52 protein-coding genes and 1 riboswitch are annotated in these 49391 nt (G+C 72.8%); of the genes, 33 read left to right on the forward strand and 19 right to left on the reverse strand.

Going from position 1 to position 49391, the window contains the following annotated elements; genetic code table 11:
* A partial coding sequence (locus tag IE241_RS27320) for an LCP family protein (protein ID WP_373300777.1) occupies window positions 1–1270 on the forward strand: 1270 nt, incomplete at its 5' end.
* Window positions 1271–1313: 43 nt separating this feature from the next.
* On the opposite strand, the gene IE241_RS27325 is transcribed toward IE241_RS27320, so the two are convergent.
* Together IE241_RS27325 and IE241_RS27330 are read right to left on the reverse strand one after the other, a co-directional pair.
* A complete protein-coding gene (locus IE241_RS27325; RefSeq protein WP_190024518.1) occupies window positions 1314–1628 on the reverse strand; it encodes a putative quinol monooxygenase in 315 nt (104 codons plus the stop codon).
* Window positions 1629–1655: 27 nt separating this feature from the next.
* A complete protein-coding gene (locus tag IE241_RS27330; protein ID WP_190024519.1) occupies window positions 1656–2663 on the reverse strand; it encodes a hypothetical protein in 1008 nt (335 codons plus the stop codon).
* 318 nt (window positions 2664–2981) lie between these two features.
* Here IE241_RS27330 and IE241_RS27335 point away from each other — a divergent pair, with 318 nt between their 5' ends.
* From IE241_RS27335 to IE241_RS27390, 12 genes are all read left to right on the forward strand, one after another.
* On the forward strand, window positions 2982–3953 hold the full coding sequence (locus tag IE241_RS27335) for a glycosyltransferase family 2 protein (RefSeq protein ID WP_190024520.1): 972 nt from the start codon (window positions 2982–2984) through the stop codon (window positions 3951–3953).
* Window positions 3953–5326 carry an NAD(P)/FAD-dependent oxidoreductase gene (locus IE241_RS27340; RefSeq protein WP_190024652.1) on the forward strand — a complete coding sequence of 458 codons (1374 nt, stop codon included), beginning with the start codon at window positions 3953–3955 and terminating at the stop codon, window positions 5324–5326. Before IE241_RS27335 ends, IE241_RS27340 begins: the two co-directional genes overlap by 1 nt.
* Window positions 5327–5340: 14 nt before the next feature.
* Window positions 5341–6756: an aspartate aminotransferase family protein gene (locus IE241_RS27345; RefSeq protein ID WP_190024521.1), complete on the forward strand. Its 1416-nt coding sequence runs from the start codon at window positions 5341–5343 to the stop codon at window positions 6754–6756.
* Complete coding sequence (locus IE241_RS27350) at window positions 6753–7121, forward strand: hypothetical protein (RefSeq protein ID WP_190024522.1); 369 nt, start codon at window positions 6753–6755, stop codon at window positions 7119–7121. The genes IE241_RS27345 and IE241_RS27350 overlap by 4 nt, the downstream gene beginning before the upstream one ends.
* Entirely contained in the window at window positions 7118–8605 is a 1488-nt protein-coding gene (locus tag IE241_RS27355; protein WP_190024523.1) for an FAD-dependent oxidoreductase, read from the forward strand. Before IE241_RS27350 ends, IE241_RS27355 begins: the two co-directional genes overlap by 4 nt.
* Entirely contained in the window at window positions 8602–9843 is a 1242-nt protein-coding gene (locus tag IE241_RS27360; protein ID WP_373300778.1) for an MFS transporter, read from the forward strand. Before IE241_RS27355 ends, IE241_RS27360 begins: the two co-directional genes overlap by 4 nt.
* A gap of 116 nt (window positions 9844–9959) precedes the next feature.
* Window positions 9960–10376 carry a hypothetical protein gene (locus IE241_RS27365; protein WP_190024524.1) on the forward strand — a complete coding sequence of 139 codons (417 nt, stop codon included), beginning with the start codon at window positions 9960–9962 and terminating at the stop codon, window positions 10374–10376.
* 150 nt (window positions 10377–10526) lie between these two features.
* Window positions 10527–12134: a M48 family metalloprotease gene (locus IE241_RS27370; RefSeq protein WP_190024525.1), complete on the forward strand. Its 1608-nt coding sequence runs from the start codon at window positions 10527–10529 to the stop codon at window positions 12132–12134.
* A 56-nt stretch (window positions 12135–12190) separates the two neighbouring features.
* Window positions 12191–13270, forward strand: coding sequence for a hypothetical protein (locus tag IE241_RS27375; RefSeq protein WP_190024526.1), 1080 nt, complete (start codon window positions 12191–12193; stop codon window positions 13268–13270).
* Between the two features lie 236 nt (window positions 13271–13506).
* Window positions 13507–14025: a cupin domain-containing protein gene (locus IE241_RS27380; RefSeq protein ID WP_229899888.1), complete on the forward strand. Its 519-nt coding sequence runs from the start codon at window positions 13507–13509 to the stop codon at window positions 14023–14025.
* Between the two features lie 37 nt (window positions 14026–14062).
* On the forward strand, window positions 14063–15751 hold the full coding sequence (locus tag IE241_RS27385; protein ID WP_190024527.1) for an FAD-binding oxidoreductase: 1689 nt from the start codon (window positions 14063–14065) through the stop codon (window positions 15749–15751).
* Between the two features lie 108 nt (window positions 15752–15859).
* Window positions 15860–16621, forward strand: a complete 762-nt coding sequence (locus IE241_RS27390) for an SDR family NAD(P)-dependent oxidoreductase (RefSeq protein ID WP_190024528.1) — start codon at window positions 15860–15862, stop codon at window positions 16619–16621.
* A gap of 55 nt (window positions 16622–16676) precedes the next feature.
* Here IE241_RS27390 and IE241_RS27395 read toward each other — a convergent pair whose 3' ends face one another.
* The 5 genes from IE241_RS27395 to IE241_RS27415 all read right to left on the reverse strand — a co-directional run bounded on the left by IE241_RS27395 (window position 16677) and on the right by IE241_RS27415 (window position 21784).
* Complete coding sequence (locus tag IE241_RS27395; RefSeq protein WP_190024529.1) at window positions 16677–17870, reverse strand: ferritin-like domain-containing protein; 1194 nt, start codon at window positions 17868–17870, stop codon at window positions 16677–16679.
* Window positions 17867–19795 (reverse strand): GMC family oxidoreductase, encoded by a 1929-nt coding sequence (locus IE241_RS27400; RefSeq protein WP_190024530.1) that lies wholly within the window; start codon window positions 19793–19795, stop codon window positions 17867–17869. Before IE241_RS27400 ends, IE241_RS27395 begins: the two co-directional genes overlap by 4 nt.
* Entirely contained in the window at window positions 19792–20301 is a 510-nt protein-coding gene (locus IE241_RS27405) for a hypothetical protein (RefSeq protein ID WP_190024531.1), read from the reverse strand. Before IE241_RS27405 ends, IE241_RS27400 begins: the two co-directional genes overlap by 4 nt.
* Before the next feature lie 178 nt (window positions 20302–20479).
* Window positions 20480–21193, reverse strand: coding sequence for a L,D-transpeptidase family protein (locus IE241_RS27410; protein ID WP_190024532.1), 714 nt, complete (start codon window positions 21191–21193; stop codon window positions 20480–20482).
* Window positions 21194–21310: 117 nt separating this feature from the next.
* Window positions 21311–21784: a hypothetical protein gene (locus IE241_RS27415; RefSeq protein WP_190024533.1), complete on the reverse strand. Its 474-nt coding sequence runs from the start codon at window positions 21782–21784 to the stop codon at window positions 21311–21313.
* A 297-nt stretch (window positions 21785–22081) separates the two neighbouring features.
* Between IE241_RS27415 and IE241_RS34695 the strand changes: the two genes are divergently transcribed.
* The gene (locus IE241_RS34695; RefSeq protein WP_268254436.1) at window positions 22082–22216 is read left to right on the forward strand and encodes a hypothetical protein; all 135 of its coding nucleotides are present in this window, start codon (window positions 22082–22084) and stop codon (window positions 22214–22216) included.
* Window positions 22217–22287: 71 nt separating this feature from the next.
* Here the strand turns inward: IE241_RS34695 and IE241_RS27420 are convergent, their stop codons facing one another.
* Window positions 22288–22617, reverse strand: a complete 330-nt coding sequence (locus tag IE241_RS27420; RefSeq protein ID WP_058041714.1) for a putative quinol monooxygenase — start codon at window positions 22615–22617, stop codon at window positions 22288–22290.
* A 269-nt stretch (window positions 22618–22886) separates the two neighbouring features.
* The gene (locus tag IE241_RS27425) at window positions 22887–23723 is read right to left on the reverse strand and encodes an ATP nucleotide 3'-pyrophosphokinase (RefSeq protein WP_190024534.1); all 837 of its coding nucleotides are present in this window, start codon (window positions 23721–23723) and stop codon (window positions 22887–22889) included.
* Between the two features lie 342 nt (window positions 23724–24065).
* On the opposite strand from IE241_RS27425, the gene IE241_RS27430 reads away from it, so the two are divergent.
* Window positions 24066–25940 carry a glycosyltransferase family 2 protein gene (locus tag IE241_RS27430; protein WP_444545156.1) on the forward strand — a complete coding sequence of 625 codons (1875 nt, stop codon included), beginning with the start codon at window positions 24066–24068 and terminating at the stop codon, window positions 25938–25940.
* 104 nt (window positions 25941–26044) lie between these two features.
* The gene (locus IE241_RS27435) at window positions 26045–26707 is read left to right on the forward strand and encodes an NADPH-dependent FMN reductase (protein WP_190024535.1); all 663 of its coding nucleotides are present in this window, start codon (window positions 26045–26047) and stop codon (window positions 26705–26707) included.
* Between the two features lie 59 nt (window positions 26708–26766).
* On the opposite strand, the gene IE241_RS27440 is transcribed toward IE241_RS27435, so the two are convergent.
* Window positions 26767–27729, reverse strand: a complete 963-nt coding sequence (locus tag IE241_RS27440) for an FAD-dependent oxidoreductase (RefSeq protein WP_190024536.1) — start codon at window positions 27727–27729, stop codon at window positions 26767–26769.
* Window positions 27730–27886: 157 nt separating this feature from the next.
* Between IE241_RS27440 and IE241_RS27445 the strand changes: the two genes are divergently transcribed.
* From IE241_RS27445 to IE241_RS27455, 3 genes are all read left to right on the forward strand, one after another.
* Complete coding sequence (locus IE241_RS27445) at window positions 27887–28549, forward strand: DUF4360 domain-containing protein (protein ID WP_190024537.1); 663 nt, start codon at window positions 27887–27889, stop codon at window positions 28547–28549.
* A 94-nt stretch (window positions 28550–28643) separates the two neighbouring features.
* On the forward strand, window positions 28644–29921 hold the full coding sequence (locus IE241_RS27450) for a cytochrome P450 family protein (RefSeq protein ID WP_190024538.1): 1278 nt from the start codon (window positions 28644–28646) through the stop codon (window positions 29919–29921).
* A 139-nt stretch (window positions 29922–30060) separates the two neighbouring features.
* The gene (locus IE241_RS27455) at window positions 30061–31320 is read left to right on the forward strand and encodes a hypothetical protein (protein WP_190024539.1); all 1260 of its coding nucleotides are present in this window, start codon (window positions 30061–30063) and stop codon (window positions 31318–31320) included.
* Window positions 31321–31327: 7 nt separating this feature from the next.
* Here IE241_RS27455 and IE241_RS27460 read toward each other — a convergent pair whose 3' ends face one another.
* The 4 genes from IE241_RS27460 to IE241_RS27475 all read right to left on the reverse strand — a co-directional run bounded on the left by IE241_RS27460 (window position 31328) and on the right by IE241_RS27475 (window position 34757).
* Entirely contained in the window at window positions 31328–31747 is a 420-nt protein-coding gene (locus IE241_RS27460; protein WP_190024540.1) for a RidA family protein, read from the reverse strand.
* A 55-nt stretch (window positions 31748–31802) separates the two neighbouring features.
* Window positions 31803–32984 carry an amidohydrolase family protein gene (locus IE241_RS27465; protein WP_190024541.1) on the reverse strand — a complete coding sequence of 394 codons (1182 nt, stop codon included), beginning with the start codon at window positions 32982–32984 and terminating at the stop codon, window positions 31803–31805.
* A gap of 67 nt (window positions 32985–33051) precedes the next feature.
* On the reverse strand, window positions 33052–34434 hold the full coding sequence (locus IE241_RS27470; RefSeq protein WP_229899890.1) for a glutamine synthetase family protein: 1383 nt from the start codon (window positions 34432–34434) through the stop codon (window positions 33052–33054).
* Between the two features lie 167 nt (window positions 34435–34601).
* Window positions 34602–34757, reverse strand: a complete 156-nt coding sequence (locus IE241_RS27475; protein WP_190024542.1) for a DUF5670 family protein — start codon at window positions 34755–34757, stop codon at window positions 34602–34604.
* Between the two features lie 186 nt (window positions 34758–34943).
* On the opposite strand from IE241_RS27475, the gene gvpO reads away from it, so the two are divergent.
* The 10 genes from gvpO to ctaF all read left to right on the forward strand — a co-directional run bounded on the left by gvpO (window position 34944) and on the right by ctaF (window position 40644).
* Complete coding sequence (gene gvpO / locus IE241_RS27480) at window positions 34944–35264, forward strand: gas vesicle protein GvpO (RefSeq protein ID WP_190024543.1); 321 nt, start codon at window positions 34944–34946, stop codon at window positions 35262–35264.
* A gap of 88 nt (window positions 35265–35352) precedes the next feature.
* Complete coding sequence (locus IE241_RS27485; RefSeq protein ID WP_190024544.1) at window positions 35353–35772, forward strand: gas vesicle structural protein GvpA; 420 nt, start codon at window positions 35353–35355, stop codon at window positions 35770–35772.
* Window positions 35769–36485, forward strand: coding sequence for a GvpL/GvpF family gas vesicle protein (locus IE241_RS27490; RefSeq protein WP_190024545.1), 717 nt, complete (start codon window positions 35769–35771; stop codon window positions 36483–36485). Before IE241_RS27485 ends, IE241_RS27490 begins: the two co-directional genes overlap by 4 nt.
* Window positions 36482–36697 (forward strand): gas vesicle protein GvpG, encoded by a 216-nt coding sequence (locus tag IE241_RS27495; protein WP_190024546.1) that lies wholly within the window; start codon window positions 36482–36484, stop codon window positions 36695–36697. Before IE241_RS27490 ends, IE241_RS27495 begins: the two co-directional genes overlap by 4 nt.
* Complete coding sequence (locus tag IE241_RS27500) at window positions 36694–37095, forward strand: gas vesicle protein (RefSeq protein ID WP_190024547.1); 402 nt, start codon at window positions 36694–36696, stop codon at window positions 37093–37095. Before IE241_RS27495 ends, IE241_RS27500 begins: the two co-directional genes overlap by 4 nt.
* Window positions 37085–37969: a GvpL/GvpF family gas vesicle protein gene (locus tag IE241_RS27505; protein WP_190024548.1), complete on the forward strand. Its 885-nt coding sequence runs from the start codon at window positions 37085–37087 to the stop codon at window positions 37967–37969. Before IE241_RS27500 ends, IE241_RS27505 begins: the two co-directional genes overlap by 11 nt.
* Entirely contained in the window at window positions 37966–38151 is a 186-nt protein-coding gene (gvpJ, locus tag IE241_RS27510; RefSeq protein WP_190024549.1) for a gas vesicle protein GvpJ, read from the forward strand. Before IE241_RS27505 ends, gvpJ begins: the two co-directional genes overlap by 4 nt.
* A complete protein-coding gene (locus tag IE241_RS27515) occupies window positions 38148–38426 on the forward strand; it encodes a gas vesicle protein K (protein ID WP_190024550.1) in 279 nt (92 codons plus the stop codon). The genes gvpJ and IE241_RS27515 overlap by 4 nt, the downstream gene beginning before the upstream one ends.
* A gap of 149 nt (window positions 38427–38575) precedes the next feature.
* A complete protein-coding gene (ctaD, locus tag IE241_RS27520) occupies window positions 38576–40258 on the forward strand; it encodes an aa3-type cytochrome oxidase subunit I (protein ID WP_190024551.1) in 1683 nt (560 codons plus the stop codon).
* Window positions 40255–40644 carry an aa3-type cytochrome oxidase subunit IV gene (gene ctaF / locus IE241_RS27525; RefSeq protein ID WP_190024552.1) on the forward strand — a complete coding sequence of 130 codons (390 nt, stop codon included), beginning with the start codon at window positions 40255–40257 and terminating at the stop codon, window positions 40642–40644. Before ctaD ends, ctaF begins: the two co-directional genes overlap by 4 nt.
* Here the strand turns inward: ctaF and IE241_RS27530 are convergent.
* Entirely contained in the window at window positions 40641–41441 is an 801-nt protein-coding gene (locus tag IE241_RS27530) for a hypothetical protein (protein ID WP_190024553.1), read from the reverse strand. The two genes, ctaF and IE241_RS27530, sit on opposite strands and share 4 nt — an antisense overlap.
* 238 nt (window positions 41442–41679) lie before the next feature.
* On the opposite strand from IE241_RS27530, the gene IE241_RS27535 reads away from it, so the two are divergent.
* Window positions 41680–42237: a TetR/AcrR family transcriptional regulator gene (locus IE241_RS27535; RefSeq protein ID WP_190024554.1), complete on the forward strand. Its 558-nt coding sequence runs from the start codon at window positions 41680–41682 to the stop codon at window positions 42235–42237.
* Window positions 42238–42265: 28 nt separating this feature from the next.
* Here IE241_RS27535 and qcrB read toward each other — a convergent pair whose 3' ends face one another.
* Together qcrB and IE241_RS27545 are read right to left on the reverse strand one after the other, a co-directional pair.
* Window positions 42266–44002, reverse strand: coding sequence for a cytochrome bc1 complex cytochrome b subunit (gene qcrB, locus IE241_RS27540; RefSeq protein WP_190024555.1), 1737 nt, complete (start codon window positions 44000–44002; stop codon window positions 42266–42268).
* A 12-nt stretch (window positions 44003–44014) separates the two neighbouring features.
* Window positions 44015–44290 (reverse strand): hypothetical protein, encoded by a 276-nt coding sequence (locus IE241_RS27545; RefSeq protein ID WP_190024556.1) that lies wholly within the window; start codon window positions 44288–44290, stop codon window positions 44015–44017.
* A 114-nt stretch (window positions 44291–44404) separates the two neighbouring features.
* Between IE241_RS27545 and IE241_RS27550 the strand changes: the two genes are divergently transcribed.
* The gene (locus IE241_RS27550) at window positions 44405–45166 is read left to right on the forward strand and encodes a TetR/AcrR family transcriptional regulator (protein ID WP_190024557.1); all 762 of its coding nucleotides are present in this window, start codon (window positions 44405–44407) and stop codon (window positions 45164–45166) included.
* 64 nt (window positions 45167–45230) lie between these two features.
* Here the strand turns inward: IE241_RS27550 and metE are convergent, their stop codons facing one another.
* Both metE and IE241_RS27560 read right to left on the reverse strand, forming a co-directional pair.
* Window positions 45231–47555: a 5-methyltetrahydropteroyltriglutamate--homocysteine S-methyltransferase gene (metE, locus tag IE241_RS27555; RefSeq protein ID WP_190024558.1), complete on the reverse strand. Its 2325-nt coding sequence runs from the start codon at window positions 47553–47555 to the stop codon at window positions 45231–45233.
* A gap of 181 nt (window positions 47556–47736) precedes the next feature.
* Window positions 47737–47947, reverse strand: a riboswitch (cobalamin riboswitch).
* An 80-nt stretch (window positions 47948–48027) separates the two neighbouring features.
* The gene (locus tag IE241_RS27560) at window positions 48028–48420 is read right to left on the reverse strand and encodes a hypothetical protein (protein ID WP_190024559.1); all 393 of its coding nucleotides are present in this window, start codon (window positions 48418–48420) and stop codon (window positions 48028–48030) included.
* 215 nt (window positions 48421–48635) lie between these two features.
* Here IE241_RS27560 and IE241_RS27565 point away from each other — a divergent pair, with 215 nt between their 5' ends.
* On the forward strand, window positions 48636–48986 hold the full coding sequence (locus IE241_RS27565; RefSeq protein ID WP_190024560.1) for a hypothetical protein: 351 nt from the start codon (window positions 48636–48638) through the stop codon (window positions 48984–48986).
* 90 nt (window positions 48987–49076) lie between these two features.
* Window positions 49077–49361 (forward strand): hypothetical protein, encoded by a 285-nt coding sequence (locus IE241_RS27570; RefSeq protein ID WP_190024561.1) that lies wholly within the window; start codon window positions 49077–49079, stop codon window positions 49359–49361.
* Window positions 49362–49391 lie beyond the last annotated feature (30 nt).

The following is a 49391-nucleotide window of genomic DNA, read 5'->3' on the forward strand; positions in this document are numbered from 1 at the left end:
CGCCCGCCGGGCCCCGCGCAGGCCCCGCCCCGCGCGCTCCCTCCGTCCCGGCCGCGCGGTCCGCATCGCGATCTGCCTCACCTCCGCGGCCGTGATGCTGACCAGCGGCGTCGGCTGGTGCGCGTACCACTGGCTGGACCGCGGCGTGAACACCTCCAGCGCCCTGGACGCCCTGCGCGACGGCGCGCCGCGGGGGCGCGGCGACGCGGTGAACCTGCTCCTGATCGGCCTCGACAGCCGCAAGGACATGAACGGCAACGACCTGCCCAAGGAGTTCGTCCAGGACGAACTGCACGCGGGCTCCAGCGACATCGGCGGCTACAACACCAACACCCTGATCCTCATGCACATCCCGGCGGGCGGCGGAAAGGTGACGGCCTTCTCGATACCGCGCGACGACTACGTCGAGATCGCGGGCGGCCGCGGGGAGCACAAGATCAAGGAGGCGTACGGGATCGCCAAGGCCGAGGCCGAGGAGAAGCTGTCCGCCCAAGGCGTCAAGGGCGCCGAGCTGGAGCACCGCGGCCGCGAAGCCGGGCGCGAGGCCACCCTGGCCACGGTCCAGCGCTTCCTCGGCGTGCCCATCGACCACTTCGCCGAGGTCAACCTGCTCGGCTTCTACGACATCGCCAAGGTGGTCCAGCCCGTCCAGGTCTGCCTCAAGCACCCCGTGCGCGACCGGTACTCCGGCGCGGACTTCCCCGCCGGACTGCAGGAGCTCGACGCCCGCCAGGCGCTGTCCTTCGTACGGCAGCGGCACGGCCTGGCCGGCGGCGACCTCGACCGCACCCACCGCCAGCAGGCGTTCCTGTCCTCGGTCACGCACAAGCTCAAGGAACAGGGCGTGTGGAGCGACTTCGGCAAGCTGCAGGGGCTGTTCGACGTGATCAAGAAGGACGTCGTCATCGACAACCGCTGGAACATCCTCGACTTCGCCCGTCAGGCGCCCAACCTCACCGGCGGCAACGCCGAGTTCCACACGCTGCCCATCGAGGGGTTCGCCACCCGCAAGGGAGAGGCCGTCAACCTCGTCGATCCGGAGAAGGTCAGGACTCTCGTCCAGGCGATGACCGGTCAGAAGGAGGGGCAGCGGGAAGGGCAGAAGGCAGGTCAGGGCGACGGCGCGCAGGTCGCCGGGCCGCAGCACCAGGGCGGCGGCTCAAGCGGTGGCGGCGGTGACGACTCCAAGGGCGGCGGCTCGGCCCCGGTGTCCCCCGACTCCTTCCAGGGCCCGCCGGTGAAGATGGGCGGCGTCCCCTGCGTCGACTGACCCTCCCCCGGGAGGCCGCCTCCCCGGGGAACGGGAGGCGGGCCTACGCCCTCCCCTTGGTGACGACGAGGATCCGCTCGTAGTGCTTCATCTCCTCGATGTCGCCCACGAACGGGCGGACCGCGGCGAAGAACGGCCGGAAGTGCGGCCCCTCCCGGAACCCCTGCTCGTGGTCGTGCACCGACGTCCACTCGATCCGCAGGACGAACCGCTCCGGCTCCTCCACCCCGTGCGCGAGCTCGTAGCCCAGGCACTGCGGGGCCGCGTACAGGTGCTCGGCAGCCGCCGCGTACGCCTTCTCGAAGGCGGCGCGCCGCTCGGGGTCGCCGATGCGGTAGCGGATGTACTCGACGGTCACGGGGCCTCCTCTTGCCGCGCCCTGCGGTCAGCTGTCGAAGCCGACATGCACATGGTCGTGATGGGTGTCGTCGGAGAAGAACGGCCGTCCCGGGCTCCCGCCGGACGGCAGGACCGGGCCTCCGACGTTGTACGAACCGGCGGCAGCGGCGTCGCGCATGAACGCCTCGATCAGCGCGCGCGGCGTCGCCCGGTCGACCACCGCCCGGTCGTCGATCCGCCACACGTCGAACGCCCGGCCCGGCGGGTGGTCGCTCGGCCGGTCGGTGCCGAAGACGTTCAGGGGATGGCCGGAGCGCACGACGCTGACGTCGAGGCGGTAGCGCTCCGCCAGCCGCAGCAGCACCCGGAGCACGCTCGCGTGCACGCCCCCGTTGCGGATGTCGGCCTCGGCGGCAGCGGGCAGCCGGATCCGGCGGTCGGCCAGCACCCGGCGCGCCGCCTCCGGCAGCGACCCGGCCGGGGGGCCGGGATCGGCCGGGTGGAGCTCGCCGACCGACCAGCGCGCTGCGGCCGTCGCGCCCCGTGCGAGTCGTACGTCCACCGTCGTACCGCTCGTCACCACGGGCCCGCCGCCCTCGCGCGTCCACTGCCGGCACACCACCAGCACGCTCGCGGAGCCGGCCAGGATCCCGCCGTACTGGGCGTCGACCACCTGGACGGCGGCCTCGTCGGCCCCGGAGAGCAGCGGGCCCGCCTGCCCGGCGAGCCCGGGCGGCAACCCGAGCGCCGCCACCCGCTCCCGCGCCTTCTCCGTGCCCCCGGCGCCGCGCCGCCAGGTGCCCAGGGCCTCGACCAGCTGTACGGCGCGCAGCTTCACATCCGGCCGGACGTCCGAGGGGTCGGGGCGCCAGGCCGCGGGGCGGGGGAGCGCGGCGGCCGGCGAAGGCGGGCTGCTGCCCATGGCGTTGCGCGGCGGCGCCGTCCCGCACGCGGACGCGCCGAGGGCGAGCCCCGCGGCTCCCGCCAGGACGGCCCGGCGGCGCATGCCCACGGGGCTCGTGGCGGCGGCTGCGGAGCGCGGGTCGCGGGGCATGCGCCGTCCCTCCTCCAGGCGTCCGGCTCCATATCCGGCTCCACCTCCGGATTCATGTCCGGGTCCGGCCCGGGCCGGGCGGCCGGCCGGGGCATGGCTCAAGTCTCGGGCCCGGCCGCGGGCGCCGCATCCGGCACTGCGCCACCCGGGAAATACGCTCGTGCAGGGGCGATTCACCGGCCCCCGGAACCCGGTCGCGGGGATCTTGCCCGCCCGCTCCGCCGTCGGCTACCGTCGATTGGTGCAAGGGGAAAGTATCTGAATGCGCGGCAGAAAAGACAGCATGGCGATAACCGGCTCCCGGCACTGGAGAGGCCTATGCCCGCCAGCCAGACCAGCCCCCCGTCCCCCACGACACAGCTGATCAGCGTCGTCCTCCCCTGTTACAACGAAGAGGCGGTCCTCGGCCGCACCCACGACCGCATCGCCCGCGCCCTGCGCCCCGTGGAAGGCGTGCGATACGAGGTCATCTACGTGGACGACGGCAGCGCCGACGCCACCTGGAATCTCATCCGGACGTTCACCCGGGAGTCCCCGATGGTGCGCGCGGTCCGGTTCAGCCGGAATTTCGGCCACCAGGCGGCCTGTCTCGGCGGTCTCAAGGAGGCCCGGGGGGATGCGGTCGTCCTCCTCGACGCCGATCTGCAGGACCCTCCCGAAATCATCCCGGAAATGGTGGCCCGCTGGCGCCAGGGCTGGCGCGTGGTGTCCGCGCGGCGCACCGCGAGACACGGCGAGAGCGTCTTCAAGAACTTATCGGCCTTCGCCTTCTACCGGATCCTGGACAGGCTCTCCGACCACCCCGTGGCATTCGACACCGGGGACTTCCGGCTCCTCGACCGGGAAGTGGTCGACCTGCTCACCGGGCTGACGGACCGGGAGCTCTTCCTGCGCGGCGCCGTCAGCTGGGCGGGCTTTCCCGAGACCGCGATCGAATACCAGCGGGAGCCGCGGGCCGCCGGCGCCTCCAAATACACCCTTCCCAAAATGCTCGCCCTCTCCCGCAGCGCCTTCCTCACCGGCGGCTCCGCCCTCCCGCTGCGGATTCCCCTCGGCACGGGCACGGCCGCGCTCGCCGCCGCGTTCGTCATGGCGCTGACCCGCCGGGGCCGGCCGAAGGCCCTGCCCCTCGCCCTGTTCGGCGCGCAGTCGCTGGCGGTCGGCGTCGTGGGGGAGTACCTCCACGCCGTCCTGCGGCAGGGGCAGGGCCGGCCCTCCTACGTGATCAGCGAACGGATACGGAGCACGATTCCCGGGGCCGTCCTCGCCTCGGTCGAGGAGGTCGCGTGATGCACACGGACGTCATCGTCGTCGGCGCCGGATTCACCGGCCTGTCCGCCGCCCTGGAGCTCGCGGAGCTCGGCCACTCCGTACGGCTCCTCGAACGCGACCCCGACATCGGCGGCCTCGCGGGCACCTTCACGGTCGGCGAGCGCCGCCTCGAACGCTTCTACCACCACTGGTTCGCCTCCGACGAGGAAATGCTCCGGCTGTGCGCCCGGCTCGGCATATCCGAGCTGATGGAACCCCACCTGACCCGCACCGGCATGTATTACGCCAACTCCGTCTACCGCCTGTCCAAACCCCTCGACCTGCTGCGCTTCGCCCCCCTGCCCCTCGTCGACCGGCTCCGGCTCGGCCTGCTGACCGTGCGCGCCCAGCGCGTGCGGGACTGGCGCCTGCTGGAGCACCGCACCGCCGAGGAGTGGCTCGTCTCCCTCGGCGGCCGCCGCGTGTACGACGTCGTCTGGCGGCCCCTGCTGGAGGGGAAGTTCGGCGACCACGCCGCGGAGGTCGGCGCCACCTGGATGTGGACCAAGCTGCACCTGCGCGGCGGCAGCCGCACCCGCTCCGGCAGCGAGACCCTCTACTACCTGCGCGGCGGCAGCGACGTCCTGCTCACCGCCCTGCGCAAACGCCTCGCCGACCACGGCGTCGACATCCGTACGGACACCGCGGTGCAGGCCGTCGTCACCGACGGGCGCCGGGTCACCGGCGTGCGCACCGGGGACGGGGAGTTCCACCCCGCACGCCGGGTCCTGCTCACCGTCGCCCCCGAGCCGGCCGCGGAGATGCTGGAGGAGCAGAGCGACACCCACCCCTGCGTGCCGCCCCTCCTCCGGCAGCTCCGCAGGATCCGCTACCTGGCCAATATCTGCCTGGTCCTGGAGAACAACCGCCCCCTCTCCGACACCTACTGGCTCAACGTCAACGACCCGTCCTTCCCCTACGTCGGGGTGATCGAGCACACCAACATGGACGAACCGGCCCGCTACGGCGGCCGGCACATCGTCTACCTCTCCAAGTACCTCCCGGCCGACGCCGAGCTGTACCGGATGGACGACGAGCAGGTGTTCGAGCACAGCCTGCCGTACCTGCGGCGGATGTTCCCCGGCTTCGACCGCAGCTGGGTCGACGCCCACCACGTGTGGCGCGCCGACCACGCCCAGCCCGTCATCACCCCCGGCTACACCCGCCTCATGCCCCCCGTGCAGAGCCGCGTCACCGGCCTCTACCTCGCCGGGATGGCCCAGGTCTTCCCCGAGGACCGCGGCACCAACTACGCCGTCCGGGACGGCCGCCGCGCCGGGCGCCTCATCGCCGACCGGCTGCGCACCGAACCCGGCGACCGGCACACCTCCCCCGAGGACACCCATGCCTGAGCACGAGGACGCCCATGCCTGAACTGATCTCGCTGGACCAGGCCGAACACCTCGGCATCGACCAGATCCACGCCCTCTACGAGAAGCACGTCAGCCGCAGCCAGGTCTCGCTCATCGGCTCCTTCGGCTTCGGCCGCGACCTCGTCGAGAGCGCCGAGGGGGCGTGGATCACCCTCCGCGACGGCCGGCGCATCCTCGACTTCACCGGCGGCATCGGCGTCCTCAACCACGGCCACAACCACCCGCGCATCCTCGCCGCCCGCGACCGCTTCCGGCAGCGCCGCCGCATGGAGGTCCACAAGAACTACTTCTCGCCCTACGTCGCCGCCCTCAGCCACAACCTGGCCGCGCTGCTCCCCGGCGACCTCGACATCTGCTACTTCCCCAACTCCGGGGCGGAGGCGGTCGAAGGGGCGGTGAAACTCGCGTACAAATACCACGGCGGGCGGCGCGGCACCGTCCTGCACACCGACATCGCCTTCCACGGCAAACTGCTCGGCGCCGGCAGCCTCACCGCCTCGCCCGAGATCCACTTCGAATTCCCCCGGATCCCCGGGACCGACTCCTTCGCCTTCGGCGACCTCGCCTCCTTCGAACTGGCCCTGGAACGCCACCGCGAGACCACCGGGCGCAGCGACGTGTACGCCGTCGTCCTCGAACCGTTCAGCGCCTCCGCCCTCCGCGAGAGCCCGCCCGCATTCCTGCGCGAGGTCCGGCGGCTGTGCACCGAGCAGGACATCGTCCTGGTCTTCGACGAGGTGTACACCGGGTGGGGCAAGACCGGCGAGCTCTTCCACTTCATGCGCTGCCCCGGCCTCGTCCCCGACGTCCTCACCATGTCGAAATCCTTCGGCGGCGGGAAATCCTCCATCTCCGGGTACGTGGCCCGTGAACCGGTCTTTCGCAGGGCCTACGACAATCTCAGCGACGCCACCTTGCACAGCACCACCTACTACGGATTCGGCGAGGAGACCGCCACCGCACTCGAAGCGGTCTCCGTGGCCGTCGAAGAGGACTTCCCCGGCCGCGCCCGTAAACTCGGCCGGCTGCTGTCCGCCGGTCTCGCCCGCATCGCCGAGCGCCACCCCCGCCTCGTGGCCTCCACCACCGGCCGCGGAGCCCTCCACGGCGTCTTCCTCCGGCCCGGCCCGGACGTCCCCGACCGCATCCGCGCCGCGCTCCCCGCGGCCGCCCGCGACCCCCAGGCCGTACCGAAGCTGCTCACCGCGGCCGTGATCGCCGCCCTGTACCGCGACCACGGGATCCTGACCTTCTTCGGCTCCAACCGCGACATCGCCCTCGTCGTCTCGCCGCCGCTGGTCGCCGGTGAGGAGGAGACGGCCGCCTTCCTGCAGGCGCTGGACGCCGTGCTCGCCAAGGGCGCGGCCCGGCTGCTGGCCGCATTCCTCAAGGAGAAGGTGACCGGATGATGCGCGGCGCACTGCGCGCGAGCGGCCTGCGCTCGTACTGGCTGCGGCAGTACGCCTGCCTGAGCGACCCGCGGGCCCGCACCGCCGCCGAGACCCACGTGACCGAGACCCTGAGCACCCTTCCGCTGCCCTACCGGGCCGGCTACGCCCTCGCCCTGCGCCTGCTGCCGGCGGCCTTCTTTCTGGTCTCCGGACGCGGGCTGCGCAGCGCCTCCGCCGCCGAGGGCCGCCGGGGCATGCAGCGGCTGGCCGCCCTGCCGGGCTTCGCGGACGTCGTACGGTCGGGCACTGCCCTCGCCCTGCTCGGCGCGCTCGACGGCCGCCCCGCAGCGCAGCCGCCCTCGCCCACGGGGGCGGGCCGGTGAGCCTCCGCTCCTTCCGCAAGGTGCCCACCTGCGACAACGACGTCCTCGTCGTGGGGTCCGGCGCCGGCGGCAGCGTCGTCGCCCGGGAACTGGCCGCCGCCGGGCGGCAGGTGACCGTCCTCGAAGAGGGCCCGCGCGTCGGCACCGACCGCATCGCCGCCGCCACACCCGCCGAGAACCTGCGCCGCCTCTACCGCCAGGGCGGCCTGACCCCGGTCTTCGGCACGCCCACCCTCGCCTACGGCGAAGGCCGCTGCGTCGGCGGCACCACCGTCGTCAACGGCGGACTGCTGTGGGACCCCCCGCCCGCCCTGCTCCACCGCTGGGCCGCGGAGTCCGGCATCGGCGGGTACCGCGCCGCCGACCTCGCCGGGCACCTCGCGGCCGTCGCGCGCCGCCTCGGGGTCGCCGCCCAGCCGCACGGGGACGGCAACCGCGACTCCCGGCTGCTCGCGGCCGGCGCCGAGCACCTCGGCTGGCGCTGGCAGCCCTCCCAGCGCGCCGTCCGCGGCTGCCTCCACCGCAACCGCTGCACCACCGGGTGCCCCAGCGGCGCCAAGCAGAGCATGGCCGTCAGCTACCTCCCGGAGGCCGAGTCCCTCGGCGCGCGCATCCTGCCCGGCACCCGCGTCCTGCGGGTCCTGCACCGGGACGGCGCGGTCCGCGGCGTCCTCGCGGCAGGGCCCGGCGGCCGGACCGTCGTCCACCGCGCCCGCGAGGTCTTCCTCGCCGCGGGCCCCCTGCAGACGCCCGCGCTCATGCAGCGCAGCCGCATCCACCGGGAGACGGCCGGGCGCGAGCTCTCCCTGCACGTCAACCTCCGCACCGTCGCCCGCTTCGGCGATCCCGTGCACGCCGACCGCGGCACCATCTTCACCGCACAGGTCCACCAGTTCGCCGACGACGGGGTGCTGATGATGCCGTCGAACGTCACCCGCGGCACGCTCGCCGCCGCCCTCGCGAGCCGCCCCCCGCAGCTCCTCGACCGGTTGCTCGCCGCCTTCGCCCTGCTCGGGTCGTACACCACGCAGGTCCGGCTGCAGGGCAAGGCCCGGCTGCGGGCCACGCCGGGCGGCCTGCTCCTGCGGCACGGCATGACGTCCGCCGACCACAGCCGGCTGCGCGAGGCGTTCCGGCGCACGAGCGAGGTGCTCTTCGCCGCAGGGGCACGGGAGCTCGTCCCGCCGGTGGCCACGGCCCGCCCCCTGCACACCCCCGCGGAGGCCGCGGAGTTCTGCCGCCGCGTCCGCCCCGCCGACTGGGAGCTGGTGTCCGTGCACGGCATGGCGTCCGCCCGCATGGGCCTGCCGGAACGCGGCGGCGTCTGCGACGGGCACGGCCGCCCCCACGGCTTCCGCGGGCTGCGGGTGTGCGACGCGAGCGTCCTGCCCGGCGTCACCGGCATCAGCCCGCAGGGCACCGTCATGGCGTTCGCCCACGAGATCGCCGAGCGCTTCCTGACCGCCGGGCCGGGGCGCCCATGACGGACCGGACCACGCGTGCCCCGGCACCCGCGCAGCAGGGCGGCGGGAGCCCCGCCCCGATGTTCACCCCGGCCGCCGTCGCCGCCTCCTGCGCCGGCTTCGTCCTCATCGGCGCGCTCCAGTCCCTCTACGGGCCCGCGATCCCCGCCCTGCGCGAGGAGTTCGGCCTGTCGCCCTCCGCCGCGGGGCTGGGGCTGAGCGCCCACTTCATCGGCGGCGTGACCGGCGTCCTGGTCTTCAACCGCGTCCACGGGCGGGCCGGGAACCGCCTGCTCCTGGGAGCCTCCTACGCGCTGATGGCCCTCGGCAGCGCCGCCTTCGCCTTCGCCCCGGCCTGGCCCGCCGCCCTGGTGGCCGCGCTCGTCGCCGGCCTCGGCTTCGGCGGCATCGACTACGGGCTCAACCAGCTGTTCGCCGTCGGCTTCGGCCGCCGCAGCACCGCCATGCTCAACGTCCTCAACGCCCACTTCGGCATCGGCGCGGTCGCCGGCCCCGCCCTGATCGGCCTGCTCGGGCCCGACCGCTACCCGGTGGTCTTCCTCGCCTTCGCCGCGCTCGCGGCCTCGCTCGTCCTCTTCCTGAAGGGAGTCGGCGACAAGGACCCGGCCGGCGCGGCCACCGGCCCCGGCGGCCCGCCGCCCGCACCCGGGCGGGCGGGCCGGGCGGTGCTGCTCCTGGGAGCGTTCGTCCTGCTGTACGTGGTGCACGTCGGCGTCGAGGCGGGCGTCGGCGGCTGGGAGCCCACCCACCTGGAAGCCGTCGGATACGGCACCGCCACGGCCGCCTCCGCCACCTCCGTCTACTGGCTGATGCTGACGGCCGGCCGGTTCCTGGTCGTACCGCTGGCCGTACGGTGGTCCGAGCCGCTGATCGTCGCCGTCAGCTGCGCCGGCATGACGGTCTGCGCGGCCGCGGCGGCCCTGCCGGGCCTCGCCCCCTACGCGTACGCGGGCGTGGGCCTGTTCATCGCGCCGGTCTTCCCCACCGCCCTGCCGTGGCTGGGCCGCACCGTGCCCACCGCCCGCCGTGCCGCGGCCTATGTGATCGCCGCGTCGATGGTGGGCGGCGTCGCCGCGGGACCCGCGCTGGGCAGGGCGATCGAGCTGTCGGGGGTGCGTGCGGTTCCGGTGGTGCTGTGCGGCATGACGGCGCTCTGCCTGCTGGCCGCGCTGTGGCTCGCCCGGGCGACCCGCCCGCCACGGCCGGACCCTCCGCTCGCCCGTGCGAGTGATATATAGCCGACCGGTGACGGTGTAGAGCCGCGGCCGGCCCCGCGGCGCGCGACGATGCCGGGGCGGGGGTTTCGTACGGATCCACCCCGGCCCAGAACCGTTTCCCCTTGCGTGGAGGTGCCGTGTACACCACCGAGCCAGTCGCCGATACCCTTGCCCCGTCTCCCCAGGAGGACCAGCTGGCCGAGGACTACGCCAGCGTCCTCGGCACCCTCTCCCGCATCGACGAGGCGGTGCGCGAAGGCGCCTGGCAAGGCGTGCGCGACGAACTCGACCAGCTCATCAGCGCCGCCGAGGACATGTGGTCGACCCTGTCCGACCCCGACCCCAGCGCCGATGACGAGGACGCCGACCGGCGCCGCTTCCCGGTGACGGCCGACCCCGCCACGGTCCGCCGCCTGGTCACCACCTACGCCGAGCCCTATCCGCTCGGCCGCCTCCTCTACCCCTCGAACGGCGCCACCCCGCCCGAGCTGCGGCCCCGGCCCGCCGCCGAGGACCCCGCACTCCACGACGCCCGGCCGGAGGCATGGACCTGACCCACGGCATTTCCGGCGACGGCGGCCCACGGGCCGCCGTCGCTGCATTTAAAAACTTTTTGCCGATGCGAAACCCTTTGCGGCATAATGGCGATTCTCCCCCCACCGCATCGACCACTTCCTTTATTTCTGTGTGAGGGCTCCTGCCCCATGGGCGTCTTTCTGCGTGCCCTGCGTGCACTCGTTCTGCTCGCGGGTTTCTATCTCCTGTGCTTCGTCGTGCTCGGCGTCTTCGCCGGAATCGGTGCCGCCGCTTATTGGCGGGGTGTTAACCCCCTCGCCCTCAAAGTCACCGTCGTCCTCGCGCTGCTGGCGTTCCCCGTCGTCCGGGGAATGCTGCTCTTCCGCACGCCCAAGGACGACGGCGAGGACGGAATGCCCGTCAGCGAGGCTCAGCAGCCCCGGCTGTGGGCCGCCGTGCGCGAGGTGGCCGGCGCCGCCGGCACCCGCATGCCCGACGAGATCCTCCTCACCGGCGACGTCAACGCCGCCGTCACCGAGAACGCCCGCATGCTCGGGCTGCTGCCCGGCCGCCGCCGGCTCTACCTCGGCACACCCCTGATGACCGGCCTCGACGAGGCCCAGCTGCGGGCCGTCCTCGCCCACGAGTTCGGCCACTACGGCCACGCCGACACCCGCCTCTCCGCCATCACCGCCCGCGGCCGCCATGCCATCGCCCGTACCGTGAACGCCTTCACGGAGAAGGCCGAACAGCAGGCCGAGAAGGAGCGGGCGCGGCAGGAGAAGGCCGCGGCCAAGGCCCTGCGCAAGGGCCGCAAGCCCAAGGAGATCGACACCTCCGGAGCCGGCCGCACCTACCGGTGGATGGGCAAGCTCTTCATCGCCTACGGCCTGTTCGCCCTGCGGGCCACCCGCAGCGACGCCCGCCGCCAGGAGCTCGCCGCCGACCGGCTCGCCGTGCACATCGCCGGCCGCGACGCCACCGCCTCCGCCCTGCGCGAGACCGCGGTCCTCGCCGCCGCCCACGACTTCTACCTCCGCGGCTACGCCACCTGCGGCGCACCCGCCGGCCTCCTGCCCCCGTACGGCCAGTTCTACGGCGGCCTGGCCCGGCTGCTCGCCGAGCCCGCCCGCCAGGAAGAGCTCGACAAGCTGCGCCACGATCTCCCCGCGGAGGAGCCCTCCCCCTACGACGCGCACCCGCCGACCGGCGAGCGGATCCGCCTCATCGCGGCCCTTCCCGACGACGGCCGCGGCCGGTTCCCCGCCGGGCCCGCCCTGGCTCTCCTGCACGAACCCGAGCGCGTCCTCGCCGAGCTCGAAGCGGCCACCCTCACCCAGGAGGCCCTGCACATGCGCCGCGCGGACTGGCCCGAGCTCGTCCACCTGGGCATCCGCGCCGGCCACGAGGCCGATGCGGAACCGCTGCGGCACGCCGTCGCCCGGGTCACCGGCGGTCACACCGGCCTCCACGCACTCCTGGACGCCGCCGACCGCGGCGCCCTGTGGCAGATAGCCGACGGCCTGCCCAAGTCGCGCACGGCCGAGCGGGCGAGCGGCCGGGCCGCACGCGAATTCCTGCGCCCCGCCCTGCTCGACTCCCTCTCCAGCCTCGTACTGCTGGAGCTCGTCGACGCCCGGATGGCCTGGTGGGAGATGTCCTGGGCCGAGAGCGCCCGGCTGCGCCTGCCCGACGGGTACGACACCTGGCTGCAGCCGGCCCTGGAGGCGCTCGTCGCCGACGTCCCGGACACCGCACCGCTGCGCCGGCTGCTGCCGCATGCCTCGCCCGCCTGACGCCCCGTCGGCCACCCACCCCCCACCCCCCTTCTCATGAATCGAGCCGAACCCCCGTGGCGCGACTGCTGCCCCTCCTCGTCATAGCCCTCGGCCTCTTCTTCTGGTACAGATCCCGCAGGAACGCCGCCGCCCGGCCCGGGGGCGCCGCGGGCGCCGCTTCCTCCTCACCGGGCCTGTCCAAGGAGGCCGCCGCCCTCGGGTTCCTCCCGCAGGACCGGCAGGACGCCGAGCGGCTGATGCGCGATCCGCAGATCGACGGCGCACGGGAAGCGGCGGAGCGCGGCGCATGGGAGCCCGCCGCCCGGGCCCTGGCCGCCGCCGGGCGGGACTGGGAGCGCCGCACGGCGCTCGTCATCGCCCTCGCCAACGTGGCGGCGGAAGAGGACGCCTGGCTGACGGCCTGGCAGACCGCGCACCCGGGCGACCCCGGCGCCGCCGCCGTCCGTGCCCGCTCCACCGTCTTCCTCGCCTGGGAGCTGCGGGGCGGCAGTTCGGCGAAGGAGACCAGCGCCGAGCAGTTCGAGGGCTTCCACCGCGTGCTGCTGCGGGCCCGCGAGGACATCGCGCGGGCCATGGAGCTGGACGCCGAGGATCCGTCCCCGTACGTCTCCGACCTCTGGGCAGGGCTCGGCCTCGGCTACCCGCACGCGTACGTCGACGAGCTGTGGGCGGAGATCACCACCCGGGCGCCGTTCCACTTCGAGGCGCACTACGGCGCCCTGCAGTACTGGTGCGCGAAGTGGCACGGCTCGGCGGAGCTCGCCCGCGACTTCGCGGACAAGGCCGCCTCCGGCGCCCCGGCCGGCACCTTGCTGCCGGCCCTGCGGCTGATCGCCTTCTTCGAACACCTGGACAGGCCGCTGGCCGCCAGGCACTACCGCACCCCGGAGGTCACGGCCATGGTCGACGCCGTGCTCGCCGACCTCCCGGCCGTCCGGCCCGACCACCCGCGCCTCGCGGAGGTCCGCCACCTGCTCGCCTTCTTCCTGGTGCAGCAGAAGCGCCATGCGGAAGCCCTCGAACAATTCCGTCTGGTCGACGGATGCGTCGGCGCCATGCCCTGGAAGTACTTCGGCGACGCCGCAAAGCTCTACTGCGATTACCGTGAACGAGCCGTTCAGGGCGCCCGGTAGTCACACGCCGTTCAACCGGGGCGCATCCTCCTCCACCCCGGCAAACCCCCGGCACAACCGAATAAAGAAGCAGAGCCCAATCCGTTTCCGGTCTTGCGCAGCGTGAACTCCCCGCTGCTGTCGGCCACTTGACGGATTGGGCTCTGTTGTCTTGCCGCTGCCCGGTTTACTGGGGAACGCTCGGAACCCAGCCGGTCGGGGGCGCTGCAGCGCACCGCAATGGATCTGGAGGAGAAATGACGACAGCGCCGTACGGGCGGGAAGAACTCCCCTTAGGCCGGGACGGTGTTCTGCCGGCCGTTCTCAAGCCGGGCGACGGAGTGCAGCGGCTCTGGGGGCAGGGATCCCTGGTCACCGTGAAGCTCACGGCCGAACAGACCGGGGGCGCGATGGGAATGACGCATTTCGCGGCGACGCTCGGCGAGCGCTCCCCGAGCCACATCCACACGCTGGAGGACGAGATCTTCATGATCAGGAGCGGCGGCGTGCGCGCCACGGTGGGCGACCGCACCGAACTCCTCGAAGGCGGCAGCGTGCTCTTCCTGCCGCGCGGAATTCCGCATTCGTATCTGGTGGAGAGCGAGACGGCCGACCTGTACGTACTCACCTGCCCCGGCGGATTCGAGCGCTTCTTCCTGGAAGGCGGATACCCCGTGCACCTGGGGGCCGAGGCACCGGTGGGCGATCGCTGGTCCGTCGAGCGCACCCAGGAGGTCGCGGAGAAGCTCGGACTCGGCATCACCTGGGACACCTGACCGGCGCAATCACTGGTACCGCACAGAGAGAACAACCATGGGCATGCTGAACAGACGAACCATGCTGACCGGCACCGCCGCCGCCGTGGCGGGTGCCGCCGTGACACAGACGGGCCTTGCGCCCACCCGGGCCGCCGCAGCGGGCACCGGCGCCGGGGCGGAGGCCGGCGCGGGTGCACCTCCGGCGGTCACCGTCCTGCCCGACGACCCGCGCTACGCGGACCTGGTCGTCGGCAACAACACCCGGTGGGTGGGCCGTCCCGAATCCGTGCGCATCGTCCACACCACCGAACAGGTCGTCCAGACCGTGCAGGAGGCGGTCCGCGCAGGCAAACGCCTGTCCATACGCGGCGGCGGCCACTGCTACGCGGACTTCGTCTACAACCCCGACGTCCGCATCGTCATCGACATGACCACGATGGACCAGGTCACCTACGACGAGCAGCGCAAGGCCTTCTGTGTCGAGGCCGGGGCCACGCTGCTGCACGTCTACGAATCCCTGTACAAGGGCTGGGGGGTGGCCCTGCCCGGCGGCATGTGCTATTCCGTGGGCGTCGGGGGTCACATCAGCGGCGGTGGCTACGGGATGCTCTCGCGCAAGCACGGCCTCACAGTCGACCACCTCTACGCCATAGAGGTCGTCGTCGTCGGCGCCGACGGCACGGCGCGGGCCGTGGTGGCGACGCGCGAGGCCGGCGACCCCCACCGTGACCTGTGGTGGGCGCACACCGGCGGGGGCGGCGGCAACTTCGGCGTGATCACCCGCTACTGGTTCCGCACCCCGGGCGCGAGCGGCACCGACCCCTCGAAGCAGCTGATGCACCCGCCGAAGGACGTGTTCGTCAGTGCCGTCGCCCTGCCCTGGAACAAGCTCGACAAGGCGCGCTTCACCACGCTGGTGAAGAACTTCGGGACCTGGCACGAGAAGAACGGCAGCCCCGACTCGCCCTACGCGTCGCTGTGCAGCTTCCTGATGATCAACCACAAGGCGAACAACACCATCGGGCTGCTCACCCAGATGGACGCCGGCGTCCCCGACGCCGAGAAGCTCATCAACGCCTATGTCGCCTCCATCACCTCCGCCCTGGGCATCAAGCCCGAGCCGCTGACCGCCGCCGTCGGCGAACAGGGACCGATGCCCGACTTCTTCACCCCCCAGCGGGTGCCGTGGCTGACCTCGGTCCGCTTCCTGGGCACCAACAACCCCACGCTCACCAACCCCACCCTGCGGGGCATCCACAAGTCGGCGTATCTGCGCAAGGGCTTCAACGACGCCCAGATCGCCTCGATGTACAAGCACCTGACCCGCACCGACCTGCAGAACCCCAACTCCATGGTGGTCCTGCTCTCCTACGGCGGGAAGATCAACACCGTGCGCTCCGGCGACACGGCCTCCGCCCAGCGCGACTCCCTCTTCAAGGGCCTCTTCCAGAGCTTCTGGCCCGACAAGAAGCAGGACCCCCAGAACCTGGCCTGGACCCGGGAGATCTACACCGAGGTCTTCGCCTCCACCGGCGGCTACCCCGTCCCCGGGCCGGCCGCCGACGGCTGCTACATCAACTACCCCGACAGCGACATCGCCGACCCGCAGCAGAACAAGTCGGGCGTGCCCTGGTACACGCTCTACTACAAGGACAACTACCCGCGCCTGCAGCGGGTGAAGGCCGCGTACGACCCGCGGAACACCTTCCGGCACTCGCAGTCGATCGCCCTGCCCAAGTCCTGACACCCGCCCAAGTCCTGACCACTTCTACGGCCTGACCCCGTCCACGTCCTGACCCGGCCCGGGAATCCCGGGCCGGCCCCCGGAAGAACCCAGTCGGAGGAGAAGCAGATGACCGCACAGTTCGAAGGCAAGGTCGCCCTCGTCACCGGGGCGGGCTCGGGCATAGGCCGGGCCAGTGCCCTGGCCTTCGCACGGCAGGGCGCCACCGTCGTCGCCGTCGACGTCGCGCTGGAGCCCGCCGCGGAGACCGTACGGCTCATCGAGGAGGAGGGCGGCAAGGCCAGCGCCGTCGCCGCCGACGTCACCAGCGCCACGGACGTCGAGGCGATGGTCGCCACGGCGGTGTCCCGCCACGGCGGCCTGCACATCGCGCACAACAACGCCGGGCTCTTCGCCCGCCCGACGCCCCTGGCCGACACCGACCTCGCCTCCTGGCACCGGCTCCTGGGCGTCAACCTCACCGGCGTGATGCTGTCGATGAAGTACGAGATCGCCCATATGCGCGAGCACGGCGGCGGTGTGATCGTCAACGCCTCGTCCAACATCGGCTTCCACGGCCGCCGCCCCGGCATGGCCGCCTACGTGGCCTCCAAGGCGGGCGTCAGCGCGCTGACGCGCGTGGCCGCGCTGGACCACATCAAGGACGGCATCCGCATCAACGCCGTCAGCCCCGGCGCCTCGAACACCGCCATGTCCTTCCGCCCCGGCGAGACCGAGGCCGACCGCAACGCGCGGGTGGCCGGGACGGTGCCGATCGGGCGCGTGGCCGAGACGGAGGAGATCGTGGCGGCGGTGCAGTGGCTCGCCTCGGACGCGGCGAGCTTCGTGGTCGGCCACGACCTGGTGGCGGACGGCGGCATGACGGCCTGACCTCTCCTTCCCGGGGTGCGGGGCGCTCACCCCGCGCCCCGGGACGCTGCACGTCTCACCACCTCGTGCCGCTCGGCAGCGCGGTGGTGCCGGGCCCGCCGGGCAGGCTCCGGCGGGCCTCGCCGAGGAGCTCCTCGGTGATCTCGTACGTCGCGGAGGCGTACAGGCCTCGGGCACGCCTGGCGGGGTCGGGGTGAGGATTGCGGTACAGCTGCACCGAGAGGTCGCGCAGCTGCAGCATGGCCGGGACCGCGGCCTGCAGCACCGCCGGATCCCGGGTGAACGCGGCCTCCAGCACCCACAGCAGCCGGGCGTACGCCGCGTTGAAGCGCTCGGCGGCGCGCCGCACCGCGCTGCCCGGTGGATAGTGCGTGACCTTGGCCTCGGGGTCGATGGGGTAGGCGTCCTCCCAGCTGACGTCGAGGGCCGGGCCGGTCGGCCCGGAGGCCGGGGTGTCGTGCGGGCCGTAGCTGCGCCGCCGGCGGATCTCGTCGAACCGGAAGTAGTGCGCGGGCTCGCGGGCCTCGCCGAACAGCTGGTCGTCGGTGTTGTAGACGGTGCGGCTCACGCCTTCGCCCTGCTCGGTGATCACGCGCAGGGCCTTGAGGGCGGAGGCCAGCCCGGTCACGGGGAAGACCTCGCCGCCGGAGTTGTAGAAGTCCTCCGGGCCCACCTGGCGCCGGGGGTCGCCGTTGAACAGCCCGGCCTCGCCCAGCTCCTCAGCCAGCCGGACCAGACCCGTGCGGATGGTGTTGTAGAACTGGCCGATGGACGTCCAGCCGGTGTCGCCGGCCACGGAGGGGTGACCGGGCGGCTCCGCCACGTACTCCGGCCGCTCGATGTACAAGAAGGTGTCCAGCGCGGCGGTCCCGAAGTGGCGCAGGGCGACCGGGATCCTGTCCCGGCTGTAGGGGAGCAGGGCCGGATAGCCGGTGACGAACCGGGAGTGGGCCACCAGGGGCTTGCCGCCGACGGCGTTGAGGAGATTGGCGACCAGCGTCATGTGCAGCATCTCTTCGAGCACGACGGCCCGGATCGCATAGAAGGCGGTCCGGTTGGTGCCGGGCCGCAGGGTGTACATAGCCGTCAGATAGGGCGGGATGGTGAGGTGTTCCAGCGTCAGCGCGGCCTGCAGGAAGACGTGCAGGTCGGCGCGGTCGCGCGGGACCCGGAACGGCGGCTCCTCGACCCGGGCGGGCACGGCCGCCGGGCCGGCGAGGGCGTCGGGCGGCGGGGGAAGGGTGCTCATGCCGGGCCCTCCGTCCGGCCGTCGCCGACGGGTTCGGGTGACAGGGGCCCTACGGCGGCGGGCCGGTGAGCCTCCGTCAGGTCGCGGTGGATGCGCTCGCTGCTGCGCAGGGCGAGGGCGGCCATGGTCAGCGAGGGGTTGGACGTGCCCATCGAGGGCATGCTGCCGCAGCCCACGGCGTAGAGGTTGGGGTGGTCCCAGCAGCGCTGCCACGCATCGACCACGGAGGTGCCGCGGGAGGCGCCCATGATGTGCGTACCGCCGCCGTGCCCGGCGCCGTTGAAGGCGAACCCGCGGCCCTCGAAGCGGAAGTAGCCGGGGGAGAGGGGGCCGGGCTCGTACGCGGTGCGGTCCTCGGCTCCCAGCAGGCGGAAGATCTCCTCGGAGACGGACCTCGCCGCGGCCATGCCGCGCTTGACCCGCTCGGAGAGGTCGTAGGTGATGACGGGGCGCGGATTGCCGAGCCGGTCGGGATGGCGGCGGTCGACGGTGACCCTGTTGCGCTCCTCGGCCTCCTGCTCCATCAGGAACTGCACGGAGACCTGCCGGCCGATCTCCTCGCCCAGCGCCGTGCGCAGCCGGGCCCCGAAGACGCCCTTGGCCCGCGGCTGCGCGGGCCCGGCCCCGATGCCCAGCAGCCGGGCCACGTCACTGCCCGGAGAGCCCGCGGGCCAGCCCCATCCCCAGTTGCTGATCTCGATGCGGAAGGGCGCCCGCTCGCGCCGGGCGGGCCCGGTGCGGAAGCTCTCCAGACCCGAGGTGGACGCGGGCCCGCGGAATGGTCCGACCGGGTGGCGCGCCAGCCCCCAGCCGAGCAGGACCGGGTGGTCCATCAGGTTCCGCCCGACCTGGTCGCTGTGGCCGGCGAGCCGGGAGACGAGGAGCAGCCTGGCGTTCTCGATCGCGTGTGCGGCCAGGACGACGACGTCGGCCTCGGCCGTCCGGGTGGTGGCGACGGGTGCCGCCGGGTCCTCGTACTCCTGGTACTCGACGCCGAGGGCGCGGCCGTTGCCGTCGGCGAGGACGCGGCCGACGACGGCGTGGGTGAGGAGGCGGACCCGCCGGCGGTCCCACGTGGCCTGGGTCTTGAGCGGGGTGTACTTGGCCTGCACCGGGCAGATCGGCACGCAGGAGGCGTTGCCCACGCAGCGCTCCCCGTAGTTGGGCAGGCCTGCCGCGCCGGCGGGGCGGTAACCGCGGCCGCCGTCGTAGCGCCGGTCGGGGGTGCTGTTGCGGGCGTGGGGCGTGCCGGTGACGCGCAGGGTGGTGCCCGGGGCACCGGGGGCCTCCCGGACCGTGGCACCGTCGAGCCGGGCGGCGAAGACGTCGTCGACGTAGCTGCGGGGGATCGCGTGCATCGGGTAGACGTAGCCGTCGGGGAAGGGGAGGCCGACGGCGGCGGCCTGCTCGGCGGCGTCGCCCGCGACGCCGAGGGCCCGTTCGGCCGCGCGGTAGTGGGGCTCCAGGTCGTCGTAGCCGAGGGGCCAGTCGCGGCCGTAGCCGTAGGTCCGGCGGGTCCTGAAGTCCTCGGGGTGCATGCGCGGCGTCAGCCCGAGCCAGTGCAGGACGGTGCCGCCGCGGGCGCGCAGGTAGTCGGTGGAGTAGGGCAGGGGGCCGTTCTGGACGAAGTAGCCGCGGGCCCGGTAGCCGCCGGCGGGGAGGCCGGTCACGTCGAGGACGTCGGGAGAGGGGGCCGCGGCGTTGGGCCGGTAGGGGGAGTTGGGCACCTTGGCCAGGGCGCCGTAGAAGGTGTCGAGGGCGTCGAGGTGGCCGGGCCAGCCGTCTAAGGTGCCGGTGCCGGCCTCCAGGACGAGGACGCGCCAGCCCTTGTCCCCCAGCTCCTTGGCGATCAGCGAGCCGGACAGGCCGGCGCCGACCACGATGACGTCGTACCGCCCGCGGCCGTGGCGCGGTGCCGGGCTCATGCGCCGCCTCCTCGCGGACCGGGGAGGCCGGGGGCGCCGGCGCCCGCCCGGGCGACGGCCGGGGCGCCGGGCGGCGGATCGGCCCAGGTGCCGAAGCCGGGAGGCTTGGCGCCCGCGGGGTGCCCGTGGAACGTGCGCCACACCAGGCCCTCCGTATAGGCCTCGGGGGAGACGGTGAAGGCGGCATTGGCCTGCTGCCGGCCGAGGGCGGTGTGGACGGAGGCGGCGAGCTGCGGCCACACGCCGAGATACCAGGTGTGGGCGAGGGCGCGGGCGATGTCGCGCGCGATCTCGTCGGCGATGCCGTCCGGGTCGCCGCCGGCGGCGGCGAGGGCGTCGAGGAGGCGGCCGAGGGCGGCGTCCCCGACCTGCTCCCGTGCGGTGTCGTGGTAGAGCTCGGCCATGCCGGTGGCGTGCAGCTCGAAGGCGTCGAAGCCGGTCAGGGCGGCCGAGGCGGTGAGGAAGTCGTCGAGGGAAGGTGCGGGCGTGCTCGTCTTCGGTGTCATCCGGGACCACCCATCCGTGGGACCTGACGCATGTCTATCGGAGACTCCACGGTGAGTGAAGGGGAAACAAATCACCTTCACTCGTATGAGTGTTCGGCGGAACGGGGATGCGGACGGCCCCCGCGCTCGGGGTGCGGGGGCCGTGGGACCGCGGAGCGGAGGGGTTCTCCGGGTCCGCTCAGGTGCCGGGCTTACGGCCGTAGACGAAGACGTCGTCGCCGTTGCCCAGCATGGACCAGTACTTCTTGGCGTCGGCGATACGCATGTTCACGCAGCCGTGCGAGCCGGGCGGCGACCAGACGCTGCCGTCGATGGCGTGGAAGGCCTGCCCGCCGTCGAAGAACTGCGCGTAGGGCATCCGTACCTTGTAGATCGTCGACCAGTGGTCGGCCGAGCGCCAGTAGATCTTCTTCGCGCCGGTCCGCGTCTCGTAGCCGTCGCGCCCGGTGCGCACCGGCACGGGGCCGAACTTCAGGGCCTTGCCGTCCTGTATCCAGCTGATCTGGCGGGTGAGGTCGACGCAGGCTATCCGGCCCTTGTCCACCGGGCACTTCCCCTCGGCGTTGGGGTCCCGCCGGGTGATCTCCTCCTGCATCACCCCCCAGGTGATCGGCCCCGCGAAGCCGATGTTCGGAGTGATGCCGTGACCGGTCTGGAAGTCCTGGATCGCCTTGCAGTCGGCGGGCGACTGCTGTCCGTCGACCGGTCTGCCCAGGAACTTCTCGGCCTCCTTCTGATACGGCCCGGTCCTGGTCGTACAGGCGGGGGCCGCCTCGGCGGACCCGCCTATCGCCACCGTCAGCGGCGCGGCCAGCCCGAGGGCGCCCAGCAGCACCCCGAGCCGGCGTGCCGTTACCGGCCGCGCCGTCTTCTTCCTGCTACGTGTTCCCATATGACGTAAGACTGATAGCACCGGCCGGTGGTTGCAGCCGGGACCGAGGGGGCTGCGGGGCCACGGGAGGGTCCGCCGCCCTCCCGGACGGCGGTCCCCCGAACGGAGCAGCGGGCGCTAGGAGATGGAGGCGCCCGTGGGGATCGCGTTCAGGGCGACGGGGGACACGCTGACGATCTTGTTCCAATCGAAGTAATACTTGTCCATCGCGGCCGGGCTGGTGATCCACCGCTTGACCCCGTTGCTCACGAGATACACCGCCGGTCCGTCGGGCGATTTCGCGAGAATGGCGCCGTCGGACAGCTGGCCGCCGTCGTCGATGCTGCCGATGTCGATGACGGACTGAATTCCGTTCCAGTTCCTGAACAGGTTGTTGTACGTGGCCGGGTTGGGGATCCAGCGCCGTTGCCCGTCGAGGATCAGATACACGGCCGGACTGTTCACCCCTTTCAGCCGGGCGCCGTTGAGTTCGGGGTGCCTTCCGCGGAGCTGCGCGGCGCCGGAATCCTGCGCCACGGCCCTTTCTGACGCGGTGTCGGACGCCGCCTGGGCCGCGGGTGCGACCGCGAGGCCGGAGACGGAGGCGGCCACGAGGGCCAGGGCAGCGAACCACGAGCGTCTGGACATATTTCCTCCAACCGTGGACGGAAGCGGGGAAAGAGCTCAACTCGCCGGTAATCCCGTACCTTTTGCCTGCCGGCCAACCCTTGCGGCGCCGTGCCCGCTTGTCAATGTCCGCTCATTTTTCGGTGCGGACGGCCAGCGATTCTCCGCCACCGGTGCGCCTGGCCCCCATCCGCCCGCGATCGGCGGAAGATGGCAAGGGCATTCCGGATCCACCCCCCAGGAATACCCGATTCCGGCGGCGGCGCGGAAAGGAGAGAGTTCTTGCGGAGTTATCCCGCGCTTCTCTTCGCCCTGCTCGCCGCGGTCGGCAACGCCCTGGCGACCGTCCTGCAACGCCGCGCCGCCCGGACCGTTCCCCTCGCCCGGCTCCGGGCGGCCGTCACCCGGACGGCGTAGGCCTCACCGCATCCGCCGTCCGGGTGATCCGGCCGCCTGCCGGGGACGCCGTCGCGAGGGTGCCCGGGTGCTCAGCGGTTGCGCGGGGTGAGCTCCGCCATCGCGGACCAGCCGTTGCCGGGGGCCTCGGTGCTGATGATCTGCGGCGTGGTGGCGATGGCCTCCGCCATCGTGTCCATGGCGGTCTTGAAATGCACGGAGTTCACGTGCGCGTCCCCGGCCTCACGGGAGGCGAAGCCCTCCACCAGGACGAACTGGCTGGGGTTGTCGACGCTCCTGGACCACTCGAAGAAGAGGTTGCCCGGCTCGTCACGGGTGGCCCGGGTGAAGTCGCCGACGAGCTCGAGCCACTTGTCGGTGTACTCGGGGCGGACGGTCATCTTGACGACGATGAAGATCATGGAGGCTCCTGTCGTAATGCGGGCGTCGTATCGGGGGCACCGGTACCCGGCCGGTCCCGGTCCCTGCCGACGGCGGCGGGCCGGAGCGCCCGCGCCGGTGACCACGGTGGCGGAGGCGGGGGTGCCCGGCGAAACAGGGACGACAGCGATTCCGGCCCTCCCGGAAAATTGCACCCCGGCGGCGGCGGGACGGCCAGTCGGACGGGGGTGAACACCCCGCCCGGCCGGCCGCCCGCCGTGCGGGCCACGAGCCCGTACGGCAGGGTGTCCTACGCGGCGGGACGGTCCACGGGCGCCGGGAGGGTGTGCGCGTCCGTCGGCCGGGTCTGCGCGGGAGCGCCGAGCTCCTCCGCACCCTCGGGGACGGGCACCGAGGCGAAGATCGCGTCCTGCTGCTCCTGGAGCTCGCGGGCGCGCTCGGGCGAGGTACTGGGCAGCCGCTGCTCCTCGTACAGCTTGTGCGTCGCCTCCTGGGCCCACTTGCTCGACGGGGTGTGGAACTGCACCTCGAAGGTGTGGCCGGAGCGCGGATCGCGCCAGGCCGAGTTGATGCCCTTGTAACCGTGCTTGCGGCCCCAGGTGTTGGACCACTTGACGCTGTCGTTGCCCCAGAGCGCCAGCGCGGAGGAGGCGATGGCGACGCCCCGGCTGTAGCTGCCGTCCGGCCACTGGAGGGTGTAGCGGACGGAGTCGTTGATCTTGGCCAGGGTGGCGTCCACGGTCTGCCCGGGCGTCTCCTCCATGGCGGTGGCGACCTTGCGCTTGAGCGAGTCCGGCGACTTCAGCCGGTGATCGAAACCGATCAGCCCGGCGTGGCTGATGCGCGCCACGGCCTGCATCTCGGGGCTGACCGTCCGCTCGGCGGACCGGGCACGGGCGAGGAACGCGTCGACCTTCTTGTTGTCCGCGGGGTTGAGGGAGAGGCCGTCACCCTGCCATCCGCCGTCGTCGTCGCGGGGCGGCTTCGCCTCGGCCGGCTTGCCGGCGAACGCCTGGTGCGCCCCCGTCCGGCCGTCGGCCAGGGCGCCCGGCACGGATCCGACGCTCAGGGCGGCGGCCAGCGCCGCGGCGACCGCGAGTCGGGAGGCGATGCGGTTGTTGATCATCCGTGTGATTCGTCCTTCGGCACGTGAGGTGTGATCCGGCGACACATACAACCGGTGTGGCGCCGCACCGGTCACTGGACCCGCGGCCACCCGGGCCGCTTTTGGCCGGATGGCGCGGCTGCGGGGCGGAAAAGCGGGCTGCGGCCGTGTGCAGAGGGGGGCATGGCCAGTTATCCGGTCGCGAACCGTCAGCTCATATGCCTGTCGTACGGCCGTCTGGGCTGTGCGGGTGATCGAAGGGGTGTGTTGGGCGGAATCATCTGATGATCGCTCAGATGCATTGTTACGTTTTGCGGACTAATAACCCCTTTGGTGGTGGTTCCGGCGGCGGGGGAGCGGGTGGTGGTTGTGGTGGTGGGTGGAGTGCAGGTGTCGGGGCGCGGTGTGGTCGCCGGCGAGGGCGCCGGTGGCGGAGGCGCCGTGCCGGGGCCCGCGGGGGAACGGGGCGTCGTGGCTCCTCCCGTGGGCCCGGGCCCGGGCGGCACCTACGACTACGAGGGGTTCAGCCGGCTGGCGGGAGCGATGGAGGAGCCGCCGCGGGGGACGTACCAGGTGGGCTACCGGCGGCTGCAGGGCCGGGCGGGGGCGGTGAGCGTATGGGTGGGACTCCTGGTGGCGCTGGCGCCGTTGATGGCGGCAGGGGTGCTCGTGTGGCTGGTGTGGCCGGGGCACTGGGTGGTGCGGGGCGGATGGCTGGGGGCGGCGGACGGGGTGATGCTGGCGTCGGTGGGCCTGGTCGAGGTGTTCCGCGTGGTGAACGTGGTCTCGGTGGCACACGCCTCCTGGGCGGCCCGCGATCCGGTGCCGGTGCGGGCGCAGCCGGGCGCCCGGGTGGCCTTCTGCACGACGTTCGTGCCGGGGAAGGAGCCCCTCGCCATGGTGTCGGCGACCCTGGAGGGGGCGGTCCGGGTCGGCTACGACGGTCTGGTGGACGTATGGCTGCTGGACGAGGGGGACGATCCGGGGGCGCGGGCGCTGTGCGGGCGGCTGGGAGTGCGGCACTTCTCCCGGAAGGGCGTGGCACGGTACAACCGCCCCTCGGGGAAGTTCCGGGCCCGCACGAAGCACGGCAACTACAACGCCTGGCTGGACGCGCACGGCCACGGCTACGACTTCGTGGCGTGCGTGGACACCGACCACGTGCCGCTGCCGAACTTCCTGGAGCGCATGCTGGGGTATTTCCGTGACCCGGACGTGGCGTTCGTGGTGGGGCCGCAGGTGTACGGGAACTACTCGGCCCGGGTGACGAAGGCGGCGGAGAGCCAGCAGTTCCTGTTCCACGCGCTGGTGCAGCGGGCGGGCAACCGCTACGGCTCGCCGATGTTCGTGGGGACGTCCAACTGCCTTCGGGTGAGCGTGCTGCAGCAGATCGGCGGGTTCTACGACTCGATCACCGAGGACATGGCCACGGGCCTGGAGATCCACCGGCGGAAGAACCCGGCGACGGGCCGCCGCTGGCGCTCGGTCTACACCCCCGACGTCCTGGCGGTGGGGGAGGGCCCGTCCTCCTGGACGGATTTCTTCTCGCAGCAGCTGCGCTGGTCGCGGGGCACGTTCGAGACCCTCCTGCGGCAGTTCGGGCGGGCCATGTGGACCCTGTCCCCGGGCCGCCTGTGGAACTACAGCCTGCTGGTCGCCTACTACCCCATGTCCGCCATGACCTGGGTCCTCGGCGGCGTCTCCTGTTTCCTCTTCCTCGGCCTCGGGGCCTCGGGGATCAACGTGCCCTCCCAGGTGTGGCTGATGCTCTACGGCGATGCGGCCGTGCTGCAAATCTGCCTGTACGTCATCAACCGCCGCCACAACGTCAGCCCGCACGAGCCGGAAGGCTCCTCCGGCGTGGCCGGGATGGTGATGTCGGCGGTGTCGGCGCCGCTGTACGCCCGGGCGCTGGGACAGGCGCTGCTGCGACGGCGCTCGGGCTTCGTGGTGACGCCGAAGGGCGCCTCGGTGTCGGGGGACTGCGCGGCGACCTTCCGCACGCACCTGTGGTGGGCGTGTGTCTTCGGGGTGTGCCTGGCGGCGTCGGTGGTGCTGGGGCATGCGTCGACGGCCATGCGGGTGTGGGCCTGCCTCGCGCTGTTCACGGCGCTGGGGCCGGTGGGGGTGTGGCTGGCCGGCCGGGTGCGGGGGCAGTGGCCGAGCGGCCGGGGCACCGGCAGCGGCACCGGTGGGGCGGCCATCTCGCGGCCCCGCACCCGGCACAGCACCGTCTGACCCGGATCGCCGCGGGGCCGCGGGGCCCGGCCGGAAGGCACCGCCCAGGAGGCAGGACCGAAGGGGGCGGAACCGAAGGGGACAAGACCGAGGGAGGCAGGACCATGGGTACCGACACCGCACCCGGCCCGATGCGCGTACTCGTGCTCGGCGCGTCGCTGCGCAAGGACTCGCTCAACGCCCGGCTGGCCTCGCTCGTGGCCCGCCTGGTCCGGGACGAGGCCGGCGCGGACGTCGACCACGCCCACATGGACGAGTTCTCCATGCCGCTCTACAACGGCGACACCGAGGCCGGCGAGGGCCTGCCGCCCGGAGCGCTCGCGCTGCGCGACCGCCTGGCCGCGTGCGAGGCCCTGGTGATCTCCTCGCCCGAGTACAACGCCTCGATGCCCGGCGGGCTGAAGAACGCCATCGACTGGGTCTCCCGCGTCCAGCCCCAGCCGTTCAAGGACAAGCACGCCCTGCTGGTCTCCGCGTCACCGTCCCTGGTCGGCGGCAACCGCGGGCTGTGGGCGCTGCGGGTTCCGCTCGAACACCTGGGGACGCGCGTCTACCCCGACATGTTCAGCCTCGCCAGGGCGCACGAGGGCTTCACCGCGGACGGTGACCTCTCCGACGGCGGGCTCCACGCGCGGCTGGTGGAATCGGTGACGGCGTTCCTGCGGCTGGTCGAGGCGGACACGCGCTACGTCTGCCTGCGCCGGCGCTGGTACGAGTTCCTCGGCGACTGCACGGACGCGCCGGTCACCCAGCGGGCCCAGGACTGACGAGCCGGGGCCGCCGGCGGGGCCCCCACGCGGGACCCGGCGCCCCCCGGCCCCCGCGTTCAGTCGTCTTCCGCGGCCACGAGCTCCGCCACCGCGAGCGCGCAGCCCCACGACACCGTGACGCCCGCGCCGCCGTGCCCGTAGTTGTGAATCAGCCGTGCCCCGCCGGGCAGCCGGCCGGTTTCCAGCCGCGCGGGGGAGCGGGCCGGGCGCAGCCCGACCCGGTGGGCGAGGACGCGGGCGCCGGCCAGGCGCGGATGCACCCGGGCGCAGCGGCTGATGATCGAGCGGGCCGTGCCCGGCGAGGGAGTGCGGTCCCACACGTGCTCCCGTGCGGTGCCGCCGAGGACCACCCCGTACGGCTGCGGGAGGACGTAGAGGATCTCGCCGGTGCCGTGGTTCTCCGCGGCCAGCCACTCGTCCACCCCGGGGTTCTCCACCACGACGACCTGTCCCTGCACGGGGTGCACCAGCGGGTCGGGCACCAGGGCGCGGGCGCCGAGGCCGGTGCAGTTCACGACGACCGGTGCCGCGCGCCCGGCCTCGGCCAGGTCCGGCACGTCCCGGTCGGTGACGGTGCCGCCCGCGGCCGCGAGCCGGTGCTGGAGATGACCGAGATATGCCGTCATGTCGACCAAGGGGGTGCGGGCCCGGACACCGTGGCCGTAGCCCGCGGGCAGCTCGCCGGGCCCGGCCGGCCGAAGCCCGGGGACGCCGGCCGTCCAGGGGCCCTGCTCCTCCGGCGCCGTACTCGCATGGGTGCCGTCGACCATCCGGACGCCCGTCTCCCGGGGCCTGGCGGCGAGCTGCGACAGCACCCGGAAGGACTCCAGCGACCAGGCGGCGACCGCCTCCTCGGGCTCGATCCGGTACGGCCACCACAGGCCTCCGGCCACCGCGGAGGTGGTGTCCGCCGCCCGCTCCCGGCTCCACACCCCGACCCGCCGCCCGGCCTCCGCCAGCACCACGGCAGCGGTCAGCCCGATGACCCCGGATCCCACGACGATCACATCGTCCGCCATGCCGACACCGTACCCCCGTGTCCGGAACCTCTTTCCCCGGATATCGGTTCTGTTGACTTCTCCGCCGCCCTGTGGAATTTATTCCCCACCCGGATCCGGCTTTTCGCCATTCCTCAGGTTCCTCAGATTCCCCGGAGTCCCCAACCACAGGAGCGCCATGTCCAGATCCAGAGTTCTCTTCCTCTGCAGCGCGGCAATAGCGGCGATATGCGGCCCGGTGCTGCCGGCGCACGCAGCGTCCCCCGCGATCACCGTGCCGCCCGATAAAATCGTGATCGAGGTCGCCACGGTCAACGGTTCCGGGTGTCCCGCCGGCTCCGCCGCCGTGGGCGTCTCCCTCGACAACACCGCTTTCACCGTCACCTACAGCAAATACCTCGCCCAGGTGGGCCTCGGCGCGAAGCCGACCGACTTCCGCAAGAACTGCCAGCTGAATCTGATCGTCCATGTGCCGCACGGATTCACGTATGCCGTCGCCAGCGTCGACTACCGCGGATATGCCCAGCTCCAACCCGGAGCCACGGGCGAGCAGAAGGCCTCGTACTACTTCCAGGGCCAGTCGCAGACCACGGTCAAGTCCCACCAGTTCAAGGGCTCGCTCGACGACAACTGGCAGGCGACCGACACCAACGAGATCGCGCAGTACGTGTGGGCACCCTGCGGGGAGCGGCGCAACTTCAACATCAACACCGAGCTGACCGTCAACGCCGGCACCTCCGACCCCACGAAGACCACCAGCTTCATGGCCATGGACTCCACGGACACCGCCATCAACACCATCTACCGCATCGCCTGGAAGGAGTGCCCGCCGAAGCGGTAGCCCCCGGGGTTGTGGGAACCGCACAGGACCCCGGGGCCTGCGCTGGCGCCGGCCCCGCTGTCCGGAAACGGGTGGGGCGGACGAGGATGAACGGGTGCTCGATACCCTCAATCCGGCGGACCCCGGCTTCGCACGCGACCCGTACCCGTACTACGCGCGCCTGCGCACGGCGGGCCCCGCGGCGCGGGTGGCGCTGGCCAACGGCACGGAGGCCTGGCTGGTCACCGGCTACCGGCAGGCCCGGGAGGTGCTCGCCGACCCCCGCTTCTCCAACGTGCCACCGCACGCCGCGGGCCGCCCCAAACCCGACTCCCCGGCACAGCGCGCCCGCGGCTGCCTCGCCCGCCACATGCTCAACACCGACGCCCCCGACCACACCCGGCTGCGCCGGCTGACCACGGCCGCGTTCACCCCGCGCCGGGTGGACGCCCTGCGCCCCCGCATCGAGCAGCTCACGGCGGAGCTGGTGGCGGACGTGGCCGGGGAGCTGGCCCGCGAGGGCGCCGCCGACCTCGTCGACGCCTTCGCCTTCCCGCTGCCGGTCCTCGTCATCGGCGAGGTGCTCGGCGTGCCCGCGGCGGACCGGGCGGACCTGCGTACCTGGACATACCGGGTCGGTTCGCCCGCCGACGCCCTGCCCGCCGGAGCCGTCGACGAGGCGTGGACCCGCCTCCACGCCTACTTCACCTCCCTCATCGCGCAGAAGCGCCGGATACCCGGCGACGACCTCTTCAGCGCCCTGATCCACGACGCGGGCGAGGGCGGCCTGGACGACGGCGAGCTGCTGGCGATGGCGTTCCTGCTGCTCTTCGCCGGCTACGAGACGACCATGAACCTTCTGGCGTCCGCCTCGCTCCTGCTGCTCACCCACCCCGGCGAGCTGGCCGCGGCCCGGCAGGGCGGCCCCGGGCGCTGGGCCGCCGTGGTCGAGGAGGCCCTGCGGCACGCGAGCCCGTTGGAGGGGACGACCTGGCGGCGCACGACAGAGGAGGTCGACCTGGGCGAGGGCGTGGTCCTGCCGGCCGGCGCCTCGGTCCTGGTGGTCCTCGCCGCCGCCAACCGCGACCCCGAGGCCTTCGCCGAGCCGGACGCGTTCCGGCCCGCCCGCTACGCCGCGGCCGGTGAAAGGGCCGCGCCGCACGCGGCCTTCGGGCACGGACCGCACTTCTGCCTCGGCTCGCGGCTGGCCCGGCTGGAAGCGGAGATCGCCCTTCCGATGCTGTTCGGCGAGGGCTCCCGGATGCCGGGCCTCTCCCTCGCGGCCGACCCCGCCCTGCTCGCCTACCGCCCCGGCCTCCTCGTCCGCGGCCCGCGGCACCTTCCCGTCCGCCCCGTCAGCGCGATGGCGCCCGGCGGAACACGAACCGGCTGATTCCGCCCCCGGGTTGACGTGCCCGGCCGTGCGCCGGCCCGTCCGTCCAGGGTGGCGGGAGGGACGTTCTTCCCCTGCCCGTGCCCATGGGCTCTACAGTGGCCTGTGCCTTTGTGTGCTGCCAGGGAGGAAGTGCGTAGTGGTCGACACGGTCCGGGGTTGTGTGCTGTTACTGGACGGTACGCCTGACCGGCGACGAGGTGTCCTGCCGAATCCGACCGCACATGCCATTGCGGGCGCCAACCCCCGCCGCTTCCTCGCCGCGGACGCCGTCGACGTCGTGCAACTGCCCGCCGTGGAGGGGCCGCAGAGCGCCCTGGCCTATCTCCAGCACGCCGCGGCCGTGCCCGGCCCGCTCCTGGTCTGGGTGACCGGACGGCTGATGATCCCGGCGCGCCGCGGCGGCGAGCTCCACCTGGCCCTGCCCGGCAGCACCCCGGCCACCGTCCGCTACACCGGCCTGCCCTGGGCCTGGCTGCTGCGCACCCTGCAGGCCCACGCGGGCCCGGTGCTGGTGCTGGCGGACCTGGAGGCGGACCCCGCCGCCCGGCCGCACGTGGAGAGCGGCGCGCATTCCGGGGAACTCTCCCAGGGCGTGCCGCTGTTCGGCGTCGTCAACCCCGTCCCGCCGGTCGCCGCGCGCGAAGCCGGCCCGTACACGCGGGCGCTCCTGGAAGCGCTGCAGACCGGTGACCACCGGGCCGGCGCCGTGCTCGACGCGTCCGCCCTGCACCGGCAGGCCCTGCTAGGGGCCGGTCCGGGGCAGGAAGCGCTGCCTCTGCAGTGGGGCGTGCCGGGACCGGTCCTGGCCAACGTCGCCGCGCCCGCCCGGCCCCATCCCCGGCCCCGGCAACAGCCCCGGCCACGGCCCGCGGCGGCGCCCGTACCGGCTCCCGTGCCGCAGCCCGCGCCGGTGCAGGCCGCGGCACCGGCGGCGCCCGTCCCCGCAGCGGAGCCGGCGGCCCAGCCCCAGGACGATCTGCTGCCGGTCATCCTGGCCGCCGCCCACGCCGGCCGGCACAACGAGGCCGCGGCCATGGCCGCCGCGGGTGAGCAGCAGGCCCTGCGCCGCTACGGACCGGACAGCCCCGAGGCGGGGCTGTGGGTCGAGGTCCGCGCGGACCTCGCCCGCATGGCCGGAGACCACGCGCGGGCCGCCGAGCTGTGGATGACGGCCGCGGGCGGACGCCTGGGCCGCAGCGGACCCGCCGACGGGGAGGTGCTGGCGGCGGTGAAGCGGGCACACTTCTGCTGGCAGCACAGCGGCGACCGGGCGGTCCGCCTCGCCCCCGCCCTGCTCGCGCTGTGGGAGCGGCTTCCCGGAGGCGAGGGCGCGGCCGAGCACATCCGGATGCGGCTGCAGGAAGCGCAGGAGGTCCCGCCCACGGTGGCCCACTGATGCCGCATCAGGCGGTGCGGTCCTCCGGGACGACGGCCAGGGCCTCGACTTCGAGGAGCAGCTCCGGCTGGAAGAGCGCACCGACCTGGACCGCCGAACTCGCGGGCAGCCGCGTAGGGTCGAGGAAGGAGTCGCGGGCGGCGCGGACGGCCGGGAGGTCGGCGATGTCGGTGACGAAGTAGGTGAGTTTGACGACGTCGTCGAAGGAGGCCCCCGCGGCCGCGAGGCAGCGCCGGAGGTTGGTGAAGACCTGCCGGGCCTGGGCCTCGGGGTCGCCGGCGCCCACGAGCCTGCCGTGCTCGTCGTGCGCCACCTGCCCCGATACGGCCACCAGCCGGCCGGTGCCCGTGACCACGTGGGTGTAGCCGGTGGCGGGGGCGACCCCGTCGGGGGCGGGGAGGTATGTGAGGTGGGTGCGTTCGCTCATGAACGGCATCCTGCCCTACGGCCCGCGCACGGCCTGTACGCGGTCTCACGCGGTCTCATGCGGCCTCACGCAGCCTCACGCAGCCGGGAGTCCAGGCCGGGAGCCGGTAGAGCCGCCGCGCGGTCTCCGATCCGATCAGCCCGGCGATCCGGGGCACTTCGGCCGCGGGCCACGCACCGTCGTCCACCCACGCCTGCGTCAACTGCCCGAGCGCCCGCGTGAACAGGCGGGTGCCGGCGACGTACAGCTCCGGCAGCCCGTAGGCGTCGGTGGAGAACATGACCTTTCCGAACGGAGCCAGCTCCAGCACTTCGGCGAGGACCGCCGTGGCCCGCGCCCCGGTGTGGGAGAGGGTGAGCCCGACGTCGGCGTAGACGTGCGGGAACACCCCGGCGAGATAGGCCGCGTTGCGGTGGTACGGGTAGGCGTGCAGCAGGACCAGCGGGCAGCCCGTCGGCCGTACGGCCTTGATGAAGTCGGTGAGCAGCGCAGGGTCGCTGCGGTGCAGGCGCAGATCGGGGTCGCCGAAGCCGGTGTGGATCTGCAGGGGCAGCCCGGTCCCGGCCGCGGTCCACAGGAGGTGGCGCAGGAGCACGGGGTCGTGGAGGCGACCGCCCGGCTCCCGCCCGGCCAGCCAGCCGTCCGTGGCGGCCCGCAGCTCCCCGGGGCCCGGCGGGGCCGGGTCGAAGTCGAGCCCGTGGCGGTAGGCGGCCACCGATTTGAAGCCCACGGCGGAGCGGGCCGCCGCGTGCACGGCTTCCTGCAGGCCGTCGAGGAACTCCCGGCCGCTGCCTGACTTGTCCGCCGTGTGCTCGGCGAGCGTCTCCAGCCGGACGATCTCGTGGGCGCGCCCTCCGCCTGCACGGGCGAGCTCGTGGTGGGTGGTGAGGTCGTCGGCCAGTCCGGTGTCGACGACGTAGTCGGTGATCCCGGTGGCGCCGAGGAGCCGCCGGTTCACCTCGTCCGCGCCCAGTGCGGCGCGCCGGGCCAGGTAGTCGGCGGGCGCGCAGTGGGCCGGGAGCCCGAGGAGCGGCGGGCACCAGCGGCGCACGGCGAAGCCCAGCTGGCTGTCGAAGAACGTGGTGCCGTCGGCGGCGGGCGCGTCGGACTCCGTCAAGTACGCCGTGAAGCGGGACGCGGTGAGCGGGCCCCGGGCCACGCCGTGGCAGTGGTGGTCCACCAGGCCGCCGCCGGAGGGCTGTTCGGCGGGCGGTGCGGTCGCTGTCCGGTTCGCCATGGCTGCTGCCTTCTTCGCGACGTCGGTCCGGCCCGGGCAGGCCCCGGTCGGTCAGGGCCGGTCAGGTTCAGAAACGGTGCCGGAGGTCCTCGACGAGAGCCTCCGGGGTGTGGTGCTGCAGGCGCGCGTACTCGCCCTCGCGGACGGCGAGGAAGGCCTCGTAGAGCGGGTCGCCGAAGGCCTCGCGCAGGAGAGCGGAGCCGCGGAAGTGCTCAAGGGCCTGCGGCAGGCTCGTGGGCAGGCGGGGGACTCCGGCGTGGGTGACCGCCGGATCGCCGCTGACGGGGTCCGGCAGGGTGCACCGCCGGTCGATGCCGTCGAGCCCTGCGGCGATGACCGCGCCGGCCACCAGGTACGGGTTGGCCGTCGCGTCGATGCACTTGATCTCGGCGTTGGCGCCCTGGAGGTCCTTCGCCGGACCGGGAATGAAGCGGAGGGCGGCTTCCCGGTTCTCGGGTCCCCAGCACTGGAAGACACCGGCCCACATGGACGGTGAGAGCCGGAGGTAGCCGGCGGGGTGCGGACAGGTGACGGCCAGCAGCGCGGGCAGCGCCTGGAGGACCCCGGCGAGGAACGCCTCGCCGATCCGCGTCATGCCGAAGGGGCCTTCGCCGCCGCGGCACAGATTGCTGCCTTCCCTCCAGAGGCTGAGGTGGAGGTGCGCACCGTTGCCCACGGCCCCGTGCTCGACCACGGGGGCGAACGTGGCGTGCAGGCCGTGGTGCGCGGACACGGCGCGGATCGTCTCCCGTACGAGCACCGCGTCGTCGGCGGCGGCCACCGGGCCGGCCGGGGCGGTGGAGACCTCGAACTGGCCGGGGGAGTACTCCGGGTGGATCTGCAGCACGTCGATGCCCTGGGCTGCCAGGGCCTCCAGGACGTCGCGCACGTAGCCGGAGAGCGCGGTGACGCGGGTCATCCCGTAGGCGGGGCCGGGGCCCGCATAGCGGCGGGTGCGGCCGGGCGCCTCCGCGGCCCCGTCCTCCTCGGCCGCGTGTGTGACGACCCATTCGGTCTCGTAGCCCATGCGCAGTTCGAGACCGGACTGTGCGGCGTGCCCGGCCATGCGCCGCGCGAATCCGCGCTGGCAGGCCGCGTAGGGAGCGCCGTCCTGCTCGCAGCGGTCGGCCGGGGCCCAGGCCCAGCCCGGCTGGGCGGCCAGCACGGTCAGCCGGCCGAGGTCGGGGAAGAGGCGCAGATCCCCGTCGGGCCCGCCGATGTGGGCGCTGGTGACGGCGGAGTCGTCGCTGAGGTACACGTCGAAGACGGGGGACATGCCGACGCCCCACTGCGCCGCGTGGGCGAGCCGGGCCGTGGGGACGGCCTTGACGCGCGCGATGCCCGCGTTGTCGACCCAGGTCAGGGCGACGCCGTGGATGTCCTTGGCCGTCAGGCGCGCCGCCTCCTGGCGCGCTGCCGAGGCCGCGGCCTCGTGCGGGGGTGTGTCCACGCTCGCTCCCGGGTGCCGGTGCCCTCAACTGCCCTGTGCGGGCCATTACACCGTACGGTGACGGGCCCCGCGGGCAAAGAACGCCCCGGCCCGGTGACGCCCGGGCCGGGGCGGCGGCAGCCGGGCGGCCGCCGTGGTAGGGGGCTTCCGCAGCGGTGCGGCGCGGGCTACCAGCGGTACCAGCGCCCGCCGCCGGAGCGGACGAGGAAGCCGAGCAGCCAGAGCACGATGACGATGAGCGCGACCCACCAGAGGATCTTGAGGGCGAAGCCCGCGCCGAAGAGGAGCAGGGCGAGGAGCAGGACGATGAGCAGTGGAACCATGGGGTTCACCTCCATCCGGTCGCATGCCCCCGAACGGCGCCCTCATGAGCGCAGTGCGCCCGGTCGCCCGGGCGCGTGCTCCTGACCGCCTGCAGCGCCCGGCCGGGAAACGCAGGCCGGGGCGGACGGACCGTGATCGCGGGTTTGGGTCCGCCGGGACGCGGTATCCGCAGGGCGAGGCCCTTCATGACTGATAAGGCAGACGAACCCGACGAGACCGGCACGGGCCCGGAAGCGGGAACACGGCCGGACCTCACCGCACCCCAGGTACTCCGCGCGGCCCGCGAGCAGTTCGCCGAACTGACCGGACTGCAGCCCGAAGGCGTCTCCCGGTTCGAACGGACCGAGGACGGCTGGACGCTGGAGGCCGAGGCGGTCGAGGTCGCCCGGATCCCCGAGACCATGAGCGTCATGGCGCTCTACGAGCTGACCCTCGGCCCCGACGGCCTGCTCACCGGCTACCGCCGCGTCCGGCGCTACGAGCGCGGCAGGTCCGACGCCCGCTGAGCCCCCTGCCGCGAGCGCCGCCGCACCGGTCCCGTCGCGACGAGAGAACAACGCGACGAGAGAACAAGACGAGAGGAAACCGCCCGAGATGAGCGTTGTCCCTGCGCAACCGGGCACCGGCTCCGCCGGCGGCACCAGCGGTCTGTACGACGTGATCGAACTGGTGCTCGACCGCGGGCTGGTCATCGACGCGTTCGTACGCGTCTCGCTGGTCGGCATCGAGATCCTGAAGATCGACGTACGCGTCGTCGTCGCCAGTGTCGACACCTACCTGCGCTTCGCCGAGGCCTGCAACCGCCTCGACCTGGAATCCGGACCCCACAAGAGCGCCGGCCTGCCCGAACTCGTCGGCGAGGTGACCGAGAGCGGCGCCCACGGCAAGACCAAGGGCGCCCTCTCCGGCGCCGCCCAGACCGTCTCCGACGCCATTCACCAGGTGCGCGACCGCGGCGAGGAACCGAGCCGCAGCCGCCGTTCCACCTCCCGCAAGAAGGAGGACACCGAGTGAGCACCTACGTCTACGGCATCGCGCGCGCCGGCAGCACCCACCTGCCCGACGGCCTCACCGGCATCGGGGACCCGCCACGCCCTGTGCGGGTGGTGAGCCGGGCCGGCCTGGCCGCGGTCGTCAGCGACTGCCCCGAGCAGCTGCGCCCCAAGCGCCGTGACCTGCTGGCCCACCAGCAGGTGCTGGCGGCGGCCGGCCGCCGCGCCCCCGTGCTGCCGATGCGCTTCGGCAGCGTCTCCGACAGCGACGAGAACGTGGCCGAAGTGCTCTCCGAGCACTGCGGGCGCTACGAGGAACAGCTCGACCGGCTCGCCGGCCGCGTCGAGTACAACGTCAAGGTCCTCCACCGGGAGGACGCCGCCCTGCACCTCGTCCTCTCCGAGGACGCCGGGCTGCGGGCCCTCGCCGAGGCCAACCGGACCGCCGGCGGCGGCTCGTACGAACAGCGCCTGCGCTTCGGCGAAAAGGTCGCGAACAGCATGCGCGAACGCGAGGCACAGGACGCCGCGCTGGTGCGCGACGCGCTGGCGCCCCTGGCCGAGGACCACCGGGACGGCCCGCAGAGCGCGGGCTGGTTCCTGAACCTGTCCCTGCTCGTCGAGGAGTCCGCATCCCGGCGGCCGCTGGAGGAGGCCGGGCGGCTCGGCGAGCGTCACCCGCAGCTGGACATCAAGGTCAACGGTCCGCTCCCGCCGTACAGCTTCGCCACGTGATCACCTTCGTGAGCTGGGTGCTGCGCCGCGTCGTCGCCGAGGCCGAGCGCCTCCACCACGACCCGGCGGCCGTCCGGCGTGAACTCGAAGTGCTCGAGGAGCAGCTGGTGAGCGGCGCCATCGACGAGGAGGAGTTCGACCGGCGCGAGGACGCCCTGCTGGACCGCATGGAGGCGGCCGGGCAGCGGCCCGCAGGAGGAGGCGCGGCATGACCGGCCGACCGGCGCCGTCGCTCCCCGGCGGCAGCAGCAGCTCGGCGAACCTCGCCGACATCCTGGAGCGCGTGCTCGACAAGGGCATCGTCATCGCCGGCGACATCCGTGTCGACCTGCTCGACATCGAACTCCTCACCATCAGGCTGCGCCTGGTCGTCGCCTCCGTCGACAAGGCCCGGGAGATGGGGATCGACTGGTGGGAGAGCGATCCCTCCCTCTCCTCGGGCGCCCGCCGGCGCGCACTGGACGCGGAGAACGCACGGCTGCGGTCCCGCATCGCCGAACTCGAAGCACACGACGGGGAAGCACGCGACGGAAGAGCACGCGACGGGGACACACGCGACGGGCTCGAAGAGCTTGAAGGAGCCGAAAGGAGGGGTCCCGGTGAACCGTGACCGTACGGAACTGCTGTACGCCTACGCCGTCCTGCGGGACACCGGTGCAGCCGGGGACGGGCCCGGCACGGTCACCGGCGCCACGGGCGTCGCCGGCGAGCCGGTGCGCGCGGTGCGGGAAGGCGGACTCGTGGTCCTGGTGGGGTCCGTCCCCGCGGCCGAGTTCGACGAGGAGGGGCTGCGCGAGCGGCTTGAGGACCTCGCCTGGCTGGAGCACGTCGCGCGCGGCCACCAGCGGGTGGTCGACGCGGCGTCGGCCGGCGCGCCGTGCGTCCTGCCGCTGCGGCTCGCGACCGTCTACCGCGACGAGGCAGGCGTGCGCCGCATGCTGACGGCCCGCCACACCGCGTTCGGCGCCGCCCTGGACCGGCTGGAGGGCCGCGCCGAGTGGGGAGTCAAGATCCACACCGTTGCGGAGGGGGCCGCCGAAGCACCGGCCGCGACGCCCCCGCCCCCGCCCCCGCTCCCGGGCCCGCGTTCCCGGGCCCGCCCACGAGCGCCGCGCGCCGCCACGTCCGGCCGCGACTACCTCCGGCAGCGTGCCGCGGAACGCCAGGCGCGCGAGGAGGAGTGGCGGCACGTGGACGAGGCCGCGCGCGGCATCCACGCCGCCCTCGCCACCCTCGCGGAGGAGACCCGGCTCTACCCGCCGCAGAACCCCCGCTTCACCGGGCACCCGGGCCGCAACGTCCTCAACGCCGCCTACCTCGTGCCCCGCGAGCGCGGTCCCGCCTTCACCGCAGCCGTCGCCGGACTGGCCGGCCGCGCACCGCAGGACGGGCTGAGGGTGGAGCTGACGGGGCCGTGGGCGCCGTACTCCTTCGTGGCCGGCGAGCCGTCGCGGGAACCCGCCCACGACACGGGCACGGCATGACCGGCACCGGCAGCGGTCCCCTCGCCGAGCGGCGCCTGTCCCTGCTCGACCTCCTCGACCGGCTGCTCGCGGGAGGCGTCGTGCTGGCCGGCGACCTCACCCTGAGCATCGCCGACGTCGACCTCGTCCGCGTCGACCTGCGCGCGCTCATCAGCTCGGTCGAAGGGGAGGACCGTCCATGACGGCGCGCCGGCTGGAGCTGGACGAGGAGGCCGTCGAACGCGACCTGGTCACCCTCGTGCTGACCGTCGTGGAGCTCCTGCGTCAGCTGATGGAGCGCCAGGCGCTGCGCCGCGTGGAGCGCGGTGACCTGAGCGAGGACCAGGAGGAGCGCATCGGCCTCACGCTGATGCTGCTGGAGCGGCGCATGCAGGAGCTGTGCACCCGCTACGGACTGGAGCCGCACGACCTGAACCTCGACCTCGGCCCGCTCGGCTCCCTCCTGCCGCGCGAGTGACCCGGTCCCTGCCGCGCGAGCGATCCGCCCCTGCCGCGCGAGTGACCGGCGCCCCACCGTCCGAATGGCCCATCCCTGGTTTGTGCGACGGCGCCCACGGCTACACACGAGGCGCCCGCCGCAACGGGCACGGGCTTAACGGAGGGGCGATGCCGCAGCTGGAGCAGGAGAGACCCGACGAGACGGCGGAGACCGCCGACAGCCCGCGGCTCCGGCTGGGCAGCAGAATGCTCACCTATGTCACCACCACCGATCACAAGACGATCGGGAACATGTATCTGGTGACCGCGTTCTGCTTCTTCCTGTTCGCCGGGATGATGGCGATGGTGATACGGGCGGAGCTGGCCCGGCCGGGGCTGCAGATCGTCAGCACCGCGCAGTACAACCAGCTGGTCACCATGCACGGCACGGTCATGATGCTGCTGTTCGCCACGCCCATGTTCGCCGGGTTCGCCAACGCCGTGATGCCCCTGCAGATCGGCTCCCCGGACGTGGCCTTCCCCCGGCTCAACGCGATGACGTACTGGCTGTTCCTCTTCGGCGGGCTGATCGTCGTCTCCGGATTCGTCGTCCCCGGCGGCGCCGCGCCCTTCGGGTGGTTCGCCTACGCCCCGCTCAACAGCGCCGTCTTCTCGCCCGGAGCCGGCGGCGACCTGTGGGCGATGGGCCTGGTCGTGGCGGGCCTCAGCACGGTCCTGGGGTCGGTGAACTTCATCGCCACCATCGTCTGCCTGCGCGCACCGGGCCTCACGATGTTCCGCATGCCGGTCTTCACCTGGAACATCCTCTTCACCTCCATCCTGGCGCTGCTCGCCTTCCCCGTGCTGACCGCGGCCCTGCTGTGCCTGGAGGCGGACCGGAAGTTCGGCGCGCACGTCTTCGACGCGGCCAACGGCGGCGCGGTGCTGTGGCAGCACCTGTTCTGGTTCTTCGGCCACCCCGAGGTCTACATCGTCGCCCTGCCGTTCTTCGGCGTGATCACCGAGATCATCCCGGTCTTCAGCCGCAAGCCGCTCTTCGGCTACGCCGGGATGGTCGGTGCGACCATCGCCATCACGATGCTGTCGGCCAGTGTGTGGGCGCACCACATGTTCGCGACCGGGGCCGTCCTGCTGCCCTTCTTCTCGCTGATGTCCTTCCTCATCGCCGTCCCCACGGGAGTGAAGTTCTTCAACTGGATCGGCACCATGTGGCGCGGCAGCATCTCCTTCGAAACCCCGATGCTGTGGGCGGTGGGCTTCCTCGTGACCTTCCTGCTCGGCGGTCTCAGCGGCGTCCTCATCGCCTCCCCGCCCCTCGACTTCCACGTCACCGACTCGTACTTCATCGTCGCGCACCTGCACTACGTCCTCTTCGGCACCGTCGTCTTCGCCATGTTCGGCGGCTTCTACTTCTGGTGGCCCAAGTGGACGGGGCGGATGCTCGACGAGCGCCTCGGCAGGATCCACTTCTTCACCCTCTTCGCCGGCTTCCAGATCACCTTCCTGGTGCAGCACTGGCTCGGCGAGGCGGGCATGCCCCGGCGCTACGCCGACTACCTGGCCGCCGACGGCTTCACCCTCATGAACACCGTCTCCTCCATCGGCGCGTTCCTGCTCGGCATCTCGACCCTGCCGTTCCTCTACAACGTGTGGCACACCGCCCGCCACGCCCCGAAGGTGACCGTGGACGACCCCTGGGGTTACGGCAGGTCCATGGAGTGGGCCACCAGCTGCCCTCCGCCGCGCCACAACTTCCACGCCCTGCCGCGGGTGCGCTCCGATTCCCCCGCCTTCGACCTGCACCACCCCGAATCCCTGGAGACGGCGGAGACGAGGAGCATCCCGAAGTGAAGACAGAGGCGGTCCTCTTCGCCGGCGTCGCCGGCTTCTTCCTCGGCACCGGAGCCGTCTACGTCTGGCTCTCCGGCCGCGAGCCCGCGGGGACCGCGGCGCTGACGGTCTCCTTCATCATGGCGTCGCTGATGTCGTTCTTCTTCACCATGAACTACCGCCGCCGGGGAGCCCGGCCGGAGGACCGCAAGAAGGCCGACATCGCCGAGCGGGCGGGCCCCCTGGACTTCTTCCCGCCGCGCAGCGCCTACCCGGCCCTGACCGCCCTGGGAGCCGCGCTCTCGGCTGTGGGCATCGTCTTCGGCCTGTGGCTGTTCATCATCGGGTTCGGCGTCCTGGCCGCGGGCGTGGGCGGCATGTCCTTCCAGTACGTCCAGCGCGACTAGGCAGAGTGCGACGCCTCTTCGGCGTTCCGCCTCTTCGGCCGGGGCCGGGGTCGTGCGCTCAGGGCGGTGAGAGTGGCGTTGAGGCCGAGGGATACCGGCCCGGCCGGCGTCAGGTCGGGTGCGATCCCGAGTGCCTTGGTGACGGCCCACGAGACCGCCAGGGCCGCGACGAGGACGGCGACGTAGGCGAGGAGGAACCGGCCCGCTTCTGTGCGCGCCCGCAGTGACCACACCACGGTCAACGGGAGCGTCCAGAACAGCACGCAGCTGAAGAGCCACATCGCGTACAGGGTCAGTTTCGGGTCGAGGGCGGTGTCGCTGTCCAGCAAGTAGGCCGGCCAGGAGTCGAAGGTGCCGCTGACGGTATGGAAAACCGCCATGAAGGTGGAGAAGACGATCGCGAGCCACAGCAGCACCAGCCGTCCGCGGCTGCGGCGAGTGTGTGGCGCCGGCCTGCCCGGGGGCCGGGCCGGACGGGCCAGCCAGGCCAGGACCGCAACCGGAGCGTGCAGCGCCCACTCCGGCACCGACAGGAGCCCGGATATGCCGTGGCCCCCCAGCCCGGTCGCCACGTACATCACCGCCTGTGAGCCGTTCAGCAGCGCGACGCAGCCGAGTGCCGGCCTGGTGACCGCAGCCGGACAGTGCCGCAGGAGCACCAGGACGACCGGGTAGGTCCAGGCGATCGCCGACATGCCGTGCCACATCATCCGGAGCCCCTGCCGGCCCTCGGCAGCGGCGTCGCCGGCCATCAGTGCGTCAAGGGTCGGGGTGGTCTGCACGAACGTGTGCAGCACCGCGGTGATCGTCGCTACGGCCACGGCGGCCCACAAAGCCCACGGCCGTGCAAGGCGCACCCTCGCGTTTGTATCCGATGTATCCGGCGTCATGGTTTTCGTCGGAGTGTTCATTCCCTACCTCCCGCCGTCGGGGAACCAGCTGTACTCACCCACGTGCCGATCCGTACAGTGCTGTACGGAAGACGATAGAAGATCCATACAGTGCTGTATAGATGGTGGAGAGGTGACCTGACTCATGGCCACGGCGCGTACCCCGCGCGGCAGTTGGATTGCCGCGGGCCTTCAAGCTCTGACCTCCGGCGGGGTGGAGGCGGTGCGGATCGAGTTGCTGGCCAAGGCGCTCGGCGTCACCCGGGGCGGCTTCTACTGGCACTTCGCCGACCGGCAGGCCCTGCTCGAGGAGATGCTCGACGCCTGGGAAGGGGACGCGACCACGGCGCTGATCGAGAAGGTCGAGGCCGCCGGCGGTGACGCGCGGACCAGGCTGCAGCGGCTGTTCACCGTCGCCGCTTCCGGTGACGGCCTGCTCACCGACATCTTCACCGACTTCGCGATACGCGACTGGTCGCGGCGCGAGCCGGCCGTGGCGGAACGGATGCGACGCGTCGACAACCGGCGGATGGACTACCTGCGCGAGCTGTTCGGCGAATTCTGCGCCGATCCCGACGAGGTGGAGGTCCGCTGCACGCTGTGCTTCATGGTGTGGATCGGCAACCGTCTCCTGGACGTCGACCACGGCGAACGCGGCCCGGCCGAGGTCATGGAGCTCATCCAGCGCCGGCTGTTGCAGTAGGGACGGCGCGCCGTGCCCGGGCCCGCGGCTACGTGCCGCGCTCGGCCGGCTCGTTCGGCCCGGTGGGCGGGGCCGGCTCGTCGGGCTCGACCGGTGCGGCGGTGCGCTCCTCGACCGCGCGCCGCTGCTCGGGCGTGACCGGGACCTCCACGCGGTCGCGGTAGTACCAGGAGCTCAGGGCCAGCCGCAGCCGCTGCCTGCGCGGCAGCTCCCCTGTGGGAGCCGCGAGCGGCCGCGGGATCTCACGCACCATCAGGCGATAGGTGCGTTCGGCGGACAGCGGCTCGTGGCCTTCGCCCAGCCCGCCCTGGACGTCCTGCTCGACGTTCCCGCTCTCCCGGCCCTCGGCCAGCAGCGTGCGGTCGTGGGCCTGCAGGGCCAGGCAGATCCGCCGGGCGGCCCAGAACGCCAGCACCGGCCCGACGACGACCGCGATGCGGAAGATCCAGGTCAGGGTGTTGACGGAGACCCGGAAGGAGAACGCGATCACGTCGTTCCCGCCGGCCGCCAGCAGGACGGCGTAGAAGACGATGCCGGCCACCCCCAGGGCGGTCCGGACGGCCTGGTTGCGCGGGCGGTCGCTCAGGTGGTGCTCCGTGCGGTCGCCCGACACCCACTTCTCGAGGAAGGGGTACAGATACAGGCCCGTGAACAGCACGCCGGGCAGGACGACGGCCGGGATGAGCACGTTCCACATGAAGGTGTGCCCCCACAGCACGGTCTCCCACGGGGGCATGACGCGCAGGGCCCCTTCCAGGAACCCCACGTACCAGTCGGGCTGGGCGTCCGTCGCCACCTGGTCGGTGCGGTAGGGCCCGTAGGCCCACACGGGGTTGACCTGTGCGAGCGCGCCGAGCGCCGTCAGCAGGCCGGACAGCATCAGGAACAGCCCCGTGGACTTGGCGGCGAACTGCGGGAACATGGGCGTCCCGACAGCATTGCGGTTGGTCCGGCCGCGCGCCGCCCAGTGGGTGTGCTTGAGGTAGACCACCAGGAGCAGGTGCACGGTGATCAGGGCGATCAGCACGCCGGGCACGAAGAGCACGTGGACGACGTACAGCCGGGGAATGACGATGTGGCCCGGGAACGGCCCGCGCCAGATGAACGAGCTCAGGTACGTGCCCACGACGGGGATCGACATCACGATCGTGTTCGCCGTCCGCAACCCGGTCCCGGACAGCAGGTCGTCGGGCAGCGAATAGCCGGCGAACCCTTCGAGGAGCGCGAGGACGAACAGCGTCAGCCCCACGATCCAGTTGACCTCCCGGGGCCTGCGGAAGGCACCCGTGAAGAACACGCGCAGCATGTGCACCGCGATCGCGGCCACGAAGATCAGCGCGGCCCAGTGGTGGATCTGCCGGATGAGCAGACCACCGCGCACCTCGAAACTCAGGTCGAGCGTCGACAGGTACGCCTGCGACATCCGCAGGCCCCGCAGCGGCTCGTACGGCCCTTCGTACACGCTCTGCGTCATGCCCGGATCGAAGAAGAGCGTGAGGTAGGAGCCGGTGAGCAGCAGGACGGCGAAGCTGTAGAGGGCGAGTTCCCCGAGCAGGTACGACCAGTGGTCGGGGAACGCCTTGCGCAGCAGTGCCTTGGCCGCTTCGGCGGCCGGCAGCCGCCGGTCCAGCGCCGTGAAGCCGGTCAGGGCCGCCGCACGGACCTTCTCTTTCACCCGCCACGCTCCTGTCGGCTCGCCGGCACCCGCTTCCACGCGCGGGACCGCGGCTGATGGGTAACCGGCGCGCCGGAAGCTCAACCGCATGATCGCCGGGTGTCACCCGGACTGCGCGGCGCTCCGGGCGTCGTCCTGCGCCTTCTGGCGGGCCAGCGCCTTCTTGTGCCCGGTGTCGAGCACGGCCAGGACGCCGTACGTGAGGACCGCCGCCGCGACCGCCACGGGGTAGCACCAGGGGGAGGGGAGATAGTTCGCCGCTCGCAGGACGCTGCCCTCGTCGCCGCTGACGAGCCGGTAGAGGATCGCCAGCGGGCCCTCCCAGACACCCACGATCAGCACCACGATGGACATCACCCTGTACCAGGCCTCGTGCACGACGCCTCCTCCGATCACGGTTCGGTTGCTTGATACGACTGTATCAATGATGCATGAAAATCGGGCAACCGGGGCTATTTCGTCACGTATTTCCTAGCGGAGTACAGTGCCTTTATGCGTGACGAAAATCTGGTGGGGTGCCGTGTCTGCGGGGCGCCGCTCGCCACAGCCGTCCGGGGCCGCCCGCCCGTCTACTGCTCGCGCAGCTGCCAGGCCAAGGCGTACCGGCGGCGGGCCGGCGCGCGCGGCCGGCCGGCAGCGGCGCCGCCCGCGGCCGCCGAACCCGCCGCTCATGCCGAGGGGAGATCGCGGAGGCGGCGTCAGATCGCCGAGGCCGTCTGGAAGATCGCGGCGGAGCGGGGCCTGGAGGCGGCGAGCATGCGTGAGGTGGCGGCGGGGGCGGGTGTCTCCCTGCGCGTCGTCCAGTACCACTTCGGGAGCAAGCACGGCCTCCTCGTCTCGGCGCTGCACCTGCTGCACGAGGAGAACGACCGGCGGGCCCGGGCGCGCATGGCCGCGCTGGACGACCCGGAGGACCTGCGGGCGGTGCTGGGGGCGGTCCTGAACGAGTTCCTGCCCCTGGACGAGCAGCGCCGCGGCGCCCTGCGCGTCTTCGTCGCGTACTACGTGCGCAGCCTGACCGACCCGGCGCTGGCCGAGGTCTTCCTGCACGCCTCCCAGCCCGTCGAGCAGCTCGTCGCCGGCCTGATCCGGCAGGCGGGAGCGGCGCCCGGCACCGACCCCGGACGGGAGGCGGACCTGCTGGTGTCGGGGGTGACGGGGCTGGGGATGGACGTGCTGCACGGCCGGCGCACGCTCGCCGACGTCCGTACGACGCTGGACTACCACCTCGACCGGATCCTGCCCGCGCACTGACCGTACGGCAGGAGGGGGCGGGCGCCGGGTCGTCCGGCGCGCGCCCCCTCGTGTCACTTCACCGTCAGGAGGCCCGGCCGGGGATCTCCGCCCGGACCGTGCGGGCCGCCGTGACCAGGTTCTCCAGGGAGGCCCGGACCTCGGCCCAGCCGCGGGTCTTCAGGCCGCAGTCGGGGTTGACCCACAGGCGCTCTCCGGGAATCGCCTCCAGGCCCTTGCGCAGCAGCGCCGCCGCCTCGTCCGCGCCGGGGACGCGCGGCGAGTGGATGTCGTAGACGCCGGGCCCGACCTCGCGCGGGTAGCCGGCGACGGCCAGCTCCGCGGCGACCTGCATGTGCGAGCGGGCGGCCTCCAGGCTGATGACGTCGGCGTCGAGGTCGTCGATGGCCTGGAGGACGTCGCCGAACTCCGCGTAGCACATGTGCGTGTGGATCTGGGTGTCCGGGCGGACGCCGCTGGTGGACAGGCGGAACGCCTCGGTCGCCCACGCGAGGTACCCGGCGTGGTCGGCGGCCCGCAGCGGCAGCGTCTCGCGCAGGGCGGGCTCGTCCACCTGGATCACCGACGTCCCGGCGGCCTCCAGGTCGTTCACCTCGTCGCGCAGGGCGAGGGCCACCTGGCGGGCGGTCTCGCCGAGCGGCTGGTCGTCGCGGACGAACGACCAGGCGAGCATGGTGACGGGGCCGGTCAGCATGCCCTTGACGGGGCGGCCCGCCACCGACTGGGCGTAGCGGGTCCAGCGCACGGTCATCGGCTCGGGACGGGAGATGTCACCGGCGAGGATCGGCGGGCGGACGTAGCGCGTGCCGTACGACTGGACCCAGCCGTGCTGCGTGGCCAGATAGCCCGTCAGCTGTTCGGCGAAGTACTGCACCATGTCGTTGCGCTCGGGCTCGCCGTGCACGAGGACGTCGATGCCCGCCTTCTCCTGGAAGGAGATGACCTCGCGGATCTCGGCTTCGATGCGCTGCTCGTACGCGGCGTCGTCGATGCGTCCGGCGCGCAGGTCCGCGCGGGCGGTGCGCAGCTCCGTCGTCTGCGGGAAGGAGCCGATGGTGGTGACCGGCAGCAGCGGCAGGCCGAGGTGGGCGCGCTGGGCGGCCGCCCGCCGGGCGTACGGCTGCGAGCGGCGCCCGTCGGCCTCGGTGACGGCGGCGGCGCGGGCGCGCACGGCCGGGTCGCGGGTGATGGCCGAGCCGGCGCGGGAGGCCAGGCCGGCGCGGTTGGCGGCCAGTTCGGCCGCGATGGTGTCGGTGCCCTGCGCCAGGCCGCGGGCCAGCGTGACGACCTCGGCGGTCTTCTGGCGGGCGAAGGCGAGCCAGCGGGCGATCTGCGGGTCGATGTCCCGCTCGGCCGTCGCGTCCAGCGGCACGTGCAGCAGGGAGCAGGACGAGGAGACGTCGACGCGGCCGGCGAGGCCGAGGAGGGTGCCGAGGGTGGACAGGGACTTCTCGAAGTCGTTGATCCAAACGTTGCGGCCGTTGACGACGCCCGCGAGGAGGCGCTTGCCGGGCAGCCCGCCGGCGGCCGCGAGGTCGTCGAGGTTGGCGGCGGCGGGCCCGGTGAAGTCCAGGGCGAGGCCCTCGACGGGGGCCTTGGCGAGGACGGGCAGGGCCTCGCCGAGCCGGTCGAAGTAGGAGGCGACGAGCAGCTGGGGCCGGTCGGTGAGGCCGCCCAGGTCGCGGTAGGCGCGGCCGGCGGCGTTCAGCTCGGCGGGGGAGCGGTCCTGGACCAGGGCGGGCTCGTCGAGCTGCACCCAGGCGGCCCCGGCGGCCCGCAGATCGGCGAGCACCTCGGCGTACACCGGCAGCAGCCGGTCGAGGAGGGTGAGCGGTTCGAAGTCGGCGGCGACGCCGGGCGCGGCCTTGGCCAGCAGGAGGTAGGTGACGGGGCCGACGAGGACCGGACGGGGGGTCAGGCCGAGCACGAGGGCTTCCTTCAGCTCGGCGACCTGCTTGGTGGAGTCCGCGGTGAAGACCGTGTCGGGGCCGAGCTCGGGGACCAGGTAGTGGTAGTTGGTGTCGAACCACTTGGTCATCTCCAGCGGCGCCACGTCCTGGGTGCCGCGGGCCATGGCGAAGTAGCCGTCGAGGGAGCCGGCTTCGACGGCCGCGCGGTGCCGCGCGGGGATCGCGCCGACCATGACGCTGGTGTCCAGGACGTGGTCGTAGAGCGAGAAGTCACCCGTGGGGACCTCGTGAACGCCGGCATCCGCCAGCTGCTGCCAGTTGGTGCGGCGCAGTGCGGCGGCGGTGTCCCGGAGGGCGTCTGCGGTGACGCGGCCCTTCCAGTACCCCTCGATCGCCTTCTTCAGTTCACGGTTGCGGCCCTGACGGGGATAGCCGTACACGGTGGCCTGGGCTGCCGCGGCTGCGGACTTGCTGGTCACGGAACTCTCCTTCGCGAGCGTGCGTGCGTCCATGACCCCGGGGGACGGGCGGAAGGCGCGAAGGAACGGCAGAACCGGGCGGGTTGCCGCCGGAATGCGGTCGCGTTGTGCGCCGCCGTCCGTGCCCGCCTGATATGTGCGCCGACCCGCCCTCGAGGTCACCGGGATCTCCGTGCGCTCGGCAGCGCACGGGCAGTCGGCAGGTCTTCGGACTCGCGGGCACGCCACATGGCACCTACTGGCCGTCGCTTCCCGGATCCGTACGGATCCAGTGCGTATGACGGCGGTCGTTCCCGCTCACCGCTGCGGGGCAGTCCCGGATTCCCACCGGGTTCCCTCTTGCGACGCGCCTGCCTGGCGAGCAGGGCGAACCGGCTGCACCGTCACCCTATGGTGCCGGACGGGCCCACGGACAGACCTGTTCGGATACCGGACTGTGGTGTGGGACACGCGACGCACGAACGGGCGTTCTTCAGGAGGCCGTTCGCGTGGCCAGGCGCAGGCGCAGCTCCATCTCGTGCTCGCCGGAGACGTGCCCCCGGTGCTCGACGGCGAAGGCCTGTTCGAGCTCTTCCTTGACCTGGCGGACGGGGTCGGCCGCGCCGAAGAGATCGGCGGTCACCGAGCCCGAGAGCGGCGTCTTCTCCGCCTGCCCCGCATCGCCGCCGGCGCGCGTCCGGGTGTCGACGCTCATGCACCAGATCATGGGGCCGGCGCCGGGACTGCCCGGCCCGGTCTCGCTGCGCGGCGGCCCGGCCTCGGGGAAGACGGCCTCCAGGACGCCGAAGACGGCGCCCGCGTCCTGGTGGCCGCAGTCCGTCAGATGCACGCTGACGTGGTCCGCACTCTCCCGGGCATCCGTCACTGCTCCTCCTTCGCCGTCCTGGCCGTGGTCGGGGGTCTGCCGCCGTGCGGGGAGGCCCTGCCTCGACCGTACGGCGCGCCGGGGTGCTCTGGCGCGGGCTGTGCGACCATCCGGGCCAGGTACCCGGCTCCCGCAGGAAGATGCAGCGTCGGATTCAACGGCCTCACCCGAACGGTGGAATGCGCCGAAAGTAATTGACTGATTACGCTTGGTGCATGAACCTGTGGAGTCCAGCGCCGCCGCCGTGGCAGCCCGCCGTGCGGGCCGCGGTCGCCGTGCTGGTCTCCGTCCTGCTGCTGTTCTCCGGAGGGAGCGGCACGGTCCTCGCCCTGGGCACCGGCCCGGAGGAGAGCTCCGTCTCCGTCGAGTTCGCCGCCACCGACGACTGCATCGCGGACACCCGCACGCCCCGCGCCTCGGTCTCGCCCGCCAGGCGCTCGTGCCTCCCGCCCCTCGGGGCCGCCGCATCCCCGGCAGCCCCGCCCTGCCCGCCGGCACCCCCGGCCGGCGCCGAGGGCTCCGCGGCGGCCGCGGGCCCCGCGCGCAACGACGTCCTGCGCTGCTGAGAAGGCCCGCGCCCGCCCCTGCCCGTACGAGGGCGGGCCTCGCGTGCGGAATTCCCTTCACACCGGCAGGCACGAGAGCAGAGAGACGTCATGCCCCTCGATCCCGCGCGTGTCCTGAGTGCGTACCTGCGCGCCCAGGTCTACCGCGCCCACGGCCCAGACCCCAAGCCCGCCCCCACCGACGGTGAGCGCCCTCCGGGCACCGAGAACGCCCCCCACGGCGCCGACCCCGTGTGCCCGGCCGAGGAGAAGCCTCCCGCCGGGCCCGGCGCGAGCCTCCCTGTCGCGGAGACCGGGCCGGCCGCGCCCCGCGGGGCGCCTCCCGCCCGGCCCGGCCTGTTCGCCCGTCTGCTGCTGTACGTGCGGCAGGAGTAGCCGGGGCCGCCCGGCGGGCCGTCCGGTCCC

Origin of the sequence: Streptomyces hiroshimensis, assembly GCF_014650335.1 — a bacterium.
GTDB classification, from domain to species: domain Bacteria; phylum Actinomycetota; class Actinomycetes; order Streptomycetales; family Streptomycetaceae; genus Streptomyces; species Streptomyces hiroshimensis.

What these genes read in the sequence shown, in the direction of transcription:
- IE241_RS27330 (WP_190024519.1), bottom strand. Translation starts at nt 2,663, where the DNA reads ATGCCCCGCGACCCGCGCTCCGCAGCCGCCGCCACGAGCCCCGTGGGC.
- IE241_RS27335 (WP_190024520.1), top strand. Translation starts at nt 2,982, where the DNA reads ATGCCCGCCAGCCAGACCAGCCCCCCGTCCCCCACGACACAGCTGATC.
- IE241_RS27340 (WP_190024652.1), top strand. Translation starts at nt 3,953, where the DNA reads ATGCACACGGACGTCATCGTCGTCGGCGCCGGATTCACCGGCCTGTCC.
- IE241_RS27345 (WP_190024521.1), top strand. Translation starts at nt 5,341, where the DNA reads ATGCCTGAACTGATCTCGCTGGACCAGGCCGAACACCTCGGCATCGAC.
- IE241_RS27350 (WP_190024522.1), top strand. Translation starts at nt 6,753, where the DNA reads ATGATGCGCGGCGCACTGCGCGCGAGCGGCCTGCGCTCGTACTGGCTG.
- IE241_RS27360 (WP_373300778.1), top strand. Translation starts at nt 8,602, where the DNA reads ATGACGGACCGGACCACGCGTGCCCCGGCACCCGCGCAGCAGGGCGGC.
- IE241_RS27370 (WP_190024525.1), top strand. Translation starts at nt 10,527, where the DNA reads ATGGGCGTCTTTCTGCGTGCCCTGCGTGCACTCGTTCTGCTCGCGGGT.
- IE241_RS27380 (WP_229899888.1), top strand. Translation starts at nt 13,507, where the DNA reads ATGACGACAGCGCCGTACGGGCGGGAAGAACTCCCCTTAGGCCGGGAC.
- IE241_RS27385 (WP_190024527.1), top strand. Translation starts at nt 14,063, where the DNA reads ATGGGCATGCTGAACAGACGAACCATGCTGACCGGCACCGCCGCCGCC.
- IE241_RS27390 (WP_190024528.1), top strand. Translation starts at nt 15,860, where the DNA reads ATGACCGCACAGTTCGAAGGCAAGGTCGCCCTCGTCACCGGGGCGGGC.
- IE241_RS27395 (WP_190024529.1), bottom strand. Translation starts at nt 17,870, where the DNA reads ATGAGCACCCTTCCCCCGCCGCCCGACGCCCTCGCCGGCCCGGCGGCC.
- IE241_RS27400 (WP_190024530.1), bottom strand. Translation starts at nt 19,795, where the DNA reads ATGAGCCCGGCACCGCGCCACGGCCGCGGGCGGTACGACGTCATCGTG.
- IE241_RS27405 (WP_190024531.1), bottom strand. Translation starts at nt 20,301, where the DNA reads ATGACACCGAAGACGAGCACGCCCGCACCTTCCCTCGACGACTTCCTC.
- IE241_RS27410 (WP_190024532.1), bottom strand. Translation starts at nt 21,193, where the DNA reads ATGGGAACACGTAGCAGGAAGAAGACGGCGCGGCCGGTAACGGCACGC.
- IE241_RS27420 (WP_058041714.1), bottom strand. Translation starts at nt 22,617, where the DNA reads ATGATCTTCATCGTCGTCAAGATGACCGTCCGCCCCGAGTACACCGAC.
- IE241_RS27425 (WP_190024534.1), bottom strand. Translation starts at nt 23,723, where the DNA reads ATGATCAACAACCGCATCGCCTCCCGACTCGCGGTCGCCGCGGCGCTG.
- IE241_RS27435 (WP_190024535.1), top strand. Translation starts at nt 26,045, where the DNA reads ATGGGTACCGACACCGCACCCGGCCCGATGCGCGTACTCGTGCTCGGC.
- IE241_RS27440 (WP_190024536.1), bottom strand. Translation starts at nt 27,729, where the DNA reads ATGGCGGACGATGTGATCGTCGTGGGATCCGGGGTCATCGGGCTGACC.
- IE241_RS27445 (WP_190024537.1), top strand. Translation starts at nt 27,887, where the DNA reads ATGTCCAGATCCAGAGTTCTCTTCCTCTGCAGCGCGGCAATAGCGGCG.
- IE241_RS27460 (WP_190024540.1), bottom strand. Translation starts at nt 31,747, where the DNA reads ATGAGCGAACGCACCCACCTCACATACCTCCCCGCCCCCGACGGGGTC.
- IE241_RS27465 (WP_190024541.1), bottom strand. Translation starts at nt 32,984, where the DNA reads ATGGCGAACCGGACAGCGACCGCACCGCCCGCCGAACAGCCCTCCGGC.
- IE241_RS27475 (WP_190024542.1), bottom strand. Translation starts at nt 34,757, where the DNA reads ATGGTTCCACTGCTCATCGTCCTGCTCCTCGCCCTGCTCCTCTTCGGC.
- gvpO (WP_190024543.1), top strand. Translation starts at nt 34,944, where the DNA reads ATGACTGATAAGGCAGACGAACCCGACGAGACCGGCACGGGCCCGGAA.
- IE241_RS27485 (WP_190024544.1), top strand. Translation starts at nt 35,353, where the DNA reads ATGAGCGTTGTCCCTGCGCAACCGGGCACCGGCTCCGCCGGCGGCACC.
- IE241_RS27500 (WP_190024547.1), top strand. Translation starts at nt 36,694, where the DNA reads ATGACCGGCCGACCGGCGCCGTCGCTCCCCGGCGGCAGCAGCAGCTCG.
- gvpJ (WP_190024549.1), top strand. Translation starts at nt 37,966, where the DNA reads ATGACCGGCACCGGCAGCGGTCCCCTCGCCGAGCGGCGCCTGTCCCTG.
- IE241_RS27515 (WP_190024550.1), top strand. Translation starts at nt 38,148, where the DNA reads ATGACGGCGCGCCGGCTGGAGCTGGACGAGGAGGCCGTCGAACGCGAC.
- ctaD (WP_190024551.1), top strand. Translation starts at nt 38,576, where the DNA reads ATGCCGCAGCTGGAGCAGGAGAGACCCGACGAGACGGCGGAGACCGCC.
- IE241_RS27535 (WP_190024554.1), top strand. Translation starts at nt 41,680, where the DNA reads ATGGCCACGGCGCGTACCCCGCGCGGCAGTTGGATTGCCGCGGGCCTT.
- qcrB (WP_190024555.1), bottom strand. Translation starts at nt 44,002, where the DNA reads ATGCGGTTGAGCTTCCGGCGCGCCGGTTACCCATCAGCCGCGGTCCCG.
- IE241_RS27550 (WP_190024557.1), top strand. Translation starts at nt 44,405, where the DNA reads ATGCGTGACGAAAATCTGGTGGGGTGCCGTGTCTGCGGGGCGCCGCTC.
- IE241_RS27565 (WP_190024560.1), top strand. Translation starts at nt 48,636, where the DNA reads ATGAACCTGTGGAGTCCAGCGCCGCCGCCGTGGCAGCCCGCCGTGCGG.
- IE241_RS27570 (WP_190024561.1), top strand. Translation starts at nt 49,077, where the DNA reads ATGCCCCTCGATCCCGCGCGTGTCCTGAGTGCGTACCTGCGCGCCCAG.